This is a genomic window from Nocardia sp. NPDC049737 (assembly GCF_040674755.1).
In the GTDB taxonomy this organism is placed as follows: Bacteria; Actinomycetota; Actinomycetes; order Mycobacteriales; family Mycobacteriaceae; genus Nocardia.
Map to the genome: position 1 here is coordinate 230,202 of NZ_JBFANH010000006.1, position 54,338 is coordinate 284,539.

Below are 54,338 nucleotides of genomic sequence, written 5' to 3' on the forward strand. Positions count from 1 at the left end.
CCTGACAGCTCCCAGCTTGTCCTGAATGGACCGGAGCCGCGCGATCAACCGCTTTTCCTCGTGCAGCTCCCTTACATTTTCTACGAGACGCCCGAGTTCGAGATACTCGATCATTGTCTCGATCAAACGCCCGATATCGGAGGACGGTCCGACCGCCTCTCCCAGAATCCGCCATTCCGCAGCAGGGTCCGAAATCTCGATGCGTTCGGCTCGTTGCGCGAAACCCAGGTCCGGCACCCAGAGGATTCCGGAAAGGTTGAGCGGACTATCGACGTCGAGAATTCCACGTATCAGCCACTCGGGCAGGTTGGAGAGCCCGCCTCCGGCCACGTCCCGGGTGAACCGCTGCCAATAGGGGCGGTCCACGACACGAAGTGCCTGTTGGAAGTGCTCGATGACACGCAGAACCCGTTGTGGCCCATCACGAGGCCCCAGATCCAGCTGGCGCAGTATTTCGAGTAGCCGCGCGTGATCCGGGTCTTCGACCCCCACTTCCCGGTCCCGCAGGTGCACCAACTGGTCGGCCAATTCTCTGGCCTTCGCCTCGAACGCTTCCAACCGTTGCTTCAGGTACGCCGAGCCGGGCCGGAGTTCGCTGAGGTCCGCTCTGTATACGACTGCCAGACGTTCCAGCTCGGCGGACAACTTTTTCTCGCGGGCAACAGCGGCACGGCGCGCCTGGTGCAGAACTCGCTGCGGCACAATATCTCCGGCCAGCGTCCGGATCTCGTCCAGCTGATTTTCGTACAGGATTGTCGAGAGGAGGTTGCCCTCGACCATTTCCCGTTCCAGCTTGCTGATGTCGGCCGGTCGCGTGTGGGAAGGGGCGCCGATCACATTACCCGCGCCAGCGACGACATCACCGGAAGGCGACGGGTCACCAATCGCATCGGATGCGTCGGCGCCCGCGACCGCCAGCCTTGGCGCATGCTGCGAACGGAGCGTGACATGCGGTCGCGGTTCGCCGAGACTCGGCCGCAGTTCGGCGTCCGCCTCGTACACAAGCGCGAAGATGTGCAGGTCGGATGGCAGTTTGCCCGCTTCGAACAGCTGCCTGGCACCGTCGTCGACCAGTGGGTCGCGCCATTTGATCGTGCCCGGCTGGTCCTTGGCGTGGAACAGCAGGCGGGCATGGCCCTGCCCCGACACCGCGCGGGCGTGATCGCTCTCGGTGACAACGAATGCGGCGGCGCCAGGTTGCATTCCACGTAGCCGGTCCGCCAGTTCCTCCCAAGTCGCGACCGGTTCCCACCGCTTGCTACCCAGCACCGAATGCAGCTGTTCGAGGGACGTGCCGCCGAGCCGGGGATCGGGGGTCAAAGGAGCGGCGGCGAGGTTCCTGGCGATCGCGGCGCTGCCGTTCTCTTCGATGAGATACCCCACGACCAGTGGCGCGCAGTTGATCGGCGTCGGCGCGCGCGGTGGGTCGGGTGGACGGGAGTCGCCGTTGCCCTCCGGGAGCGCATCGGCTCCAGCGATCGGCAGCAGCGGCCGGTCCGAGTCCTGTCGGGTCGCCACGGCCCGCGCGGTGTCGGGGCGCCGCCACAACCCCACCGGCAGGGAGTGCAGCGGCACCTGAGTACTGTGCGTAGCTCGATCGGATCCACTTGGCCTCATAGGGAACTCAGGAAATTCGGGCTCGAAGGCGATTCGTGGCGGCCGTTCGAGGGCGTGACCGCTCGATATGCCCGGCACCCGGGCACGACCTCTCGGGATGGCTTGCAGCATCTGCCAGCGTCGGCTCAGCTCCCCCGGCCCCATCTGAACCAATCGGCTCAGCCACTTCTGGCCCGAGTCGCCGCGGGACGCGGCGACGGCTGTCGCTTCGGCCGACACGCGGTTGAAGCCGACAGCGGTCTCGCGCAGTGCCGACAGGAGCAGGCAGAGGCGCGCGATATCGATGAGGTACTCGCCATCACCTGATTCCACACCGGTCCCAGCGGATGGCCGCTCCCCGGAGGAAGCAAGCGATGCATCCTCGAGGACCTGTTCGATGCGCGGGGTGTTCAGTTCGTCCGGTTCCACTCCGAGCAGCCGAGCCAGTTCCGCTCTTGCCGTGGCCATTTCGGCGTTCAACCGCGCGAGTTCCGGGGAGTCCGGCCCTAAACCCCAATGGTCGATCTCGACACCGTGTTCGCGCGCCAGTTCCCGAGCGAGGTCGCCGCGCCGCAGCCCCAAGCGGATCCATTCCGGGCGCAACGGCGAACTGAACCACCATGATTCGCCGAATGTCTGCCTGGGTCTGCTGACCGCCGGTGCGACGACAGGTGCCGCCTCCGTGTGGTGGGCGTCCGATGTGGAGCGACGATCGGTGCCCTCGGGGATCGGTGGCATCGCCTCGAGCTGAGCGTCGGTCGTCATGAAACGATCCAATGCCTCGACGAGCCGATCAACGGGCGATGACGGGAACTCTTCGGCCAGCCGCCGCAGCACGGACAGCCGGTGCCCGGTCGAGGAAGCCGTACCGTCCGGTTCCAGCCCGGCAACGCACAACCAATCCAGCACGGACGCCGCCTCACGGCGGATCGCTGCCTGATCACGTAGCTCGCGCCCGAACATCTCCCCGAGATCCGCCAGCAGCCCCGAACGCATGGCAGCATCGAGTCGGCCCCACCCGCGATCGGCCAGCTCTGCCAACCTGGCTTCGAACCGGTCGATCACTTGCTCCACCAACCGCCGGCCCCACAACTTCAGTTCCTGCGGTGCCACCCCGAACAATTCCGCCGCATCCGCCGTCGCCTCCGCGTGCTGCCGGCGCAGATCCGGGCCATCCCCTTCCGGTGTTCCACCGGATGGCGCGTCAACGGGCTCTTGCGATGCCGCAGTGGAGCCTGGCGCCACGGTCGAGCGCACGTCCGGAACTCCCTGTGCCCCAATCGCATCGGCAGCATCGGTGTCATTCGATGCCGCTGCCGCGAGCCCCAGCATCGCAGCACCCGGTACCACGGAGGACATCCTCGCTTCCGAGGCAGTCGTCAGCGACGGCGTCTCAGGTGACGATTCGACCGGGCGGTTGCCGGCCGCCGCACCCGGATGGCCTCCATTATCCCCGGGAGGTGGCACCGCCGCGCGCGCGGCGGACTCCTCCGGCGCACCCGCCCCGGTATGCGCCGAACCAGCTGCGGCCGAACCGGTGTCGAGGGCTTGCGCGGGATCCGACAACGATTCGGTCGTATCTGCTCGGCGAGTCTGCTCGGTCTCGGCGAGATCCTGCTCACGCAACTGCCGGAAGCGCTCCAAGGCCGCCTCTCGCACCGGATCGACCGGCACAGACTCGACTACGGCATCTCGTTCAGCCACCGCCACGCTCGCCGAACCGCGATCCGAGGACTCGGACACACCGGCGTGCGTCCGCTCCGGAGCCGAATATGGACCCGTGCCATCACTTTCCGAGCCACCGGGTGTCGTCGAGCGAGCCGATACCGAGGACTCCTCGGGCCCACCGGCAGGCACCGATTCCGAAGACCACAGACCTGCCGCTGCCAAAGCATCTCTGGCCTCGGGTGTCAGTGTGGTCTCGTTGTCGGCGAGATCCTGCTCACGCAACTGCCGGAAGCGTTCCAGCGCCGCCGCCCGCACCGGATCGGGCGGCGTTTGCGGGACGCTCGCACCGTCTCGTTCGCGCACCGCCTCCGACGGAACCCTGTTCGACGAACCCGACGGCTGGGCAGACTGTGATGGCGGAGATGAATATGACTGCGCAGCATTACTTTTCAGACCGTCGGGCGTTGTGGAGCCAGGCGACGGAGTCGATGACGTACCACTATCGGATCCGCCGACAGCCACCGGTTCGGGCGATACCGCAGGCCGCAACCCGGCGGCCGCGAGTGCGTCGGCGGCTGCGGGCGTCAACCCGGACTGCTCGCCGCCCGTCGTCTCCGCCAATTCCCGTTCGCGCAGGGCGCGGGCACGATCCAGGGCGATCTCCGGATCGGCGGTACCCTCCTCGGCACCGAGTCGCAACACCAATTGCGGAGATTTCAGTAGCCGGTCGAATGCCTGATGCGCATCCGTCCATCGGTCCACAGTCGCCGCATCAGCACCGACCCACTGCCGCAACCTATCCCGCAGATCCCCGGACACCGCCTGTCCCTCACGCAACTCCCCAGCACCAGCGAGGAACCGGCCGCTGCTCTGATCAGCGGCCAGTGTCCGGCGCACTTCATCGCCGATCAATCCACCCGCGTGTTCCCGCGCCTGTTCAGCCACGTGCGGCGACTGCTCCGCGCGCTCGACCCAGCACTCGATCGCCGAACGCAATCGCGACGGCGACATCGAATGGAACTCGGTGTCCGACAATCCCAACCATTTGGCCAGCTCGGTGTCCGCCCGGGCCGACTCACGTTGCAGTGCCTTGAAATCCGACGCCCGCGCCCCTGCCACCGCGTCTGCACCCGCCCGCGCACCGTACTCACGAATCGACTGCTCCAACGAAGGTTCTCCGTCAGCACCAGCCGTCGCAGCATCGGGGGCCGCCCCGTCGGTGTCGATGGGTACTCGCTGCGCCCCCGCCTCGCCGGAAGGTTCGGCAACCACCCCTGCGCTCTCGCCAGCGATTGGTGCGGCTTCCGCAGACTGGTGCGCGCTCCGGTCCACACCCGATCCCTGCTCGGATCGTGCCACCGCGTACTGAGGATGAGCGGGATCCCACGTACCGTCCGCCGCACGCCCATCCGCCGAACTCACGTGCGTCTCCGCCGCCACGTACCGGTCCAACTGGTCCAGCAACTGGACGACCGGTGCAGCGCCCTCTGTCTCGGCAGCCCGGCGGACCGCTGGCAATTCGGAACCATCCGCGGCATCTGCCCGCTGTCCCGTCATCCCAGAGTCCGCCAGCCACTGTTGCACCGAAGCCGTATTGCCGTAGTCCTCAGTAAGTTTCCGAGCCCAGTCCACGGTTCCGGGCACGACATCGTCCAGCGCTCTCGCCCGGACCGCCGGATCCAGCAGGGCCCAGCCTTCGTCCCCCAGCGCTCCGAGTAACGCATCGCATTTGCCGATCGCCTCTTCCAGTACCCGCCGCCCCCACAGCCGCACCTCTTGCGGCGACACCCCAAGTGATGCCGCCAGCTCGGCGCGCGCCTCATCGCGCACCGCCACACGGCGGGCCAATTCGGCCGCATCGACACCAGGGGCGGTCGGATCGCCGGAGGGGTGCGCCATACCATTCGAGCTACCGCTCTCCTCAGGCCACTCCGCACCATGCTGGGATCCGGATACGGCCGCATCGCCGGAAGCCGTCCGGGCTTCCGCCAACTCCTGTTCCCGCAGCTCGTTCAACCGCCGATACAGCGCGGCATCCGGCTCACCCCCGGCACCGGAATTCGTAGCCGAGGCAGCCGAATCCTCGCCCCCAGCACCGTGGACCGGTGTTTCGGCAACTACGCTGTTCTCCGAAATTCCCACTGCGGAAACCGGTTTCTTTGCCGGAGCATCCGATCGGACAACTTCGTCCGCATGCAGCCCCGCGCCCGCGTTTTCGGCCGCGGGCGGGGTAGGTGCTGCCATGTCCGGATGCGCCCTGGCCTGCGCGTGCGCCGATGCCATCCCCACGGCGGCGCCACTGGCCAGCGCTGCCAGCGTCAGCTGGAACTGACCGGTCATCGCGGCGGCCGCGGCGGCACCGCCGATCACACCCGAGATGCCCGCGGTCGCCGCGACCACGGCTCGCCCAAGCAGTGCCGGGGCGGCATGCGGAACGACGGCCTGAGCCAGATGGCCGCCGAGTGCCCCACCGAGACCAGCACCAGCACCAGCGACCCCAGCAGTCGCGACCGAGTCCCAATCCACACTGTCGCGATGCCCGTTCAGAATCCCGAGGATCTGCCCCAGCTGCACACCGGCATCGACACCGGCGGTCAACGCGGCGAACCCGCCTGCCTGCATGAGCAGCAGACCGGCACGCTCGGCCACCGCAGCCGCGCCGGCTCCAGCACGCTCTGCGACGAAAGCCGCGAACCGGGCCAAATGTTCCGCTCTCGCCTCCGACAGCACCTGCAACGCCCGCAACGGATGCCAGCCCCCAGCCAGCAGGAGCTGGTAAACCGTCATCGCACCGAAGGCGTACATGGTGTAGCCCTGTTTGTCGGTATCGGCGGTGCTGCGATCGGTGTAGTGCGCCATTGACTTGCAAAACTCACCGGACCCGGCGACCGCCGTGGGAAGCGGCTGCACAGCGTCGTGGATCTGACCACCGAGGCTGTCGCGCACCGCCTCCGGCAGCAGTGCGATTTCCGCGTCGAGCCGCTGCCTGATCTGTTCGAGCTCCTCGCTCGCCCGCTGCCACGCAGCACTCACCCGCCGACCGGCATCGGTGTCCATCCGGGGGATCTCCGCACCGAAAACAACGGCCTGAATCGGGGCAGGCAACTCCGACAACAGCTGCAACGCGGTCGTCACGCCCCACCCCCTCCGCTTATCTGTCCAGGAACCATCTCGTTGGTCGAGGTCAGGCGAGTGACCCCAGACGGCGCCGGTAGCGCTGTTCGAAACCGGTCACATACACCGAAGGTGCGATCGAGGACGTCGAATGTTCCACCACCCCGTCGTCGGCGATATAGAAGATCGCCCGGCCGATCGCGATCTCACCACGCGGCACCGGCACGTACACCATCCAGCCGACCTCGACGCGCTCCGCGGTCAACTCAGCGAGCGGATAGCCGGTGGTATCAAGTCCCTGATCCAGGATGTAGGTACGGATACGGTCGATAGCATCCTGGGCCGACATCTCGCGCTGCCCTTCTCTGGCCGTGACGCCCGCGATCGAAAACTGATACAGCGCAGCGTCGATGTCGAAACCGTCCGCATCGCCGAAAACATCTGTCACCGTCGTCCGAGTAACGAGCCCCGCCTGCGCGACCGGCACCAGCACATCGGCCGCGGCACGCACCCGTGGCTCGGGCGCATCGGGCACCAGGCGCGTCACGATGTCGACCACGGTGCCTGCGGTCCATACTCCCGGAACCGCCGAACCGCACTGCTCGGGCGATGGAGATTCCCCCCGAAACCACTGCCCTTGCTCCCACCAGTAGCAGAACGACAGCAGTCCAGCCGCGGCCCGCGGATTCAGCACCGAGTCCGCCACCCAATCCGGCGCTCCAGCATAGAAACTCGGCATCGGCGCGTCCCCGTTGTACACCGCATCCAGCTCCGGCGGATCCCAGACCCCGCCCGACAGCACCGCACGCCCCCCGGGCAGCACATAGAGAGTCGAACCAGCCCGCCGGGAACTCTCGAACCAGCCCAGCGACGGCAGTATGCGCGGCCCCAACTGCGATCCGACCGCGACGAACGCCGCCGACAAAACCGCCCATCTCGCCCACAGCGCCGGGAGATTGGGCAGTTGATTCTCCATCGGCACCGGCCGTACCCCGGCGGCCCGATCGGCGCGCACCGCGGCAACCGCCGACCGCGGGCTGCGCGTCTGCCGGTCGCCGTGACCGACATAGGCCGCCAGCCACACCGGAAGCCGATCCCGCGGATACTCCGCAAGATCGGCTCGATACACCTCCGGCGCGAACATCTGACCGTCCGGAAACGGCTCGTCACCGTAGTCGTAACCGAATTCGGGTTCGCCACCATCGGACGACCAGACCAGCAGCCGCCACCACGGCCCATACTCGAGCCGCGCCGACAGCTCCCGCAGCCGCCGCACCGAGGCGAGCAGCGCCTCCGGCGGATCCACCTGCACGGACCGGTCATCCACGGTGAAAACGATCTCGACCGTCTCCTCGGCAACCGTCAGTGCGAAGACCGCCGTCATCGACCGCCACCCGGGCGGGCCCGACTCCGCGACCTCCGCCACGACCTCTTTCGCCGAACACGTCATCTCGTCGTCGACGGTCTGCACAGTGGACAGCGACTCCCGGTCGGTGTGCGCGCCGTCGGCGTCAGACTGCTTCATACGACCAACCTCAATTCGAATTCCCCACTGCTGCAGCCGATCACCGCTCCTGCACGCCACCGCGCGCCACCGACACCTGTGCCGCGGTGTCGGTGAGCAGACCACACAGCGTCTTCGCTGGTTCGGTGGCTTTGTCCCCGTTGAGCATCACGTCGGTGAAGGCGTCGGCCAGCGCCGCACCGGCGTCGAACTGCCCGTTGTCGAAGCTCGCACCGCTCAACTGGTCACGCCAACGCTTGTATCCGGCCACCACCCGAGCGAGTCCGGCATTGTGGTAGCCGCTGTCGCCGCGCAAATACTCGCCGATCAAGATCCGCTGCGCCCGATTCCGTGCCTGCCCCGCACCAGCGAGGTCGAAGGCGCGACCGAATTCCCGAACCGTGGCCGCATACACGGTTCGCGTATCCGCCTGCGCGACGGCGGCACCCGGCCGACGCTGGTTCCGCAGGATCTCGTCGAGCCGTTCCGGATCGGCCGCCAGTCCACCATCGAGGGTTACCGACCACGAGTACGCCGACGCATCCGCATCGGTAGTCCGCGCCCGGCCCACGCACACGACGCGCCCCTCGGCGACAGTCCCGATCGCAATGCCGCGGATATCGATCAGTCGATGCCTCGTCAGCACGTCATCGATCGCCGCGAGAAACTCTCCCACCACGGCCGCATCGAGGTCAGAGGCCTCGAAGCCCGACCCCTCGACACCGTGCCGCTCGGACAACTGCTGTGCCAGTTGCATGATCGCGTTCCCGGTCCGCGGTCGAGTCGTCGGACCTGCCGCAACCGAGGACCCCTCACCTCGACTCCGCGGTCGGGCGCTCGCGGGCTTCTTCTCCGGTGTGGGCTTTCCCTCGCGGGCGGGCCCGGCGAGTGGAGACGGCCGGCCTGCCGGGTTTTCGGCCCCGGACCAAGGCGTGGCCGAAGGCTTCCGATCCCCGCGTGCACTCACCACGGGTGCGCGCGCGCCGGTCCGGCCCGTCGGGACAACACCGCGTCCCAACGGCTCACGCCCAGGCTGTACGGCCGTCGGCACGTCCGGGTGAACAGGTCGATCGGGATTACCGACACCCGGCGCGGAAGCACGAGCAGGTTCCGACCACCGCTGCCTCTGCAGCCCCTCGGCACGGCCAACAGCACTGTCGGCAACGTGGCTGTCAGCACCGTCGGAGACATCAGGTAGATCCGCCCGCGGGCGCGCCGCCGTGCCAACGGACGGATCGGCGCCTGACGCTGGCATACGCACTTCACCACGCGTGTCCATCCGGAGCTCCGGCTCGTTTTGCGCCCTGACAGTTCGCGTTGCGGACGAAGAATGCGAATCCGGAGAGCGCAGCGGAGGCGATCCGGCGGCCGACGCATGATCGGACTCGGGGACCCCAGCCTCCTCGGCAGGACGCACCACATTGTCGGCGGCCGCAGCGGTGTCTCCCACTGAACTGCCACCGGCCTGATCCGCGGACTCGACAGTGTCAGCCGCCTCCGTCACCTGTCTGCCGAAACCGCGCAACACCTTGGCCATATCGCGAAGGGCGACAACAGCCTGCTGTGCATCCGGCCCATAGGACTTCCCGAACTCCGCACCGGCATCGTCATCGCCCCACCACCGGCCCTCCGCGGACAGCACTGCGTCCAACCGCTGCACTACCTGCAGGACCTCATCGCCGATCTCCTCGAACGCGGCCCCCCGGGTACGCAGCAGTCGCGGATCGATCCATAGCGATCGACTCACAGCCACACTCCAGGTTGCGTTCGGGCAGACAGATCTCGATAAGCATGACCGGATAGGTAGCTTCGAATCATCGGTAACGGGGTGCGCCAAGCCCACGCCCGGACGCTTCGGGGCGGATTGCCGGGCCGGAGCCCATCTTGCTGATACTTAATTTCCGAGTCACCGGGGCACAGACTGCGCTATCCCCAAATCCGCCATCTCCTTCTCGATGGCCTTCGCCGCGAAAACCAGACCCATGGACCGCAACTCATGAACTCGCCTGTGCAGCGCATCAGTACCCCCTGGGGCAGCCGCGATATGGGCGATACCGATAGGCGCCGCGATAGAAGTCAGCGGTCGATCCGCCATGCCATCCAACCTTTCCGCCGCTCCGCTCATAAAGTTCGACGATGCGCACGAACGAAATATCTCCACATGAGTCTCCGCAGTTAGGTAGTGGTCCGACATCAGTACCCGCCGGGGTGAATTACGATTGCTGGCCGAGGTGCGGCGTAATGAGCCGATTCAGCAGTGCTGGCACTTCGGATCGCTATTACCGTTGAACTGCCACCGCCAGCATGGTCAGCATTTGCACAGAGCATTGGCGAAGAGACTCGCACGACGAACCAGGCTACGAAGACGCGTCGATTGTTGCCACACGATGGGCGGCACGAGCGTACCGGTCCATGTCTCGACCAGGATCCGCAATGGGCCATGAATAAATCGAGTCAACGGATACCAAAAGCATAGCCGATCAACCGGATGACGTGGTCACGATGGCCATATAGTCGCTGAACTCCATATCGAGCAGCCCCAGATAAGATCTTTCGCCGGGTGCAGAATATCGACCGGATCGATGACATAAAATTACTCGGACAGTTCGACAGCGGAAGAATCTTTCAGTTAGTCCAGCCCAATCTCTGATTAGCCGACGATCCAGCCGTGGGGTCGGCCTACATGGTCACGATGGACCGCTGATGCGAACATAGCGAAGGCTATGGCCAGCACGCATTTTTCGAACGCCGTCAACTCTCGTGTATATCCACCCACCCGCAATATTTGCTAGACGCATGCCGAATCCCGCAACGTCGACTCACCCTGCGGTGTCACAATCATCAACTGATAGGTAGATTTCACACATCCGCAGATCGGTGGATTCACGAGATTTCGTTGGCAGTGTGTCGGACCGACCGGCTACTCTGCTCGATGTGTCAGCGCAACGCCCCTTCGGTAGCGGTTCTCTTCCAACAGCGGCCAGTGATTTCGTCGGACGAGAACGAGAGCTGGAAAAAATCGCAACCCTATTTCTGTCTTCGACGCGACTGATTACCTTGATCGGCACGGGCGGCATCGGTAAGACCCGGCTCGCGACTGAAGCCGTCCACCGCTATCACAAGGCGCGGCGGGTGCCGATTCACTGGGTCCGGCTGGCCCGACTCCCCGCGGGCTCGGATGCGACGGCGGTCGAGGACGAGCTCGCTCACTCGATCATCGACATGGACTTCTCGAACCGGTCGACCTGGGATGCCTTGATCGATAAGTTGACCAAGACCGAGGGCACCAGCCGCAATCCGCAGACCATTCTGGTGATGGACAACTGCGAGCACGTACTCGACGGTGCCGGACAGGCGATTGCGGCGTTGCTGGATGCGGTGCCCGGCCTGACCGTACTGGCCACCAGCCGCGAGGCCATCGGCTGGGTCGACGAGCAATTGGTGCCGGTCCCGGCACTGTCACGCGAACAGGCGCTCGCTTTGTTCCGCGCCCGAGCGGAGTTGACCGGTCACCCTATCGCGGGTGATGACGACGCCGCGGTCGCCGGTTCGATCTGCTGGCATGTACACAACCATCCCCTCTACATCAGGCTGGCCGCCGCCCGGCTGACGCGGCAACCGTTGCCGATGATCCTGCGTGATCTCAGCGGGGAGGACGACGACCGACGGCTGCGCTGGTCGCATGGCCCACGGGTCGGCGCAGACGAAAGACATTGGCGCATCCACGATGTCATCGCCTGGTCCTACGACCTCTGCCAGGACGACGAGCGCCTGCTTTTCGAGCGCATGTCGGTCTTCGCCGCCGGTTACGACAGCAATACGGACGACGATCACGGCACGTCGAGGCGCGATGTGGGGGCCGAGCTCGAAGCGATCGAGGCGGTATGCGCCGACGACGACGGCGCTGGCATCGCTCGCGACGAGATCGAGGGTTTGCTCGAACGTCTCGTGGACCAATCGCTCGTCACGGTGCACCTGACACCTAATTCGGTCCGGTATTCACTGTTGGAAAGCTTGCGAGTCTTCGCGCAGCAGCGGCTGAACGAGCGATCGGCGGGGGCGGAGTGGCAACGGTTGGCCGGTAGGCACCGACGGTACTACCGGGACAAGGCCGTGCGCGCTGGGGCCGATTGGTTCGGCCCGGCCGAGCAAGAGTTGCTGGACTGGGCTCGTGCGGCGTGGGACAACCTGCTCACCGCGATGGACAGCAGCCTCATCACACCCGGAGAGTCCGCGATCGGATTGGAGATCGCGACCGGGTTGATCGCCCTGCGTCTTCCGTTCTTCCTGGGTTCCCTGCGCGAGTCCCGCCGGTGGGCGATGCGCACCCTGGAAGCGACCCGCGGTCTCGATCCCCAGCCCATTGAACTGCAGACCGCCTCGATGGCGCTGACCGCATGGTTGACCTCGTGTCAGGGCGTGCACGACGAGGCCGCCCAGATGCTCGATGAATGCGTCGCCGCCTGCGTCACGGATGCGGCAGCGAGATCGAATTGGCGAGACGATCCGATGGCCGATCTCGGTCTGCCGGCTCCTGTCGACTTCGCCTTGGGTACCGAACTGCTCTTCGCGGATGATCCGCGCTCGATTGTGGTCCTGGCACGTGCGCGCGAGCGGTTACGCGCGGATGGCGATGAGGGCGGTGCCGCCATGAGCGAATTGTTCCAGGCCCTGGCGGCCGGACTGCTCGGCACCGCGGCACAGGCATTGGAGATCGCACAGCGCTACCTCGACCGTGCCACGCGGTCGGGTGCCGGATGGGCACAGTCCTGGGCCGAATTGGCCTGGGCGATAGCACTGACCAAGCACGGTGATCCACATGAGGCGTTGGCCGTCGGGCGTACCGCGCTGAGGAGTCAACTGTCTATGCGGGACCAGTGGGGAGCGATCTGGGCGGTCCATATCCGGACGTGGACACTGGCACGATTGGTCGCCGACGCACGCGTCGACCATGGCGCACAACCCGATTCAGTGCTCTGCTTGGCGACGGAGATCGCGAATCTCGTCGGCGGTGCCGGCACGGTACGGCAGCAACTCGGCGTGAACATCGCCAACCTCGGACCGTTCGCCACCGAAACCGATAAGGCGATTGCGGTAGCCCGAGATGTGCTCGGACACAAGGCCTTCGCAGCCGCCACACACGAAGGAGCGATACTTCGAACCGAATTCGACGAAGTGGCTCGACTGGCGCTCGGCACTCTGTCGTTGAACAAGCTGGCACTCGACCACCCGATCCGTCGACACCGACCATCCAAATGGAGCGAGTTATCGGCCGCCGAACGCGAAGTGGCGGTATTCGCCGCAGCAGGCTGGACCAACACGGCGATCGCGGCAAGTCGTGGCATCTCGTTCAAGACGGTTGACGCACAGATCGCCTCGATCTTCAGCAAACTGATGATCAACTCGCGAGCCGATATCATCACCCTCATTCCCAGCGATACCCGGGAGAAGGTCGCGCAGGCAGCCGCCCGCCGCCCCCAGCAGCGAAGACATCGGTAGCCGAATCAGTGTGTCCACGACTCGGCCGCGCGCTCAACTCCCGCATCGAACCGGCCACAGTGTTCAATTCGGTGGCGATTTCGGCCAGCACTTTCGATACCTCGATCGCATCGGCTCGCAAGATATCCGTCGACAGCGGCGCCTCATCCGCGGCGAATCGCATGACATCCCGAATCCCGCTGCCGCACAACCGCAACACCGCATCGTCGGCGCCTCGAATGCTCGCCGCCAATGCCGACGCGACCAGATGCGGCACATGCGAGATCCTGGCCACGGCCCGATCATGCTCGGACGGCGTCATCATGACCGGGTGTGCACCGGTCAGACCGACCAACTCGACAACGGCGTCGATCGCGGCCGGATCCGTATCCGCACCCGGCGTGAGGGCCCACGGTCGATCTCGAAACACATCAGCTGACGCGGCGAGCGGACCCGAACGCGTACGACCGGCCAATGGATGACCACCGACATAGTTCTTCACATCGCAGCCGATCAGCTCGGCATCAACCGTAGGAGCCACTTTGACGCTGCCGACATCGGTATAGAAATGTGCCATCGATTTGACCTGACATTCGGCGAGCACTGTCGCGATATCACTCGACGGCACGGCCAACACCGCGATATCGACCGGCGCCGCGGGCAGACCGACGACTCCCGCTCGCCGCGCCGCCGCCATGGCGACCGTATACGGATCCCGATCGCACAAATACGTCAGAATTCCCTGCTTACGCAGGGCGAGTGCGATAGATGTTCCGATCATTCCGGTGCCGATTATCGCAACCTCGCGCACCAACCGGCCCGGCGGCGCTTTCACCACAACCGACAGATTGCCGAATTGAGGACATCACAAATTTTCATTACCCAACCTCGTTGGACTCGGCTCAGCACAGTACAAAGTGCCTGCTAGGGACGAGCTGATCTCGATGGGCAACAAGCTACTCGGCACGCACCGACCGGTTCAATAGGGAATACACATAGATAGACAATTCTCGGCAATTACCTATCAACAGTCGCTACCTACACAATCCCATTTCGTCGCGACAAAACAGGTGGCGCAAGTTCGTACAGCGATCACCGATGCCGTAGACCTACTTATGGTCCCATTCTGGAGTTCGACAGACCGGAATGGAGAGGTGTGAAGAGCATGGTGTGCTGTGTGCTGCTCGCCGGGCTCCTGGTGTTCGGGCCGCGTGGTGTGCGTATCCACCGCGCCTTTCGAGCCCGTCGCCAGGGCCGGCGGCCGAATCGTCATCCACTCGAAATCGCCGTCTCCGGGCATCTCGTCGAACCCTCGCATACGACAGCCCTTCTCGTGCCCACCCGGCCAGCGGCGGCGCGCACACCACAGGAGTCGACATGAGCACAGCTGCACCGGTTCAGGAGTCCACGTCGAATATTCGCCTGCGCGGACCCGCGACCTCCCGATGGTTGCGGCGCACTCTAGTGCTCACCTCGCTGGTCTGGACCGCCGCGGCGGTCCTTCCCCAAGCTCTCGGGCTGTCGGATGCGTGGCGGGCCTTCGGCACCGGACTCATCATTCCGGGCGCCGGTCTGTTGTACGCGATGCCGCCGCTCGACCACACCTTCGCTACCGAGGTTGTCGTCGGCCACGCCGTGGTCCTCTGGGCCGAGGTCGCTGTCGCTAGTGCGGCGGTGCGCCGAGGCCGCGGTCTGCTGGTCGCTGGAGCGGTCGCACCGCTGGTCGCAATAGCGGTCGTGGCCGTGCCGACGTTTGTCGTGGTGGCCGGTCATATTGCCGCCTTCATCGGCGTACTGGCCGCCGCGAGTTGGGCATTTGCCTTCCGTTCGGTGGCGCGGTCGGATTATGTGACCCTGCCGGCGATCGTGCTCTTCGCCGCCGCGGTCTCCGCGGCGCTGACGCAGGTGCACGGCGACATGCCGGGACCGATGACATGGGTGTGGTGGGGTGCTCCTGTTGTCGCGGTGGGGCTTTCGGCATTCGGGTTGATTCGTGAGCGCGTCCGGCATGGTGCCGCTCGTCGGCTCGGGATCGAACGGGAAAACTATTTGGCCGGGCGGCGAGGTTCGGCGCGGACGAATCCGGTGCCGCTCGACCACCGGCTGGGTACGCCCGAGGTGACCGAGGCCGATGTCGATCAGCTGCGATTGCTGCGATATCTGATGAGCATCGCCGCGCAGCCACTGGAGAACTGGGACGGTTTCGACGCCGAGGGTGCGGGCCCGTTGCAGCAGTACCGGTATCAGCTCAATGCCATCGGCTGGGCACTGGCGATGTACGGATACTCGCATACCCCCGCTTTGCGCGGACCACTGCACCGCGCACAACTCGCCGTCCTCACACGCATGCAGGACCAAGCGGTCTGGGGATACTGGCACCACCAGAATCTATTGGGCAATTGGGACTTTCGCGCGCGACGCGCGGATCCGATCGACGTGCCACAGAACATCATGTTCACCGGCTACCTCAACCTGCAACTCGCCATGTTCGGGCAGGCGACCGGTGACCGCCGCTTCGACACACCCGGCTCGCTGACCTTCTCCTGGTCCCCCACCGAGGAATTCGCCTACGACCACCCTGCGATCAACGACATCGTGATCCGGAACTTCGGCGGTGACCTCGGCCTGTGGCCGTGCGAACCGCTGCCGGTCGGCCGCCGCCGCAGGCACGGCCTGGTCTTTCCGTATTGCAATGCGGTGAGCGCGGCGGGCGTCGCGATACTCGACGCACTGGTCGGGACCAGCCACGCCGCCGACATCAGCCGCCGCTTCCAACGCGGCCTCGATAGCGAGTTCACCGCCGCCGATGGCGATATCGTCTCCTTCATCGCCTCTGGACTCGGCTTCACCGCACGAGCATTCCGAGGACCGGCAACCACCGCGTCGGTCGCGGCTTTCGTCGCGCCGCTACTGCCCGACCTCGCCTGGCGCGCATGGGAAATACTGCTGCGCGAATGGCTGACCACCGACCGGTTCCGGCACCTCGGCACCGGCGGATCCGAATCTCCGATCGTCGCGGACTGGGGCTCGCAGGCGGCAACCAACGCCGAATCATTCGCAGCGGCAATGCTGCTCGCACAGGAATGCGGAGAATCCGAGTGGTGCACCGAACTCTGGACAGCGGCGACCGAGCAGCTGGGGTTCAGCGGAGATGCTCGACAACCGGGGGTCTGGAGTTTCGATGCGGCCTCCTTACATGCCAACGGCATGCTGGGTCTCGGCGGGCTCGGTCGCACCTACGCCCTCACCGACATGATGTCGCGCCCCCGGCCACCGCAATGGAACGCAGGGCCTCGGATCTTCGACTTGCCACATCCGAATGTCCTTGTGGCGAAAGCAGTTTCCGATGGTTACGGCCTGGACGCTGTCGTCTGCCCCGGCCTCGGACCGGGCCGATTCGCGCTAGTACTGGATCAACTCACCCCCCGAGGCCAGTATCTGATCCACGGTGCGGTGGAACGAGAAGTGACCGCCGACGCGACCGGCAGCGCCCGGATAGCGGTCGAACTCGAGACCTCGAGCACCATCGCGGTGCGGCCGGTGCCGCACGGCCCTATCTAGGAAAGGATGACCGGGAGGGCCGACAAGGCCCGGTGGAAGGGACCGGGTCGCCAGGTCAGGTTCTCGGCGGGAATCGCCAGCCGCATACCTGGCAGGGCGTCCAGGAGTTGGTCTATGGCGTCTTGCGCGATCAGGTATGCCGCGGTGCGGGCCGGGCAGGCGTGCGGTCCGGCGCTCCACGCCAAATGCGAACGGTTGCCGGTGTGTTCACCGACGCTGATAGCCGGATCGTTATTGCAGCCGGCCATGCTGATCACGACGGGTTGATGTGCCGGAAGCCAGACATCGTCGATCAGAACCGGTTGACGCGGGTAGGTGACGCAGAAGTTCGCCATCGGGGGATCGGTGAACAAGACCTCGTCGAGCGCATCGCGGGTCGATAGGCTCCCGCTGAGTATGTCGCCGCCGAATCGGTCATCGGTGAGCATCAGCAGCAAGGTGTTGACGATCAAGTTCTGCTGCGGCTCGATCCCCGCGCCGTAGAGAACGACGAGTTGGTGGATCAATTCCATATCGTCGAGCTTGCTCGGGTGATGGATCAGTCGGGTGGCGATGTCGTCACCGGGTTCGGCTCGTTTGAGCGCGATCAACCGCGCCAGCGCCTCGGCGAGCAGGACGTTGCCCTTGTCGGCGTCGATACCGTCGAACAGCGCCGCGATTCCGGCCGCGACCTCCTCCCCGATCTGAGGGGGACAGCCGATCATGGCATTGACGACCGCGAAAGCGAGCGGGAAGGCGTACTCGTCTACCAGATCGACCGTGCCAGCCTCGGGCATACCATCGATCAGTGGGGCGGCGAGACTCTCTACCGTGGCGTGCAGCGCGTGTAGATCGACCTCGCCGATGCTCGCGGTATTCGCCTGTCGGTAGCGTGCATGCTCGATCCCGCTGCTACGCAACGCATTCGGACGCCATTCCAGGACCGGAAGCACCGGGCAATCGGCCGGGACAGTTTGCTGCCAAGCCCGCGGATCGGCCGGAAAGTGCTCGGGGTCGTGCAGGATTCGTATCGCGGCGCGATAACCGATCACCAGGGTGGCGGGTACACCTGGGGCAAGATAAACCGGTACCAGCGCGCCATAGCGTCGACGCATCTCTCGGTAGAAATGGTGCGGATTCGCGGCGAATTCCGGACTGAACAATGCCACCCGTCGATCATCGGGATCGACCGGCGATTGGTGGTGTGGAATCGGACTTGTCACCATCCGAGCTGCCATCCCTCTCCCTGGGGCTCTGACAGGCCAGTCATGTCCCGCCGAACGTGCGCCCGCGCTATTCGTACCGTTAACGCTGGGCTGCGCACGGCCTTTTGAACCACCGACCAGCCGAGCCCTGGCACAGTAGAACAACAATGGCGAGTGCGGCAGACAAACCCACAGCAGCGACTCCCCCTCACCGAGTTGACGCCACTCATAGTCACCGACTAGGTAGGTGACGAGCATCAGTAGTTTCGGATTTTACGAGTGCCACTATGGTCCGCGAACGAATGTCCGTCATTGGGCGAAGTCCCCAGCTCGGGTGACCTCGGACCCCCACCGGAGTTCAGCGCGACGCGGCAAGCACCGCATCCGTCGCCACGGCATTGCCGACGGTGATCCTGATACCCGTGCCGCAATGCTTGACCTGGATTCCGTCGCGCTCGAAAGCCGAGCAAAGCCGGTCGATTTCGGCATTGCCGCAGGAATCCAGGTACACGAAATTCGCCGCACTCGTCGGCACCGCGAAGCCGAGCCCGCGCAACCCCTCGGTGAGCCGACCGCATTCGTGGGTGATCGCCGCGGTGCGCACCGCCAATTCCGCCTCAGCGTCATAGCACGCTCGCACACCGGCCTCGGCCAGAGCCGTCACCCGGAACGGCAACTGCCACCGTCGAATTCGCGCGATCACCGGCACCGCGCCGATCGCATACCCGACCCGCAACGCCGCCATTCCGTACGCCTTCGAGAAGGTCCGCGTCACAACCAGATTCGGATACCGAGCCGTCAGGTCAGTCGTAGCCATCCGATCCGCCACCGCGACGAAGTCGATGTACGCCTCGTCGAGCACGACCGTGACGGACGGATCGATTCGATCGAGGAAACCCTCGAGTTCGGCCTGTCCGATGCGGGTACCGGTCGGATTGTGCGGACTGCACAGCACAACTACCCGCGTGCGCATATCGATGGCATCGCCCATGGCGTCGAGATCCTGATGACCGTCCGCAGTCAGTGGAATCTCGACGGCCCGACCGCCAATGGCCTCGGTCAGCAGCGGATATCCGTCGAAGGTCGGCGTGGCCATCACGACACCGTCGCCGGGCGCGACGAACTCGCGCAGGATATACGTGATGACCCCGGTGGCACCCGCGCCGACCACCACCTGCTCGGGCGGCATACCGAGCCTTTCGGCGATCATCCCGGGCAGCCTGCGCGGCAGGTACTCCGGATAACGGTTCGCCGCCACCCGTGCGCCACGCAGCGCGGCACGCACGGATGGTAACGGGCCATAAGGATTTTCGGTGAGCGCGAGCCGATGCTCCAGTTCCGAGGCCGGCGACATATCGAATCCCCTCGCTCAGGGTCGATGAAGGCCCGCACGACTATTCGTGCGGGCGCTCGATTCGAACGGATGCTGTGCGGTCGCTAAAGCACGGAATTCATGATCGTGCCCGCACTAGCGGCGACCGCGCCACCGGCCATCGCACTGGCAATCATCTTCGGCGACTGCAGCCCGCCCCCGGACCATTTTTCCCAGGCGAACCGACCACCGCCGTAGGTAATGGCGGTGACTCCGGACAACTGAATCAGCCAGGTGAAATACTGGCCCATTTGCATCAGTTTGTCCGCCATCGGCGGCGCCTCCGGTGTCGGATTACTGATCTCGGCTAGTACGGTGTCGTGTAACGCGGCGAGAATCATGCTCACTTTCATGCTCCTTGTCGCATGCGGGGTGCCGGGAGAAGAAGAGACTTCGCAATGAACCGCTGCAGCGCGTTGACCTCATAGATTCAACCTCATCAAGATCATGTGACGCAGCCGACACACCGAAATCGATCCCCTAATGCAGCCCGAATCCCAGCCTGCCGGACGTTCGCCACCCCTATCCTGAGCGAGGAAAATTCGCCGGATAGGGCCGCCGACCGAGGGCGGCTCGGCGGTTGCGGGACCCGACACCCCGCCCCGCCCACAGGAGGGAATCGTCATGCCGGATAGCTGGGCTGAAACCGCCACTGGGTTGCCGACCAAAATCGACACGAGTGTGGCTCATGAAGCTCGTGTTTACGATTATTGGCTCGGCGGAAAGGATAATTACCCGGCTGACCGTGCGCTCGGCGATGCCATAGCCACCCATATTCCGGCGATCCGCCGTATGGCCCGAGCCAACCGGGCTTTCCTCGGCCGCGCCGTGCGCTACATCGTCGACGCTGGCATCACCCAGTTCCTCGATATCGGCACCGGCATACCCACCGCGGGTAATACCCACGAAATCGCCCAGGCCATCGCATCGGACGCGCGCGTGGCCTATGTGGACAACGACCCCATCGTCCTCGCGCACGCGCGGGCGCTCATGTCCAGCACCCATGAGGGCAAAACAGCCTTCATACATGCGGATCTGCATGATCCGGCGTCGATAATGCGCGATCCCTCCTTGACCGCGACTCTGGATCTCAACCGTCCGGTCGCCATCATGCTGGTCGCGATCATGATGTATTTCCGCGATAACGACGATCCGCACGCCATTATCGAGAACCTGCTGGAATCGGTACCCTCCGGCAGCTACCTCGTGATCACCCATCCCACCGCTGATTTCGACGCCCGCGCCATGGCCAGGGTGGTGGCCTCGGCCGAATCCGCCGGTATCACATTCAATCCTCGCAGCCGTGCCGAAACCGAAGCCTTATTCGCCGGAACCGAAATCGTCGAACCGGGCGTCGTTCCTGTCGTCACCTGGCATCCGGAGCTGATCGGTGGCATATCGGATCGAGTGCGAGCGATCCAGGCCGATCCGGAATCCGCGTGGTACTGGGCGGGCGTGGGCCGCAAGGCCTGACACCGACCGACGTTTGGCTCGGCGCCCCTCGGCAACTCCACCCCTGAGGTGATCGATCATGGTCAACGATCTGGAGAAGCGGTGGACGGCGGACGAGCGGACCTTTCGCCGGGTGGCGATCTACGTGGCGGCGGTGCTCGTGGTGGCCGCGCTCGTCTTCGTGATCACCGCGATATGGGCGGCGCAACGCAGGGCGTGCGCGGCCGCGGAGACGATGCTGTGTGACACCGCCGCTAAAACCGCGATCCTGACCGGCCCGACCGTGGTGCTGATGCTCGGCGGCATCTGCGCATTCGTGCAAACCTATCGCGTGTGGCGGCGTGGCCGGAGTTGGCCGATCTGGCAGGGCGCTGGCTGGTTCCTGTTCACAATGATGATCGTCTACCTGGGCATCGGCGGCGGCAGCGTCGCCAGCTGAGCGGATCGATAGGGGGTGTGACGTGGAGCATACGCAGTTGGGTTGTGCACAATTTAATTGCCCACTACCGTAGTGGACATGACCGATCACCTCACCCTCGACGAGCAGTTGTGCTTCCGGCTCTATGCCGCGTCGCGGGCGATGACAGCGGTCTATCGCCCGAAGCTCGAACGCCTCGGGCTCACCTACCCGCAGTACCTGGTGATGTTGACACTGTGGGAACGCGACGGCCGCAGCGTCGGCGACCTCTGCGAAGTACTGCTACTCGACTCCGGAACGCTGTCGCCGCTACTCAAGCGGTTGGAGGCGGCAGGCCTGGTCGAACGTCACCGGGCAGCGGCCGACGAACGGCGCGTCGATATCCAACTGACCGAGCGCGGCCGCGAATTGCGGTCCGAAGCCCGTTGCCTGCCAACAGAAATGGGCGAGGCCAGCGGCCTGTCCCCCGATGAATTCACCGCTCTACGCGAAACCCTTCGGCGACTTGCCGATTCGCTGATGTCCCACCCTCGATCGAAAGAGAGTCAGCCATGACCGCCCTCTACACCGCAGAAGCCCTCGCGACCGGTGACGGACGCAACGGCCACGCCCGCACCTCGGACGGCAAGATCGACGTCGCGCTCAACACCCCGAAGGAAATGGGTGGCAGCGGCGTGGGCACCAACCCGGAGCAGCTCTTCGCGGCGGGCTACGCGGCCTGCTTCCACAGTGCGCTGCGCCTGGTCGGCAAGCGCGAAGGCGCGAATGTCGACGATTCCGCGGTCGGCGCGAAGGTCGGCATCGGGCCGAACGACGACGGTGGCTTCGAGCTGACCGTCACCCTGGAGATCTCGCTGCCGCACCTGTCTCCCGCCGAGGCGCAGACCATCGCCGACAAGGCGCACCAGGTGTGCCCGTACTCCAATGCGACCCGCGGCAATATCGACGTCCAGGTCACCCTCGCCGACGACTGACGAAAGGAATCCACATGCGTGCCGTAGTCATTGAAAGTTTCGGCGAGCCGAAGGATGTGCTCACCACCGCACAGCAGCCGACGCCCGAACCCGGGCCCGGACAGGTGCGGATCGAGCTGATCCTCGCGCCCATTCACAACCACGATCTGGCGACCATTCGCGGGGTCTACGGCTACAAGCCCGCGCTGCCCGCGGTTCCTGGTACCGAGGCCGTTGGCCGGATCGATGCATTGGGATCGGATGTGAACGGACTGGAAGTCGGTCAGCGCGTGAGCGTTTCCGGCATCCACAATGTGTGGGCCGAGTATTTCCTGGCCAAGGCGACGCAGGTGGTTCCGCTGCCGGACAGCATTTCCGATGAGACGGCAGCACAGTTGCTCGCGATGCCGCTCAGTTCGCTGATGCTGCTCGAGGATCTGCGGGTTTCGCCCGGTGACTGGATTGCGATCAATGCCGCCAATGGTGCGGTCGGCCGCCTGGTGAATGTGCTTGCGCGGCAACGCGGTCTCAATGTGCTCAATCTGGTTCGCGGCCCAGCTTCCGTTAAGTCGTTGCAGGAGTTGGGTTTCGAACCGGTCTTCGATACCGAATCGGAGGGCTGGCTCGACCACGCTGTCGCGGCGACGGCGGGTGCGCCGATCGTGCGCGCCGTGGACCAGGTCGGTGGGCGGGCAGCTGATGCGCTGCTTTCGCTGCTGGGCCAGGACGGTGAGCTGATTTCGTTCGGCGCACTGTCCGGCCAGCCGCTGTCCATCAATCCGGGTCCGCTGATCTTCAAACAGGCTGTGGTCAAGGGCTTTTGGGGCTCCAAGCGGGCCGAGCAGACCAGCGGCGAGGATATGCGGCGCCTGATCGGTGAACTCGTGGGGATGGCGGCGACCGGTGCGCTGCGCCTCGATGTGGAGGCCGTCTATCCGCTGGAGTCCGCCGCCGATGCCGCAGCAGCGAGCGAAACACCGGGGCGGTCGGCCAAGATCGCGCTGTCGCCGCAACCGGTGTAGTCCGATCCGAGTCCGCTACCCGACTCGCACCACGAGTTTGCCGAAGTTACGGCCCTCGAGCATGCCGATGAACGCCTCCGGTGCATGCTCGAGGCCTTCGACAATGTCCTCGCGGTAGCGGACCCGGTTCTCGGTGATCCAGCCGGACATCTCGCGCAGGAAGTCTTTGTACATCTCCCGGACGAATTCGCTCTGGATGAATCCGCGCACAGTTAGACTCTTGGTCAGAATGCGACCGTAGAAGTCGGGCAGGCGATCGGGTCCCGCTGCTGCGCCGGTCACGTTATAATTCGCGATGAGTCCGCAAACCGGCACGCGCGCATAGGTATTCAGCAGTGGATATACCGCGTCCGCCACCGCACCACCGACATTTTCGAAATAGATATCGATGCCATCGGGTACCGCGGCCCCCAGTTGATCGGCGAAATCCGGTGCGCGATGGTCGATTGCGGCATCGAAGCCCAATTCTTCACGCACATAGGCGCATTTCTCTGGGCCACCCGCAATGCCGACCGCCCGGACCCCCTTGATGCGGGCGATCTGGCCGACGGCGGAACCGACCGGGCCGCTGGCCGCGGCGACGACCAGGGTCTCCCCCGCCTTCGGCTGCCCGATCTTCAATAGCCCGGAGTACGCCGTGAACCCGGGCATACCGAGCACGCCGAGCGCGGTCGATATCGGCGCTTTGTCCGGATCCAGCTTGCGCAGGCCCGACGCGGGCGCGATCTGATGCGTCTGCCAGCCCGAATAGGCCTGCACCACATCACCTTTCGCGAGGGAGGGGTCCCGGGATTCGAGCACCTCGGCGACGGTGCCACCCACCATCACATCGCCGATCTCGACCGGCGCCGCATACGACTTGGCGGCACTCATCCGTCCGCGCATATACGGATCGAGGGACAAATACAGGGTGCGCAGCAGCACCTCGCCCGCACCGGGCTCGGGAAGTGCCGCGGTCTCGATGCGGAAATTCGCCGGGTTGGGCGCGCCCTCCGGCCGGGAAGCCAGCACAATCCTCGTCGACTCGACCATATGCCTTACCCTATCGCTAGCCACTCAGCGAAGCACGGAATAGCTAGGTTGGCTAACAGATATCGCGCTGCCATGGATAGAGGGCTGTCAACTCCCCTGACGACAGTTCGCGGCTTCACCGAAGTTCGTATTCGACTACGACCTGCTCAGGAGTTAATTTGGCGCCGCAATTTCGCACCGTACGCCCCGCGCGGACAGCACTCACGACCACCGCCGCACTGGCGTTGCTGCTGAGCGTCGGCCTCGGCACCGCAACCGCCCGCCCTGTCGGTCCGTTCGACGTCGGCGGAGCCATCGAGGTCGAATACGACCAGGTGGGCGGCCCCGGCGCGCTCGGCGATCCGACCGGTCCCGAACTCGATGCCGCCAACGGCGGCCGGTATCAGGCGTTCGAGCGCAATGCCTCGATCTACTGGCATTCCGATAGCGGCGCCAATGAGGTCGGCGGTCCGATCCGCGACAAATGGCGTGACCTCGGCTGGGAGACCGGTGTGCTGCGCTATCCGGTCACCCGTCAGCTGTCCACACCGTCGGGCTTCGGCAACTACAACGTTTTCCAGGGCGGATCCATCTATTGGTCCCTCGGCACCGCCGCGCACCAGATCGGCGGCGCGATCCGCGATAAATGGGGGTCCTACGGCTGGGAGAGCGGTGCGCTCGGGTTCCCGCTCACCGACGAGGCGGCCGCGCGCGCGGACAACGGCCGCTACAACCTGTTCCCCGGTGGCGCGATTTATTGGTCCCCACGTTCCGGTGCACATGTCGTCTGGGGTGCGATCCGCGATCTGTGGGTGTCCAATGGCGCGGAATCCGGGCGGTACGGATTCCCGACGGGCGAGGAATACGACTACCAGGGCGGAAAAGCGCAGGACTTCCAGGGCGGTCGGATCACCTGGCAGCCCTAGAAAGATGCGGTGTGGCGCTTACGTTGCGCCACACCGCATCTCGCAGGTGCGATCAGGTGAGGCCGCCGTCGTAGCACAGACTCGCGGTACGCGACGACGGTCCCGGGCGCGGCGAATCGGGATCGAAGGTCCAGTCCGAAATCGGACCCGCGGCCTTCCAATGCAGCCCACCCTTGCTGTCCGCGACCACCCGGTATACATGGTCAGCGCCGTCGATGAGCTGGTTGCCGACGCAGTAGTCGGTGTATTCGGTGCCTGGCTGGTGTGCGCCCGCGCTGAACAGCCGGACCGGATGTGCGTACGCACCTGGGTTCGGCACGGAACTCGGCCGGTTCGTCGGCCCGCCCTTCGACCAGTGCGGTGCGCCGCGGCTGTCGGTTTCGCAACGGAAGTCGCGACCGCCTGCGACGACGGTCGCGCCTCGAACGTGCGTAGTGCCCGCCCAGAGACAGGGGACAGTGGATCCGACGGTTCGGGTACTCGCCGCTGCGGTCGCGGCACCGAGTTCCCGGGTACTCGCTGATGCGGTCCCGGCACCGAATTCGAGGGCGCCCACTGTGACCGCGACGGTCGTCAGCAGGGTGGATGCCTCGACCTTTCGCACAGTCGTGATCATCAGCAAGTCCTTGCCGCGGCGCGGCATACTGTCCAGCCGTCACCGTCCGGGCGCGGTACCCGGGTCCATGTCGTCGTGCCGCCGGTGGGGTTGCCGGAGGCATCGGTGCCGGACTCGTTCTGGCTGCGGTATTCGCGCAGATTGTTCTGTTGTTCGTTGCGCCGCAACGAATTCTGCGGGGCGTGGTGGTAGCCGAACGGATCGATGTGATGCCAGCCGGTGGTGTCGCGACCGCTGGTACTGCTGCGATTGTTCAAGTGGTCCGAGCGCGCGTCCGGAATCGCGAGCGCCTCGCCCGCGCCGACCACCGTGCCCAGGGTGATCACGCCGACAAGCAATGCGAGGGCTCTGCCTCGTGCTCCACCGCGCTTGCTCATGGTTGTTGTTCGATGCATCATGGCCCCTTTGCCTCAGTGCTACAACTACTGAGACAAATAGTAGATAAACAACCTGAGAAGTTTCAGCACCTTATCTAGCAGGCCATTTCAGGGCATCTGCGACAGCAAGCACGTAACTATTCAGTAGAACGTGCACACCAAGCTCACGACCGCCTCAGGAACCGGACCCTCTTACCGGCACCCTGGCGCTCCCACGTATGCGTGCCCAGCCACAAGGCCACCACAAGGTGACGGCACAGCAGATCGCGACCTGGCCCCGAAATAATTCCGTGCGGGAATAGCTGCGGCCGCGATACGTTGCTCCGGGGTGGTTAGTGGAGCGAAGGAGAGGGGCCGGTCGGTGGCAGTCGAGGCAGTGGAGTCGTCCGTCGGTCTGCGATCCGATCGAGGTGCGATCCTTGCTTCGCTGATGCTCGCGACAGGGCTGGTCGCGCTGGATTCCACCATTATCGCGACCGCGGTGCTGACCATCACCGACAGCCTCGGCGGATTCTCGCAGTTCCCATGGTTGTTCTCGATTTACCTACTGACGCAGGCAGTTACGGTTCCGGTGTACGGCAAGGTTGCCGATACGGTCGGGCGCAAACCGGTAATCCTGTTCGGCATCGCGGTTTTCGCGCTCGGCTCGCTGCTGTGCGGTGTGGCGACGAGCATGCTGGGCCTGATCATTTTCCGCGCGGTGCAGGGCATCGGCGCGGGCGCCATCTTGCCGATGACCATGACCATCGCGGGCGACCTCTATACGCTGACCGAACGCGCCAAGGTTCAGGGTTATCTGGCCAGTGTGTGGGCGATCTCGGCGGTCGTGGGACCGCTACTGGGTGGACTGTTCGCCGAATACGTCAGCTGGCGCTGGATCTTCCTGATCAATATCCCGCTGTCCGCACTCGCCGGGTGGATGCTGGTCCGTAACTTCCAGGAGAGCACCCCTCGCCGCAAGCAGCGCGTCGACTATCTCGGTGCGGCACTGCTCACCGTCGGCGCGGGGGCGTTGATTCTCGGTTTGCTCGAGGGTGGACAGGCCTGGGCCTGGTCGTCGCCGACCGGCATCGGCATCTTCCTCGGCAGCGCATTGGTGCTGGTGCTGTTCGCTCTGGTCGAGCGACGAGCCGCGAATCCGATTCTGCCGCTGTGGGTTTTCACGCGACGGGTCATTATCGCCAGCAGTCTGGTCTCGGTGCTGGTCGGCGCGATCCTGCTCGGCATGACCTCCTATGTGCCGACTTTCACCCAGGGTGTGCTCGGCACCGGGGCACTGATCGCCGGTCTCACCGTCGGCGCACTCACCCTCGGCTGGCCGCTGGCCGCATCACAGGCCGGAAAGGTGTACCTGCGCATTGGTTTTCGCGCGACCGCGCTGATCGGCAGCACCCTGGCCACGATAGGTGCCGCAACCACGCTGCTGATCGATGAGAATTCCTCGCTGATCCAGGTCGCCGCTTCGTGTTTCGTGATCGGCACCGGCATGGGCCTGGTCGCAACACCCACCTTGATCGCGGCGCAGACGACGGCGGAATGGTCCGAGCGCGGCGTGGTCACCTCGGCGAATATGTTCGCCCGATCATTGGGCAGTTCGGTCGGTGTCGCGATATTCGGCGCGATCGTGAACTCACGCGTCGGCGACACCGACCACCCGGCTCCGGTACTGCTGTCCTCGGCGGTGCATCTGGTCTTTCTCGCGGTCGCCGCGATGGCCTTGGTCATGGTGACCGCATCCGCGATGATGCCGCGCCTGGGCACGAACGCCGCCTAGTGCTTTCGGCGGCTGTGCGTCCACCCAGAAGTCGCGGACCAAGCCGCGGCGCAGCTGCCAGAGCCTGTTGGCGGCGAATTCGCGCAGCCCATCGCTGCTGATCCGCTTCCGCGGCACGCCAATTGCCATTGACCGCGGTGGCGATGCCCGCCGACACGCCTCGAAGCCCTGGCCGACATCCAGCGCCCCGCCTTCGGCGAACGTGTCCGCCTCCACCACAGCCCTGCGACCACGACACCTAGGCGGTCGTGGTCTGTGCCGATGCCATCAGGAACTCGATCCGCGCGATGCGCAGGCGCGGCTGCCTCGCCCGACGATCACCGAGTGACCGGTCGGATCCGTCGTTACCAAGCAGAACGCCGATCGGCGATTTCGGTCAGCGCGCGATCGCGCTGCTCGACCGGCAACTCTTCGGCGGCGGCGCGGACCGCGTCTATCGCGGATTCGGAGAGCACGTCCAGCGCGCCGCGATATTCCGACCACAGATCGTATTCAGCTGTGGCCCACAGCATTTCGATGATCTTATCTCGAGAAGCCAGGTTGACGAAGCGTTCCAGCTGTGCGGCATCGTCGACGAGGTGGGCCGAGCGGACGAGTGCGACGCCATCGAGTGCGGATTCGGTGGCGCGGGCCGCGGTATCGGAGATCGAGGCAACCAGATCGCCGAGGGTGATCCAATCTTCGCGTGCCGCGAGCTCTTTGCCGACCGCGACAATAGTCGCCTCGGGCAGAGCACCGATTATGGCCGCGGAATGGCGTGGATCGAGTCGGGCGGCGATATCGGCGAGAAAGTCGACCGGCAGACGCTTGGCAACCTCTACCGCGTGTGACGGGTCGAGCACGCCCGACATCCGGGCCGCGAGCAGCGCACCGCGGCTGCGCGCGACCATTTTCGCGGTGATCGGCGTCGGAATCACCTTGGACGCCTGGGCAACCCGATGCAGTCCAGCCTCCTGTCCGGCCACGAACAGATCCGTGACCTGACGGCGGAACTCACGCAGATCCGCATCGGGTACGTCGGCCAGATAGGCCAGCTGTTCGACCGGAACACCCAGTGTCCGGGCGAGTTTCAGCAATTGCGCCGTCACAGTCCGGCCGCCTTCTTGACCGGGCCACGCAGGAAACGCGGCAGAAAGTCGAGCATTCCGAGGGCCGCGGCCTTGAGCTCGTCGGCCTGCCGCCATCGGGCATCGACGACCGCCTGGGCGAGTTCGGCTTGGTGCTCCGGGCTCAGCGCGGCAATGCCAGGGGGTAGATCCTCGGATATCAGTTCCGCCAGCGTGTGCTCTGTCATGGTTGCCTCCGTCGGGCACATCGGGTTCATGATCACAGTGGGGCGATTTACGGCTCGATGCAAGGAAACGGTGCTGTTCGGGGCATTGCCGGGGTCGTATGCCCTAACGTCGGAGCATACGACCGAGTCGTCGATCGATCGGTCACGGGTGGATCGGTGGTCGCCATGGGTATCGAGCACACAGTGGATATCGCGGTGATCGGCGGCGGACTGGCCGGATTGACGGCGGCTCGGCAGTTGCGTCGCGACGGATTCGATGCGGTGGTCGTCGAGGCGCGGAATCGGGTGGGTGGTCGAACGCTGAACCATCCGATCGGGGACGGCAAGATCGTCGAGGTGGGTGGGCAGTGGGTCGGTCCCGGTCAGGATCGGGTGCTGGCGCTGATCGAGGAATTGGGACTGGAGACGTTTCCCACCTACACCGCCGGTCGGCACCTGTTCGAACATCGCGGGAAACTGCGGCGCTATCGCGGTCGGATTCCGTTGATCGCCTCCGCCGCACTGCTGGATGCCTATATCGGTCTGCAGCGGTTGGATCGAATGTCGCGCGCGGTGCCAGCGGCGGCACCATGGTCGGCGGCCCGGGCACGGCAGTGGGATGCCGAGACCGTCGAGTCGTGGATGCGGCGCAATCTACATTCGGAGATCGCGCGCCGGGCTATCACGATGGTCTGCAAAGCGGTGTGGGCCGCGGACCCTGCCGACGTGTCACTGCTGCATCTGCTCGCCTATCTCAATGCCGGTGGCGGTGTGGATTCGATGATCGAAACCGACGGTGGCGCACAGCAAACCCGGATCGTGGGCGGTTCGCAGCGGATCGCGCTGGCGCTGGCGGAGCAGTTGGGCGAGCATGTGCTGTTGAATACGCCGGTGCGCAAGATCGAGCAGTCCGAGGGGGCCGTTGTCGTACACGGCGATGAGATTCGAATCCTTGCCCGCCGAGTGATCGTGGCAATGAGTCCAGCGCTGGCTGGCCGGCTGCTGTACTCCCCCGCGCTGCCAGCCGATCGCGACCAGTTGACCCAGCGCATGCCGAACGGCTCGGTCATCAAGACCATGGCCGTGTACGACGTACCCTTCTGGCGTGCCGATGGCTTGTCCGGGCAGGTCACCGCCGCCACCGGACCGGTGAAGGTCACCTTCGACAACTCCCCGCCGGATGGGAATCCCGGTGTGCTGCTCGCCTTCCTGGAAGGCGGCGATGCCCGACGACTGGGCCGCTACCCGCGCGAAGAACGCCGCGACATCGTGATCTCCAGTCTCACAAGGTTTTTCGGCCCGACGGCGGCCACACCCATCGACTACATCGAGAAGGACTGGTCCGCCGACGAGTGGACCCGCGGATGCTACGGAGCCTTCATGCCACCCAACACCTGGACCGAATACGGGCCGGCCCTGCGCGCACCGATCGGCCGAATCCATTGGGCTGGAGCCGAAACCGCGACCATATGGATGGGCTATATGGATGGAGCGATCCGCTCGGGGGAGCGAGCCGCCGCCGAGATCACCGCGTTGGTCACTGGGGACCGAAAGCCCACAGCGGTGGGCTGACCTCATCTCGCAGTCGAGCGGATGAATTCGGCGCGCCACCGTTGCGTCTCGTGATTCGCTTCGATCTCCACTGCCCGAAGTCCCTCAGCCGCAAACGAATTGACCTCCGACCAGGTCAGCGGCCACGGCGGTCCACTGACCTGCTCTCCCTCCGCTCGGATTCCGGCGATCACGATCAACTGACCGCCCGGTGCCACGGACCGCCGGATATTGGCGATCGCGGTGTCGCGCACCGACACCGGCATCGACTGCACCGTAATCGACTCGACGACCAGATCGAACGCATTCCGCCACGCGGCGGGAGGATCCAGCAAATCGGCCACCACATACTCCACGGACGACTCCGGAAATCGTTGTCGCACTTCGGCAATCGCGGTCGGTGAAATATCGAAGGCGGTGCTCAGGAAGCCGAGCCGCGCGATGTACTCCGCGTCCTGCCCGTACCCGCATCCGATCACCAGTGCCCGACGCCCGACACCGTCCGCAGCGCGCCGCTCGGCCCACTCGACCAGCATTGGATTGGGCTGATCGCGATCCCACGGCACGACCGCGTCCCCGGCGGCCGCCTCGGCATACAGCCGCTCGAACCACCCCGTCGGATCGTCCTTCGCAATCGACTCCGCGGCCAACCTGCTGGCATCGGCATCTCGATTCACAGCCATCCAGCCAGTCTCGCACGAGGGCCAGAGCGCTCACGACCGCTTGATGACCCGGACGCGCTGCCACACTTCGACGACGAGCAACTGCCGTTCCTGGTCAACTCTCGCCAGATAGCGATCGACTCGGCGTCGGGCAACCGGCCGACATCAGCTGCAGCCGCGCCGGAAGGCCTCGGCGACCTCCGCTCGCTCGCTGAGGATCTGGCGGCGGCGGTTCACCATGGTCTCCGCTATCGAGGCCTTCGCGACGAGGGCACGGTAGAGGGCGACGGCGTCTTCGATAGCATCGCGAGCGCCTACGCCCGCAGCGGGGCTGATGGTGTGATCGGCATCGCCACAAGGATTACGTCATCTCGGGGTGGGCGCGGATGCGTAAGCGGCACACGGCTCCGGCGAGTATCGCGTCCGCGATGCCGCCGCCGATGATCGTGACCATGTGCCTCCTCAGGCGGTGCGGACTGCTAGGCCACCGGTTCGGCTACCGCGCCGCCCTTGCCGAGCTTGGTCATCGCCAGATAGCCGCCGCAAACCAGCACACCCCAGACCACTCCGACGATAATCGCGGTACGCCCGCTCTCGGTCCAGAACAACAGGACGACAACCAAACCCAGGAAAGCCAGCGCCAACCAGGTAGTGATCGGAGCACCGGGCAGCCGGTAATCGCTGGCGGGCAGTTCGCCGCGGCCGACCTTGGCGCGATAGATCAAGTGGCACACCAGGATTACGCCCCAGACGAAGATGATGCCGATGGTGCTGACCGAGGTGATGTAGTTGAACGCCTTATCCGGCGAGATCACATTGACGATCACACCGATGACCATCGCGGCCGCCGAAGCGGTGATGCCGACATACGGCACCGCGCGCGAACTCAGCTTGTTCAGCCCCGCAGGCGCCTCCCCGTGCAGCGACAGCGTCCGCAGCATGCGACCGGTGGAGTAGATGCCGGAATTGCACGACGACAGCGCCGCGGTGAGCAGCACGAAATTGATGATCCCCGCGGCACCCGGAATACCGATCTGCTGGAAAACCTCGACGAACGGGCTCTTACCCGCGTGGAAGTTGCGCCAGCTGGCCACCGACATGATCACCACGAGCGCGCCGACGTAGAACAGGCCGATCCGGAACGGCAGGGTATTGATCGCCTTGCGCAACGTCTGGCGCGGATCCCGTGCCTCGCCCGCGGTCACGCCGACCAGTTCGACGCCGACGTAGGCGAAGAGCACGATCTGCAGCACCAACAGCGACTGTCCGAATCCGTTCGGGAACACACCGCCATCGGCCCACAAGTTGGTGACCGTCGGGTTGGCGGCATGACCGAAGCCGATCGTCAACACCCCGATGCCGATGAGGATCATCGCGACGATCGCGGTGACCTTGATGGCGGAGAACCAGAATTCGCCCTCACCGAACAGCCGCACCGAGATCAGGTTGGCGCAGAACATGACCGCCAACACCACCAGCGCGGTCAGCCACGGCGCGATATCGAACCAGTACTGCACATACTTCCCTGCGACGGTGATCTCGGCCATACAGGTCGCCACCCACACCGCCCAGTACGACCACCCGGTGACGAATCCCGCGAAGCGCCCGAGGAATTCGTGCGCGTACTCGGCGAAACTGCCCGAGATCGGCCGGTAGGTCAGCAACTCCCCCAGCGCTCGCATGATCACGAAGATCGCCAGACCCGCCACGAGATAGGCCAGGATCAGCCCCGGCCCCGCCTGCTCGATCGCGCCGCCCGCACCATAGAAAAGGCCCGTGCCGATCGCACCACCGATCGCGATCATCTGAATGGTCCGCGGGCTCAGCCCCCGGGAGTAGCCCTCTTCACCGGATACAGCCGGGTCGGTGGGCGCCGATTCAGCTTGTAGCTGACGGTCAGAGGCTGTCATGGTGCGGTCCTTCGCCTGGAGCTCGAGATCGATCAGCCCGTCACGCTACCGGCCGCACCACCGGACTGCCGCACGACCCGAACCACACCGCGATCAGTGCAGGCGGAAGCCGTGATTCGCCAGGGACTCGCGGAGCCGCTGGCGGCCGTTGAGGCTGGCGGCGGAGGCCAGGCGGGCCAGGACGCGTTCGGTCCAGGAGTGCGCGAGTTGCTGTTCGGCATAGAACTCGGCGATGCGGTCTTCGTAGGCCGCGACGTGGGTGCGTTGAGTGGGGAGGTCGTAGGTTTCATGGTGGAGTACGGCCGGTTGTGGGAGGCGCGGTTTGACGCGGGCGTCCTCACTCGGATCCGGGTGTCCGACAACGAGCCCGAAGACAGCGAACACCTGCTCGGGCAGTTTCAGTTCCGCCGCAACCTGTTCCGGATTGTTGCGGATCGCACCGATATAGACGGTCCCGAGGCCGAGGGATTCCGCGGCGACGACGGCATTCTGCGCGGCGAGGGCAGCGTCGATAAAACCGACATAGCTCGATTCGAGGTAGTCGGCTCCGACCAGCGGCGCTTCGCGATCGTCGGCGAGTTGGCGCAGCCGGGCGAAATCGGCGGTGAATACAAGCAGCACCGGGGCCTGTTCGATATGCGCCTGCCCGCCGGCGAGCGCGGCGAGGCGGGCCTTGCGCGCCGGATCGCGGATCGCGATGACGCTCCATACCTGCAGATTGGAGGAGGTCGGCGCGGACTGGGCCGCGGAGATGAGCAGGCGCAGGGTGTCGTCGGAGACCGGGTCGGCCAGGTAGCGGCGCACCGAGCGGTGTTCGTGCAGCACCTGCAGCACCGGATTCCACTCGGCGGGCTCGGTCGGATTCGGATCCCGATAGCGCTGCTGGACGGCGATGGCGGGGCTCGGCACGGTCTGCGTCATGCCGATCATCCTGTGACATGTACGGTGCGCCCGTCTGCGGTAACCCTCAGCATGAACCGAACCGGGTACGGTTGGTAAGGCAAGCCTAATTAGAAATAGTGGAGGTTACCTTGGCACGACCCCGCACCACTCTGACGGTGCAGCGCACCGAGCGGCTGACCCCGCATCTGATCCGGGTGCATTTCGGCGGACCCGGATTCGCCACGTTCCGGCCGAGCGAGTTCACCGACTCGTACGTGAAGTTCATTTACCCGCGCGACGGGATCGATGTGCTGCGCACCTACACCGTGCGCTCGGTCGATCCGGATGCCGGTGAACTGGCCGTGGACTTCGTCTACCACGGCGACGAGGGCATTGCCGGCCCCTGGGCCGCCTCGGTCCGGCCAGGCGACACCATCGACTGCTTCGGACCGGGCGGAGCCTATGCGCCGCGCGCCGACGCCGACTGGCACCTGCTGGCCGGTGACGAGGCGGCACTGCCCGCGATCGCGACCGCGCTGGAAGGGATGCCCGCCGATGCGGTCGGGTACGCGTTCGTCGAGGTCGCCGGACAAGATGACGAACTGAAGCTGGACAAGCCGGCCGGCATCGAGCTGACCTGGCTGCATCGCGGTGCACGCGAGCCGGGCGATGTGCTGGCCGAAGCCGTGCGTGCGGCAACGTGGCGCGATGGCCAGGTGCAGGTCTTCATCCACGGCGAGGCGCGCGCCGTCATGCAGGATCTACGCCGCTATGTCCGCCGCGAGCGTGGCATCTCCGCGGACTGGGCGGCCTCGATCTCCGGCTATTGGCGGCGCGGCCGCACCGAGGAGGGCTTCCGCGAGTGGAAGGCCGAATTCAAGGCCCAGGACACCGAGGATGCGCCGACCAGGTGAACGGCCGAAATCCCATGGCGAGCGGATGTTCGCCGGTCGCCATGGGATTTCGTGGTGTCGCTACTGCTGATTCGCGCGCAGCGCCTCCTGCACGAACTGCGTCGTGTAGGTCTTCGACAAATCGATGCGGTCCTTGACGGGCGCCACATTCTTCGAATACTTGCCGAGCACGTTCAGCACATTCTCGGCGCCTTCGGATTTCATCAGGCCGGTGCCGTTGAACATGCCGATCGAGTCGCGGATGGACTGGACATAGAGATCCCGGCCCGCACTCGCGTATTGCGAGGGCATCTTGTCGGCGATCTCCTCAGCGGTGTGCGTCTTGATCCACTGCAGCGTCTGCACGAAGGCGGTCGTGATCTTCTGCACGATATCCGGATGCGCGTCGACGGTATCGCAGCGCATGTACAGCGACGATGCCGGATACAGCCCGCCCAATGCCGCCCGGGTGCCCTCCTCGGTCCGCATATCCACCAGAATCTTCGCCTCACCGGAGTTCACCATGGTGGCGACCGTCGGGTCGGTGGTCATGCCCGCATCGATGCCGTTGTGGTTCATACCCGCGATAAAGGTCTGTCCCGCACCGACTTTCACGCGCGTGTAGTCGGCGGTGGTCATCCCGACCTGCCCGGTCAGCGCCTGGGTGAGGAAGTCGGTCGAGGAGCCGAGCGAGGTCACACCGAGGTTTTTGCCGCGCAGATCAGCCAGCGATTTGATACCGGCCGCATCCGCCTTGGAGACGAGTTCCACTTCGCCCGGCACATCGGCGAATTGGACCACCGAGGTCAGGCACTGGTCCTTGGCCTGCAGATCGATGGTGTGGTCGTAGAAGCCGACCACGGCCTGCACATCACCGGTCAGCAACGCGGTTTCGGCACTCGCGCCGGACTGTTCGCCGAGCAGTTTGACATCGATATCGTTCTTCTCGAAGAAGCCGAGTTTCTCGGTGAGCATGGCGGGCAGGTAGATCACCTTCTCCAAACCGCCGACCATAATGGTGATCTGGGGCCGCCCGTTTGCCATCGGAATGGTTCGGGAGTCCCGACAACCGGTCGCCAGCAGCAGTGCCGCGATGACTCCGAGAATGATCGTCAGATGTTTGACGTACCGCATGATCAGATCCCGTGGCTCGAAGTGGCCTGCGACGGACGCCATTTCAGCAATCGGCCCTCCGCCGCACTGATCGCCCATTCGGCAAGCAGAGCGATGACGGTGATGATGATCATGCCCGCGTAGATACCGGCCGAATCGAAGGTGCCCTGGGCATTGCTGATCAGCAGACCCAAGCCCTTACTGGCACCGGCATATTCACCGACGACCGCGCCGATCAGCGCGAAACCGAAGGCGGTGTGCAGGCTGGACAGGATCCAGGTGGTCGCGCTCGGCAGCACGATCGAGCTCAGCACCTGACGCTTGCTCGCACCGAGGATGCGAGCGTTATTGATGACATTGCCGTCGACCTCACGCGCACCGGTGAAGGCATTGAAGAATACGGCGAAGAACACCAGCACCACGACCGTCGCGACCTTCGAGCTGAGCCCGAGACCGAACCAGATGATGAACAGCGATGCCAGCACGATTCGCGGAACGGCGTTGAGCGCCTTGATGAACGGCGCGAGCACCTCGGCCCAGTACCGGCTGCGGCCGAGCAGCGTGCCGAGAACGACACCGGCCACCGCGCCGATCACGAAGCCGAGCACCGCTTCCTGCACGGTGGTGTACATCTGCAGCCAGATTGATCCGAACTGCGTTCCCTCGGTGAACCATTCGACCAGCCGGTCCCAGATCAGCGAGGGCTTGGAGTAGAAGAAGGGGTCGATCCACAGCGTGGCGGTGAGCTCCCACGCGCCCAGCCACACCGCGATCAGCGCTATCCGCAGACCCCAGGTGCGCAGCCGGTTGCGGCGCAGGTTGGTCCGCACGCGTGCGAGAATCTGCTCCTCGGTTTCGATTTCGACCTCGGGCGCGGACTTCGCCGCATCTTCGAGCACGTTATGCGACACGGGAGGCTCCCTTGCCTCGGGCTGCCTCGACCTGATCGCGCAGCGTTTCCCATATTTCCTTGTAGATATCCCGGAATTCGTTGGTGAGCCGGACCTCCTCGACATCGCGCGGACGCTCGAGCGAGACCGGGAAGTTGCCGCAAACCGTGGCCGGGCTGGCGGTCATGACGACGACCCGGTCGGCGAGCACGATGGCCTCTTCCAGATCGTGGGTCACGAAGATAACGGCCGCGCCGGTGCCCGCCCACACGCGCAGCAACTCGTCCTGCATCAGCTGCCTGGTCTGCACGTCCAGCGCGCTGAACGGCTCGTCCATCAGCAGAATCTCGGGATCATTGACCAGAGTTTGCGCCAGTGCGACGCGCTTGCGCATACCGCCGGAGAGCTGATGCGGATAGTAGCTCTCGAATCCGGCGAGACCGACCTTGTGCACCCAGCCGCGGGCCTGTTCGCGTGCTTCGGCCTTGGACTTGCCGCGCAGGCGCGGGCCGAGCGCGACGTTATCGATGACGCTCTTCCACGGCAGCACCGCGTCCTGCTGGAACATGTAGCCGATGCCGTCGGGGATGCCGTGGACATCCTTGCCGCGCACCAGCGTCCGCCCGGCCGAGGCCGGCTCCAGCCCGGAGACCAACGACAACGTCGTCGACTTTCCGCAGCCCGTCGGGCCGACCACGGCGACGAATTCGCCGGGTCGCACCGCGAGGTCGAGATTGCGGACGGCAGTGTGGATTCCGCCGCCGGTGCCGGGGAAGCGCTTCGTCGCGCTCCGCAGCTCGATGAGTGGTTCGGTCATTTTTCTTGCTCCTAGCGGATCAGGTAGAGCGAACCTACGTGGGCCCGGTCACACTTCGAGGCTTGTGCGCACAACCGGCGCAAACGACCGATTCGAAGGTTGTGCGCATTCTGCTCACGCCCGTCTGCGTGGTTTATGCTGCGGAAATGGCCAACGACGGCAGAGCACAACGGCGCGCGACCGGACACTTCCGGTTGCGTACCCAGGTGCTGCTGCTGCAGATCGTGATCGTCTCGGTGACCCTCGGCGCCGCCTTCGCGGTATTCGGCTACGTCAGCGGCCAACGACTCAACGACCAGTACGGGCAGCGCGCACTGGCTATAGCGCGCAGCATCGCGGCCGAACCAGTGGTGCGCGAGGAGGTCACACGGTACGCGCCCGGCACGGTGACACCCGAGCTGCGGGCGGAGCTCACCGCGGGACCGCTGGAGCGGATAGCCATCGATACGACGCAGCGCACGGGCGCACTGTTCGTGGTGATCACCGACGATGCCGGAATCCGGTTGGCGCATCCGGACCAGACACGACTCACCGAACATGTGAGCACGGATCCGTCGGAGGCGCTGGCGGGCCGAGAGGTGATCGTCAAGGAGCGCGGCACGCTCGGACCATCGGTACGTGCGAAAGTCCCTGTGATGGAGGCTGACTCGGATCGCATTGTCGGCGCGGTGAGCGTCGGTATCCCGACCACCGCGATTCGCGAGCAGTTACTCTCCGATCTGCGTGCCGCGGCGCTGTTCATCGCCGCGGCGCTGCTGATCGGCATCGCGGGTTCGGCATTGCTGGCGCGGCGCTGGCGCGGATTGACGCTCGGACTCGAGCCTGCCGAACTGGCCGAACTGGTCCAAGGTCAGGCGGCGGTGCTACACGGCATCGGCCGTGGTGTGCTTGCCGTCGATTCCGCTTGGCGCACAACATTTGTCAATGACGAGGCGCGGCGGCTGCTCGGGATCAGCGCCGAGATCGGCAGGCCGGTCGACGAGATCGGTTTGACGCCACGGGTGCTGGAGGTCTTCCGCGCGCTCGACGAACAACCGACACCGGCCACCATCGGCTCGCATATCGTGGTGGTCGCGGCCCGGCCGGTTACCCGTGACGGACGCGATCTCGGTGCCGTGCTCACCGTGCGCGATCGCACCGATGTCGAGGCGTTGACCCGCCAACTCGACGCCGTGCAATCGATGAGCACCGTACTGCGCGCCCAGCGTCACGAGTTCTCCAACAAGATGCACCTGCTCAGCGGACTGCTGCACGGCGGCCGCACGGGGGAAGCCTCGCATGTCATCGATGAGCTGATCGGTGCCGGTCCACTCGGCGCGGCAACACCCGGCATCGATGCGATTCACGACGCGTATCTGCAGGCCTTCCTGGCGGCCAAGGCGGCGCATTCGCGCGAGAGCGGTGTCGAACTGGTACTCGGCCCGAATACCTGGGTGGACGGCAATCTCGCCGAACCCGTCGATGTCACCACGGTGCTCGGCAATCTGCTCGACAATGCGATCGAGGCGGCGCGGATCGCCGACAATCCCACCAAGCAGGTGGAAGTCGAACTGGTGCAGGAGGATTCGTCGCTGCACATCGCGGTCGCGGACAGCGGTGACGGTGTCGCGCCCGAAATGATCGACACCCTGTTCACCGAGGGCACCTCCACCCGCGAGGATCGCGGTGTGCCGGGCGGGCGCGGCGTCGGCCTCGCGCTGATCCGCCAGATCGCCCGCGCGCACGGCGGCGATGTCCGGCTCGCCAGTGCGCGTGGCGGTGCGCCGCCGCTCACCGGTGCCGAATTCATTGCCCGAATCCCCGGAGTACTCGTAGACAGCGAAATGCCATGGCCGCAACAGATCTGACCGTGCTGGTGGTGGACGACGACTTCCGCGTGGCCAATCTGCACGCCGGAATCGTCGAATCCATAGCGGGTTTCACCGTAGCGGGCACCCCGAATACGCTGGCTGGCGCGCGGGAACTCAACGCCGCCAATGCGATCGATCTGGCGCTGGTCGATGTGTATCTGCCCGATGGTTCTGGCATCGATCTCGTGCGCGAATTGCACTGCGACGCCATGGTATTGACCGCAGCCACCGAAAGCGCCACCGTTCGAGCCGCATTCGCCGCCGGCGCACTCGCATATTTGGTGAAACCCTTCCCACACACCATGCTCGCGGCCCGCCTGGCCGGATACGCCCGCTATCGCCGCACCCTCGCCGCACCCCAGATCGATAACGCTGCCATCGAGGCCGCACTACAGGCGCTGCGCCCGACCTCGACGCCCGCCGCGGCCACCGTCATCGCCTCCCCTACCAAAGATCTTGTCCTGCACACCATCCTCGAGGCCACCACACCCCTGTCCGCCGCCGAGGTGGCCACCGCCATCGGCATCTCCCGCGCCACCGCCCAGCGCTACCTCGCCGCCCTGGTCGCCACGGGCACTGTCCAGATGCGTCTGCGCTACGGCACCACCGGCCGCCCCGAACAAGAGTACACCGCCGTACCGCGCCGCTGAATACCCCTGTCGGTCTCGACCGAAATCGGAGACATTAGCATTAGGCGTGCCTAACCTTAACCAGGTTGGGCGAGTTGTGTGAGTGAGGATCGACAAATGCATGGCCGCGACTTGGAGCGGCGCCGATGACGGCGCTGGTAGGCGGGGTACATACCCGGCACGGTTTCGCGATCCGGACGGTCGCCACCTGCGCCGCGCTGGTGACGGCGATCTGGCTGTCGACCCAATTGCACTGCACGCCGGCGCTGCACCATGCGGCGCTGCTCATCCACCTGGCATCGCTGGTCCTCGGCTTCGGTGCGGTGTTGGCGGTGGACTATTTCGCCGTAGCCTGGGTGCTGCGCCGCACACCCCTGCGCGAAATGCTGACCGTCGCCGATCGCCTCCAACTGCCCATCTGGCTTGGCGTCATCGGTCTGGTCGCCAGCGGTGTACTCCTGGAACCGAATATCGCCAACCACGCCACCCAGACCAAAATGGCACTCGTCGTCGCCCTGACCCTGAACGGCCTACAAGCATCCCACTTCACCGACCGGGTCGCGGCCCGCGGCGGAATCCTCGACCGACCACTGATCGCCCGCGGCGCGATAACCCTGCTCATCTCCCAGGCCTGCTGGTGGGGTGCGCTCTGGATCGGCTTCTGGAACACCACCAACCGCGCGTGATCCTCGGTTCGTACCGCTGAGCGCCACGCTCGCACCGACGCCGATGATCATCAATCCGCCGGTGGTGCCGACGGATTCGAGGCGGCGCGTGACCGGACGAACCACGCCCGCGCGGCACCCGCGATCATGGCCCACATGCCGCCGGAAATATTTGGATGCCGAGCGCGATCGCCCCGAGCGTCAGCAACTGCAATGGCTATGCGCCGGTGGCCGGGTCGGCGAACTGCGGTAGGACGGCGGCGAAGAACACGATGGTCTTCGGATTCGTCGCGCCGACGACCACACCCGCCTACCGCTTCGACACGGCCGAGCGCCCGCGCCGCAGACGACGCCGCGAGGCGGAACTCATCGGTCCCGTGGGATATCGGTAGACCGCAGCCGGTATTGAGACGGGTGCGCTATTGCTGCCGATCCGCGTGCTGGAGGCAGAGCGAATCCGATGCCGATTACACGGAGCGACCGGATTCGAAAGTCGTTCGGTCCGCGAGCAATACGGCAAAGGTGAGCGCCCACGCACCCATGGCAAGCACGAGCAGTAATTCGCCGAGCGTGCGCAGTGCGGGCAGGTCGGTGGCCGCACCGGTGGCCAGCGTCGCGACCGCGGTCATGCCGAGCGGGAAAACCCTGGCCCAGCGCCGGATGTCGTATTCGGGTCGCGGACGGATCACCTCCGCGACCATCAGGATCGCGTAGCCGAACAGGTTGATGCCGAGGACGGTCAGCGCGACCACATCGAGCAGCCGATGCGCTGTGCCGGTCCACCGATATGCGCCGGCGAGTTCGGCGGCGGCCAGCGTCGAAATCGCGAGCGCACCGGTGGCGACCCATTGGTCGCCCGCACCGATCCACACGTGCCGAATATCGAAATGGACCAATGCCGCTACATAGAGCAGCACACCGACACAGAACAACGCCAACGCCAACCAAGCGAGCCAATTACCGACACCGGCCAGCGCCAGTGTCCCCGCCAGCACCGCGAGGCCCTCGGTAGAAACACAAACCAGGAATGCCGCGCCCGGCATCCGCCGATTCCGATGCCGCAGCACCGCGAGCAATAATCCCGGCCAGATCGCGGCGGCCAGCACCAATAATGCGAAGGCCGCAATCTGCCAGCCCGATAGCGATAACCGCGTCCCGATTACCGTCGTCGCCGCGACCCCGGTCAATGCGGGCAGAGTATCGGTCTCGGCCTCCCACTGCGAACGATGCCACAGCAGCCGCTTGCCGAAATCGATCGGGACCAACACCCATACCGCGGCCGCGAGCGCGAATATCAGCCATGAGACGACCTCTAATCCGGTGAGGTGCAGCCCCACCGAAATGATTGCGGTCGCCATGACGAATGATCCCGCCACCGGGGGTAGCTCCTGCCACCATCGCTGTGCCACTCGGATATCACATCTCGAAACGCGATCTTGGTCAAGCAACTCGGTAGCAAAGCGATTTCGGCGAGGCGGCCGCGGAATGCTGCGCAATTGAGTTTTGATGGAGCCGGTTAGTCGCGCACACCGTCCGAAGATAGGTGGCAGGACTCATGACTGAACCGGATACTTCAATTCGCAATACGTTGCGCAGCGATCAATTTGAGGCGGTCACGGAGGGCGTCGCTGTCCGGACCGAAGATTTGGTCGTCGATGTCTACGACTACGCGGATGGCGCGACGGGCGAGGGCACGGCCGTCGGGGGTGACTTCGATGCGGAGGATGCGGGCGTCGTGGGGATCGGGGTGGCGGGTGAGCAGGGTGCGGTCTTCCAGGACGCGGATTACGCGGGAGCCCATCATGCGGTCGGCGCCCGCCATGTCGACCACCTGTTGTTGGGTTGGGCGTTCGCCCTGTCTACCGAGCCAGCCGGCGGAGGCGAGCAGGTTGAATTGGGTGAGGGTGAGGCCTAGGGGGCGCAGGTTGCGTTCGACGGTGGCTCGCCATTCCAGCGCGGCGTGATGCAGCCAGAACCCTGGACTCATCAGTGGGCCTTGTGGTTCAGCCATGTTCGCCCTCGAGTCGTCGCGCCTCGAGTTCCAGCGCCGCGAAGGTCGACTGCATATCGGTGCGAATGCCGCGCTCCCAGATCAGCCGGAAGATCGGCCGAAACGGGCCGTGCACCTCCATCCGCTTCGCGACGCGCACGGTTGCGTCGCCGAGCGGTTCGTAGGTGTAGTGACCGCGGATCTTGCCGAACGGAATCCCAGCCTCACTGGTCCACGAACGCCCCGAATCGACGGCTGTGATGGTGAACGGACCAGCCGGTGCGCCTTTCGGTTTCACCCATCCGGTGGTTCCCGGCGCGAACGGTCCGTCGATCCGAGCCTTCTCCTCATGCGGATCCCAGGACGGCCAATTGGCCACATCGGTGGCGGCCCGCCAGATCTCCTCGATCTCGCCGGAGATAACGGCTTCTTCATGGATCACATACATCGGACAACTCCCTGATCAGGACAATTCGTTGTTGCGACAACAGTATCTGTTGTCGCAACAACAAGTCAAGCGGTCCGGTAGCGTCGCAACGATGAGCCTGCAGGTCGCCATAGTCGGGTACGGACTGGCCGGGTCGGTATTCCATGCACCCCTGATCGCCGCGCAGCCGAGGATGCGGGTGGCGGCAGTGGTCACGGGGTCGCCTGAGCGAGCGGAGCAGGCGCGGCGCGAGCACCCGGGGGTGCGGGTGCTGGCGAGCGCCGACGAGTTGTTCACCGATATGGCGGGTATCGATCTCGTGGTTATCGCAACGCCGAATCGAACGCATGCGCCACTGGCTCGACAGGCTTTGGACGCCGGGCTGCCGGTGGTCGTCGACAAACCGTTCGCGGTGAATGTGGTCGAGGGCGAGGATCTGATCGCGCGGGCCGAGCGCGCCGGTCTGGCGCTGTCGGTATTCCAGAACCGGCGCTGGGACGGCGATTTCCTGACCGTGCGCCAGCTGATCGCGGATGGGCGGCTCGGCGAAGTGCGCCGTTTCGAGTCCAGGTTCGAGCGCTGGCGTCCGGTGCCGAAGGGCGGCTGGCGCGAAGTCGGTTCCGCCGACGACGGCGCCGGACTGCTATTCGACCTCGGCAGTCACCTGATCGACCAGGCGGTGACGCTGTTCGGTCCCGTGCGCTCGGTCTACGGCGAACTGGACCGGCGGCGGCCGAATATCCAGACCGATGACGACGCCTTCGTCGCACTCACCCACAGCTCGGGTGTCCGATCGCACCTCTGGATGAGTGCGGTAACTCCGCAGCTAGGGCCCCGCTTCAGGGTGCTCGGTTCCGAAGCCGGTTACCTCACTTACGGATTGGATCCGCAGGAGGCGGCACTGCGGTCGGGCCACCGCCCTGGGGACGGCCCTTGGGGCACAGTCGAACCCGAGCGGTGGGGAAAGGTGGGCGCGGAACCCACCGTCGAACCGGTCCCCACGATCGCGGGCGACTACCCCGCGTTCTACGACGCCATGGCCGCCGCACTCCTCGACGGCGCACCCGTTCCGGTCGACCCACACGACGCCGTCACGACCTTGCGATTGCTCGACGCCGCCCGCAGATCGGCGGATCTCGGAGAGCTCGTCACCACCTGACCGGCTCGCAACGACTCAGCGAAGCTCGCCGCAGCCGGATAAGGTGCGGCGGTGCAAACAGCGGAATTCGTCGAGCGCGGCGCCTCCATCGCGGACCGGCTCACCACAACCCAGGCCGCGCCACCATGGTGGTTGGTCCTCGCAACCGCCGTCGCGGCCCTGATTCTGGTCGGATACAGCCCGCTGTGGCGGATAACCCGCAATGTGGTCACCATCGCGCACGAGGGCGGCCATGCGCTCACCGCGCTGCTGACCGGCCGCAGGCTCAACAGCATCACACTGCACTCCGACACCTCCGGCCTAACAGTATCGAGCGGAAAACCCTACGGCCTCGGCATGATTCTGACCGCGATGGCGGGCTATCCGTCGCCACCGCTGCTCGGTCTCGGTTTCGCCGCCCTCCTCGGCGCCAACCGGATCACCCTCATGCTCTGGACCGCGATCGCCCTGCTCGCCGCCGTCCTGATCAAGGTGCGCAACATATACGGGCTGCTGACGGTATTCGGCTTGGGCGCCATCGTCTTCGCGGTGTCCTGGTTCGGGACCGATACGGTGCAGGCCGGTTTCGCATATCTCGGCGCGTGGTTCCTACTGCTCGCGGGCACCCGGCCGGTGATCGAATTGCAGCGTGGGCGGGTTCGTCGCTGGAATATGCCGCGGGGCGCGGATTCCGATGCCGATCAGCTCGCCCGGCTCACTCACATCCCCGCGCTGCTGTGGGTATTCGTCTTCGGTGCGATCGCGGTGGCCGCGCTGGTCGGCGGGGCGCTGCTGCTGTCGGAGGCCGCGGGTGTCTGCATTCCCAATGTCTCCGGCGCAGAGTGCACCACACCGGCCCTGCCCACCAGATAAGTCCGGTACGCCGCCAGACACAGCGCAAGCCACAGCGCGCCGATACTCCAGCCGCCGAGCACATCGGTCGGCCAGTGCACGCCCAGATACCAGCGGGAAAGGCCAACGGCCACAACGAATACGGCCGCGACGGTCACGACGATGCGGCGGGCGGCCGGGCGGTGCGATCGCGAAATCACCACCGCGGCAAGGAGTCCGATCACCACGATCGATCCGAGACTGTGACCGGACGGAAACGCCTGATTGGTCTCGGTGACCAGACGATCCGCCTCGGGCGGGCGAGTGCGTCCGACGAGATGTTTGCCGACCACGACGAGCACGCCCGCACCCACGGTGGCGACGCCGGCCAGTACGGCCTCCGGCCACCGCCGACGCCAGGCCAGCACGAGACATAGGACCACCGCCAACCCGGTCATCGCCAGCGTGCCACCCAAGTCGCTGACCCTGATCGCGACCGGCGTCAGCAGCCCGTCACGCCGCTGGACCACCCAATCGGTCCCCGGCTGATCGATCGCGGTGATCCCGTCGTGCCCGAGCACGCTGCCGGTAATGGCGAAGACCATCGTGGTCAGCACCACGATGCTCCAAACCGGTAGCGGACGACTTGTCATACCTCCACCATGCCAGATTCGCAGCTGTGAGATTGCTGAGTGTCCGGCCGAGTATCTACCGGACATACCGATCCGATGTCGTAGGGTGTTGGCCGTGAATCGATGGCCGGACCACGCCAGCACCGGACCGGACGAGCACTCGCCAGTGGCGGAGTTGGCTCGCGCCCTGATCGACGCGATATGCGATACCGTCGCGGGCTGGCTGCATCCGTTCGCGGGTGCGGCGACCGTACCGCTGCTGCTGCTCACCCCACTGCTCATTCTCGGCGTGGCCTGGCTGGCGACCCGAGTCGTGCGTCGACGCACGAATACCTGAGTCAGCTCGACTGCCAGGCGGTTACCGCCTCGCGAACGAGTTCGGCAGGATCCTGCGTCGCATCCACCGTGATGCCGAATTCATCGGAAGCCAACGGCTGCAAGGCGGCGAGCTGCGAATCGAGCAACGTCGCCGGCATGAAATGACCACGGCGAGTCTGCATCCGGCGGGCCAGTTCCGCGCGCGATGCGGACAGATGGACGAAGAACGCCTCGGGTGCGGCAGCACGCAGCCGATCGCGGTAGCCGCGCTGGAGCGCGGAGCAGCTGACCACCCCGCCGCGCTCGCGCCGCTCTCCAAGCCACGCCGCCACGATATCGAGCCACGGCGCGCGATCCGCATCCGTCAGTGGCACACCGGCCGCCATCTTCTCGATATTCGAAGCCGGATGGAAATCGTCGCCCTCGGCGTATTCGACCTGCAGCGTGTCGGCAAGCAGCGCACCGACCGTGGACTTTCCAGATCCGGAGACGCCCATTACGACCACGATCGGCCGATCTGGCCCGGCCGTCACCCGGCCACCATCCCTCGTCGAATCGCTGCGCGATGCTCGTGTCATACGAGACCTCCACTCACCACGCCGACCCTATCGGTAGCCCGCGCTACGACGCCGCGAGGACGAAAGTCTCGGCAACCTTGTCATGCCAGCCCTGCCGAGCGACATGATCGAAATAGGGCGACACCGCACAGACCACCCCCCAGATACCGCACAGAACGCTCGGCAGCACGAGAGTCGCCCAGCGCATCAAGGCCGCCGCCGCGCCGATACCTTCTCCCGGCGCGTCGGCGGTTTCGATCCGCACGACCCGAATGCCGAGCGCCTTCTTCCCGAAGGTCGCGCCCTGTGTCGCGGTCAAGCCGACTTCGTAGGCGATGCAGGCGAGCAAGCCGAGTACGACAACCAGCAGCGTGGTCCCCCCGCCGAATCCGGGATCAGTATCGACGGGGAATTCACTCGACGAGTCGGTGCTCACGACCACGACGGCGGCGACAATACCGATCGGTATGCCGACGATGACGGTATCGATGAGCCGCGCGCACAGCCGGGTCCGCATACCCGCGAGCCGATACCGACCGGAGGGGATGGTGAGGTAGTCGGTACTGGGCGTGCTCAAGATTCCCCTCCGTGTGTGATTGCCGACGGCCGCGGGAACAGGAGTCGACCCGCCGAGCTCCCCTCCACATGGCCCGGCCGGCGTGATTCCTGTTCCCGCTCGACGACCGGACGTTATGCGGCGGCGCGAGCACACAGCTAACCGATCGGCATGCCGAGTGGCGCATCTGCGCAGTTCACGGGGCACTCACCGGAATTCCGGACCGGAATACCTTTATGTCGGCGCGGTTGCGGTAGCTTGATGCTCGCAACGCCGCGCATGCCGCAGGAGGGGGAATGACTGCCATCAGGGGGATGGTTGCCGCTGTGCTCGTTGTGTTGGCGATGCCCAGCGTCGCGCGGGCTGAAGAACCGGTCGATATCTTGCAGGCGGGTGCCGACGCCGGTGTCGCGAGCGGTTATCCGGGCGTCATCGGTCTGGTCCGGAACGGATCCGAAACGCGCTACGTGCACGCGGGCTACGGCGAGATTTCCAACCGCACCCCCGCCGACCCGAAGGCGCGGTTGCGCATCGGCAGCTTCACGAAGGCGTTCGTGGCAGTGGTACTGCTGCAACTGGAAGCCGAACATCGACTGTCCCTCGACGACCCCATCGACCGCTGGATTCCCGGCACGGTGCCCGACAGTGCCGGTATCACCGTCCGCCAGTTACTCAATCACACCTCCGGCCTGCCGGAATACACCGACGATCCGAGGATCTCGCTGCCCTATATCGCTGGGGTCGAGAGATGGCCTGCGTGGTCACCCCAGGTGGAAGTCGATATCGCGCTGCAGCGGGGTCGGACCGGAGCGCCCGGCGTGGGGTTCTCCTACGCCAATACCAACTATGTCCTCGCGAGCATGGTGATCACGGCGGTAACCGGTCGACATTCGGCCGACGAAGTGCACGGACGCATCATCGAACCGCTACAACTACGCGACACCACCTACCCGGTCACCGACCCGAACCCGCACGGCAACTGGCTGCACGGCTACACCTGGCAACGGGATATCTCGGTCGCCGATCCACAGATCTACGGCGCGGCGGGCGCGATGATCTCCACCCTGGACGACTTCGCCACCTTCACCCGCGCCCTGTTCTCCGGCCGACTGCTGCCACCCGCGCAACAGACCGAGCTCACCACCACCGTGCCGACACCCGATGCGGGCAGCGGCTACGGACTCGGTGTCCTGCATGCGCAGGCGCCATGCGGTCCGGTCTGGACCTACCTCGGCCGGACGCTCGGCTACGACAATCGGCTCGTCGCCAGCCCGGACGGCGGCCGCATCGTGCTGCTCACCGGCAACGAATTCCACTACCTCGCCGACAACGCCTCCGCCGCAAGGTTTCTCGACGATGCCGCGACGCGAACCTTTTGCGCGCTGTATTCACCCACCCCGCCGCCTCCGCAAGCTCCGTCGGCTGCCACCCCCTCTGATCAGCAGGGCGGACGATAGGCCATCCGCGGCAGATGGGCCTGCCATACCTCGCGGGTCAATACCGCGCGACCGACATCGCAGATGCGCGCTATGGCGTGTTGCGGATCCAGATCCCACATGCTCAGCACGCCATTGCCGGTGCCGACCAGATATCGCCCCGCCGGATCGAAGGCCAGCTGCCAGCTCGTGGTGCTCGGCACAGTGATCGAATGGCCGAGCGGTTTCGGATGCGCACGGTCGGTGAAATCCCAGATACGAACCGTCGAATCCGCGCTCGAGGTCGCCATCGTCGCGCTGTCGGGACTGAAGTCGACGGACAGGATATTCAAACCGTGTGTCGCGATCGGCTCGCCCAGTTTGCGCACCGCGGCGGGATCGGAGATATCCCAAGTTTGCAGGGTGTCGGCCGCGAGACTGACCAGAGTCTTATTGTCCGGCGTGATACCGATCCAGCCGAACGGTTTGGTCGGCTCGCTCGGAATCTCGCTCACCACACGGGGTTCGGCCGGATTCGACATGTCCCAGAGTCGGATGACGTATCGATCCTGACCGGTGTCCGTCCGATCCGAGGACATGGTGGCCATCAGCTCGTCGCCGGAGCTGAACATGGCGAATGCGCCCCCGCTCCCGGTGGCCAGCGGCATCCGGCGACCGAGCGGCACCGGATGGGCACGGTCGGCCAAATCCCATACCTGGAACGACCAGGCCGCATCGTCGGCAATGGTCCACAGATAACGACCGCCCGGACTGAACATGGCGGCGAAGACGCCGGGCAGTTCCGCGACCGTGTGCGCGTGCGCGGGATCGCTCACATCGTGCAGCAGCACGCGTGGTGGCGATCCGACCGTCGAGGCGGCCATGTGCCCGTCTCGGCTCAGCGCTGCTCCCGCCGCGTACTGCACGGTGGGGCCGGGCCCGATGTCGGCGAGTTTGCGCAAGTCGGCGCGATCGTGCACATCCCACAGTGCGGCTCGGCCGTTGATCGCACCGGTCACCATGGTGCCCTCGGTGCTGAATGCGGGCGAAACCGGCAACCAACCGAGTCGCCCGGGGAGCACAGCGGGCGCCAGCGACCAGAGCCGAACCATCCCGAGGGCGCCCCCGGCCGCGACGGTATGCCCGTCCGGAGCGAAGGCCAGCGAGTTCTGCGCGTCCTGACAGACCAGGATGGTACCGACCTCGGGACACGGTGACGACGATGCCAGCAGCGGTTCGCCGAGCGGCCTCGGATCGGCGCGGTCAGCGATATTCCACACCGTGACACCGTTGCGGTTGCCTGCGGCGAGGACGTCACTGTCCGGGCCGAACGCGAGCGAGCGCACCGCCGAATCGGCAGTCGCGAGTAGCGAACTGCGGAAGACGGGCCGGACCGGATCGGCGATATCCCACAGTCCGACGGTGGCATCGCCGGTATTCTGCGCCCACGGCGAATCACCCCCACTGCCGACGGCCAGCGTCACACCGTCCGGGGCGATCGCCACCGCCTGCACCGGCCGCGCCGGAATCGGAATCGGCGCGCCCAACGGCGCAGGAGCATCCCCGATGGTCCAGAGTTGGATCGCATCGTCGTATCCGATGGCGAGCCATGATCCCTTGGGGTGGAACGACATTGATCGGATCGGTTGCGGAATCGGCAGCGGGGCACCGATTTTCGTCGGTGCGGCAGGGTTCTGCAGATTCCACAGCGTCACAGTGCGATTGTTGTCGGCCGCCGCGAGCACCCGACCGCTCGGACCGAAGGACACCCGGAACACACCCCCGGCGATCGGGGCCGCTGCCGGGGCCGGATGTCGTGGATCCTCGACATTCCACAGCCGTAATGCCCCGCCGCAGGCCGCCGCGAGAAGTTTCCCGTCGGGGCTGAACGTCACCGAAGTCGCCGCGGCTGCACAGTTCAGCGGCGTGCCCAGGGGCTGCGCACGCGCACGATCGGCGAGATCCCACAACCGGACCGTGTGGTCCTCACCCGCCGAGGCGAGCAGCGCACCGCCCGGTTGATATGCGACCTGGTCGACCGCGCCGACATGGCCGGACAGCGCAGTGGCCATCGGTAGATTCTGAGTGCTCAGCAATCGCGAATTCACGTCCGGGTCATCGGGTTCGAGGCGATGGGCGACCAAGGCGAGTTGGGCCGACAGGGTGGGATCGGTGGTGCGCAGGCTCTCGGATTCGGCGAGCACCGCCGACAGCAGGGCATTGTCGCGCTGTTCGTCCTTCAACCGGACCTGGCCGTAGGCGGCGATGCCGAGGACCAGCACACCGACGCCGAGCAGGGCGAGCACCGCACGGGTCGCGGCGGCCCAGCGTCGTGATTTGGTTCGAGAACTCTGTGCCGCGGTGAGGAATCCGGTCACCGCTTCGGTGGCCGGATGCCGGTCGGCAGCTTCTTTCGCGGTCGCAAGCCGGGTGCCGCGGTAGAGCAGGGCGGGATCATTGCCCGAGGAGGACCAGTCCGCCGCATCGGCTTCCAACCGTTGGCGCACCAGATAGCCGACGCGGTCCTCCTCGATCCAGGCCCGCAGTCGGGGCCAGGCGCGCAGCACGATTTCGTGGGTGAAGTAGGCGCTGTCGGCATCGGAGGTCACCAGCCTGGCGCGAAGCAGAGTTTCCAGCACCGCATCGGCGGCCTCGGAATCCACTGCACGGGTGATCAATTCGGCGCGGGCGGCGCGCCGCCTGGTGTCGTGACCGTCCGGACCGACGCTGACCAGGCTCAGCAGCAGCGGTTCGGCCTCGATCCGCTGGGTGACGGTGAGTCCGTCCCAGGCCTGTTCGGCCGTCGCCGCGACCGAACCCGTGACCCCGCCCGCCTTGCGATAGCCGGCAACCGTCAGGCGTAGTCGTTCCCGATGTTCCCAGGTCGCCACCATGACATGGGAGAGCAGTGGCAATGCGCCGGGATCGTAGCTGCGCCGGTTCTGGTGATCGCCGAGGCCGCAGAGTTCGGTGACCACCAATTCGACCAAGCCTGCTTCGAGTTCGAGTCCCGCCGCCGAGGCCGGTCCGGTGATGGCCTCGGATAGCTCGCTCAGCCGCATCGGGCCGAGTACATAACCCCGGTTGTTCAGTACGTCTTCGAGAATCGGATAGTCGAGGCAGGGTGCGTAGAAGTCGGCGCGGACAGCCAATACTACGGTACCCCAACGGTTTTCGTGAGGTGTAGCCAGATCCGCCAGCGCAGTGAGGAAATCCTCGCGCTCTTGCTCGTCCTGGCAGGCGGTGAACAATTCCTCGAACTGGTCCACGATCAACAATCCGTATTTGCCGATCGCCCAGTCGGCGGGAACCGCTTCGGCCAGCGCAGTCCGTGGTTGCGCGCCGGGAGTGACAGTCGTTATCTGCCAATCTTTTTCGATCTTCCGGACCGCCGGGATCAAACCCGCGTGCAGCAGCGAGGATTTACCCGCACCCGAAGCGCCGACCAGGGCGACCATGCCGCCCCCGGCGGCGTCGAGCGTGCTCAGCACCAGTTCGGTGAAGTTGGTGGTGGCGCGGGTGCGTCCGAAAAACCATGCGGCATCGTCGGATTGATACGACGTCAATCCCCGATAGGGGCAAACGGCGGTGGCCGGATCGTTGTCGGGTTTCCATGTGACGGCCGCCTGCCACAGCCGCCGCCATTCCTGTAGATCCACCAGTTCGCGCTGCACGGGCGCGGCCGACTTCTTGGCCAGATCGGTCAAGGTCAGCAGAATCGGCAGCAGCGTTTCGAATTGCGCCGGGACATTACGGCCGGAGCGCCAGTCGCTGATCCGCTGCAGCGATGCGGTACCGCCCTTGGCCGGTCCGCGGGTAGCCTTCATCCGCGCCTCCGCCGCAGCGGCAACCTGGCGCAGTTTCGGATTGCCCGCAGCCTCGAACAGACTCATCAGACGTTGGGCGAATACCGATCTCGGCGAAACACCCCTGCGTAGATCGGATTCCGATTCGACCGCGCCAACCACCGGCCAATGATAAGCGGCGGTGAATCAGACCCGACCCCCAAGATCAATTTCGGGCACCATGGTCGGCATGGATCTACGCATCTTCACCGAACCGCAGCAGGGTGCGAGCTACGACATGCTGCTCACCGTCGCCAAAGCCACCGAGGATCTGGGTTTCGACGCGTTCTTCCGCTCCGACCACTATCTGGCCATGGGCGGCATCGATGGCGTGCCCGGTCCGACCGATGCCTGGATCACGCTGGCCGGGCTGGCCAGGGAGACCAAGCGCATCCGGCTCGGCACCCTGGTGACGGCCGCCACCTTCCGACTGCCCGGACCGCTGGCCATCCAGGTCGCCCAGGTGGACCAGATGTCCGGCGGCCGGGTCGAGTTCGGACTGGGCAGCGGCTGGTTCGCCGAGGAACATGCCGCCTACGGAATCCCGTTCCCGCAGGACAAGTTCACCCGGTTCGAGGAGCAGCTGGCGATCATCACCGGCCTGTGGGCAACCAAGCTCGGCGATAAGTTCACCTTCGACGGTGCGCATTACGCGATCACGGACTCCCCCGCCCTGCCGAAGCCGGTGCAAAATCCGGTGCCGGTGCTGATCGGCGGGCACGGTGCGAAGCGCACCCCGCGCCTAGCCGCCACATACGCGACCGAATTCAATATGCCTTTCGCCTCGCTCGAGGACAGTGCCCGTCAATTCGACCGCGTGCGCGCCGCCGCGCAGGCTCGCGGCCGCCGCCCCGACGATCTGATCTACTCCAATGCCCTGGTGGCCTGTGTAGGCGCCTCCGATGCCGAGGTGGCGCGCCGGGCCGCCGCCATCGGCCGTGAGGTCGAGGAACTGAAGACCAACGGGCTCGCGGGCTCCCCTGCCGAAGTCGTCGACAAGATCGCCCGCTATGCCGAAATCGGCGCTACCCGTCTCTATCTCCAGATCCTCGATCTCGACGATCTCGCGCACCTGGAACTCATTGCGGCCCAGGTGATGTCACAGCTGTAGATCGTCCACGGTGGCGGATTCGTTGCGGGACAGGTTGATGCCCAGATTCGCCGCTGCCCGATCGATATCGTCCTCGTCGGCGCTGCCCATTTCGATGGCGGCGCCGTCGGAGGACAGTACCTCGACGTTGAGGCACAGCGACTGGAGCTCCTTGAGGAGCACCTTGAACGACTCCGGAATGCCCGGCTCCGGAATGTTCTCGCCCTTGACGATCGCCTCGTACACCTTGACCCGGCCCGCGATATCGTCGGATTTGATGGTGAGCAGCTCCTGCAGCGTGTAGGCGGCGCCGTAGGCCTGCATGGCCCAGCACTCCATCTCACCGAAGCGCTGACCACCGAACTGCGCCTTACCACC

At 65.4% G+C, this 54,338-nt stretch carries 44 protein-coding genes and 3 pseudogenes (1 of these 47 only partly in view); 20 read left to right on the plus strand and 27 right to left on the minus strand.

Going from position 1 to position 54,338, the window contains the following annotated elements:
- The 3 genes in view from AB0J47_RS11360 to AB0J47_RS11370 are tightly spaced (at most 49 nt apart) and all read right to left on the minus strand, a layout consistent with a single transcriptional unit that may run on beyond the window.
- Window positions 1-6,399: the beginning of a PfkB family carbohydrate kinase gene (locus tag AB0J47_RS11360; RefSeq protein ID WP_364343713.1), read on the minus strand. Its footprint begins 13,593 nt before the window's first position; the window shows 6,399 of its 19,992 coding nt (coding positions 1-6,399); its start codon is at window positions 6,397-6,399; the stop codon falls past the left edge of the window.
- 49 nt (window positions 6,400-6,448) lie between these two features.
- Entirely contained in the window at window positions 6,449-7,903 is a 1,455-nt protein-coding gene (locus AB0J47_RS11365; protein WP_364343716.1) for a hypothetical protein, read from the minus strand.
- 40 nt (window positions 7,904-7,943) lie between these two features.
- Window positions 7,944-8,639 carry a hypothetical protein gene (locus AB0J47_RS11370; RefSeq protein ID WP_364343719.1) on the minus strand — a complete coding sequence of 232 codons (696 nt, stop codon included), beginning with the start codon at window positions 8,637-8,639 and terminating at the stop codon, window positions 7,944-7,946.
- Between the two features lie 2,177 nt (window positions 8,640-10,816).
- On the opposite strand from AB0J47_RS11370, the gene AB0J47_RS11375 reads away from it, so the two are divergent.
- A complete protein-coding gene (locus AB0J47_RS11375) occupies window positions 10,817-13,381 on the plus strand; it encodes an AAA family ATPase (RefSeq protein ID WP_364343722.1) in 2,565 nt (854 codons plus the stop codon).
- Here the strand turns inward: AB0J47_RS11375 and AB0J47_RS11380 are convergent.
- Complete coding sequence (locus AB0J47_RS11380; protein ID WP_364343725.1) at window positions 13,308-14,198, minus strand: prephenate dehydrogenase/arogenate dehydrogenase family protein; 891 nt, start codon at window positions 14,196-14,198, stop codon at window positions 13,308-13,310. The two genes, AB0J47_RS11375 and AB0J47_RS11380, sit on opposite strands and share 74 nt — an antisense overlap.
- A 539-nt stretch (window positions 14,199-14,737) precedes the next feature.
- Here AB0J47_RS11380 and AB0J47_RS11385 point away from each other — a divergent pair.
- Entirely contained in the window at window positions 14,738-16,921 is a 2,184-nt protein-coding gene (locus tag AB0J47_RS11385) for a hypothetical protein (protein ID WP_364343728.1), read from the plus strand.
- Here AB0J47_RS11385 and AB0J47_RS11390 read toward each other — a convergent pair.
- From AB0J47_RS11390 to AB0J47_RS11400, 3 genes are all read right to left on the minus strand, one after another.
- A complete protein-coding gene (locus AB0J47_RS11390) occupies window positions 16,918-18,126 on the minus strand; it encodes a cytochrome P450 (RefSeq protein ID WP_364343731.1) in 1,209 nt (402 codons plus the stop codon). The genes AB0J47_RS11385 and AB0J47_RS11390 overlap by 4 nt on opposite strands.
- Window positions 18,127-18,463: 337 nt before the next feature.
- Complete coding sequence (locus AB0J47_RS11395; protein WP_364343734.1) at window positions 18,464-19,459, minus strand: aminotransferase class I/II-fold pyridoxal phosphate-dependent enzyme; 996 nt, start codon at window positions 19,457-19,459, stop codon at window positions 18,464-18,466.
- An 83-nt stretch (window positions 19,460-19,542) separates the two neighbouring features.
- Window positions 19,543-19,818: a hypothetical protein gene (locus AB0J47_RS11400; RefSeq protein ID WP_364343858.1), complete on the minus strand. Its 276-nt coding sequence runs from the start codon at window positions 19,816-19,818 to the stop codon at window positions 19,543-19,545.
- A gap of 283 nt (window positions 19,819-20,101) precedes the next feature.
- Here AB0J47_RS11400 and AB0J47_RS11405 point away from each other — a divergent pair, with 283 nt between their 5' ends.
- From AB0J47_RS11405 to AB0J47_RS11425, 5 genes are all read left to right on the plus strand, one after another.
- Window positions 20,102-20,950, plus strand: coding sequence for an SAM-dependent methyltransferase (locus AB0J47_RS11405; protein ID WP_364343737.1), 849 nt, complete (start codon window positions 20,102-20,104; stop codon window positions 20,948-20,950).
- A gap of 58 nt (window positions 20,951-21,008) precedes the next feature.
- Entirely contained in the window at window positions 21,009-21,368 is a 360-nt protein-coding gene (locus AB0J47_RS11410) for a hypothetical protein (RefSeq protein WP_364343740.1), read from the plus strand.
- Between the two features lie 78 nt (window positions 21,369-21,446).
- Window positions 21,447-21,902 (plus strand): MarR family transcriptional regulator, encoded by a 456-nt coding sequence (locus AB0J47_RS11415; protein ID WP_364343743.1) that lies wholly within the window; start codon window positions 21,447-21,449, stop codon window positions 21,900-21,902.
- Window positions 21,899-22,321 carry an organic hydroperoxide resistance protein gene (locus tag AB0J47_RS11420; protein WP_040695933.1) on the plus strand — a complete coding sequence of 141 codons (423 nt, stop codon included), beginning with the start codon at window positions 21,899-21,901 and terminating at the stop codon, window positions 22,319-22,321. Before AB0J47_RS11415 ends, AB0J47_RS11420 begins: the two co-directional genes overlap by 4 nt.
- A gap of 14 nt (window positions 22,322-22,335) precedes the next feature.
- Complete coding sequence (locus tag AB0J47_RS11425; RefSeq protein ID WP_364343747.1) at window positions 22,336-23,322, plus strand: zinc-binding dehydrogenase; 987 nt, start codon at window positions 22,336-22,338, stop codon at window positions 23,320-23,322.
- Window positions 23,323-23,337: 15 nt separating this feature from the next.
- On the opposite strand, the gene AB0J47_RS11430 is transcribed toward AB0J47_RS11425, so the two are convergent.
- A complete protein-coding gene (locus tag AB0J47_RS11430; protein ID WP_364343750.1) occupies window positions 23,338-24,354 on the minus strand; it encodes an NADP-dependent oxidoreductase in 1,017 nt (338 codons plus the stop codon).
- A 158-nt stretch (window positions 24,355-24,512) separates the two neighbouring features.
- On the opposite strand from AB0J47_RS11430, the gene AB0J47_RS11435 reads away from it, so the two are divergent.
- Window positions 24,513-25,259, plus strand: a complete 747-nt coding sequence (locus tag AB0J47_RS11435; RefSeq protein ID WP_364343753.1) for a hypothetical protein — start codon at window positions 24,513-24,515, stop codon at window positions 25,257-25,259.
- Window positions 25,260-25,311: 52 nt separating this feature from the next.
- Here AB0J47_RS11435 and AB0J47_RS11440 read toward each other — a convergent pair whose 3' ends face one another.
- Entirely contained in the window at window positions 25,312-25,875 is a 564-nt protein-coding gene (locus tag AB0J47_RS11440; RefSeq protein ID WP_364343756.1) for a hypothetical protein, read from the minus strand.
- On the minus strand, window positions 25,875-26,270 hold the full coding sequence (locus AB0J47_RS11445; protein WP_364343759.1) for a hypothetical protein: 396 nt from the start codon (window positions 26,268-26,270) through the stop codon (window positions 25,875-25,877). Before AB0J47_RS11445 ends, AB0J47_RS11440 begins: the two co-directional genes overlap by 1 nt.
- A 343-nt stretch (window positions 26,271-26,613) precedes the next feature.
- Between AB0J47_RS11445 and AB0J47_RS11450 the strand changes: the two genes are divergently transcribed.
- On the plus strand, window positions 26,614-28,026 hold the full coding sequence (locus AB0J47_RS11450; RefSeq protein ID WP_364343762.1) for an MDR family MFS transporter: 1,413 nt from the start codon (window positions 26,614-26,616) through the stop codon (window positions 28,024-28,026).
- A gap of 344 nt (window positions 28,027-28,370) precedes the next feature.
- Here the strand turns inward: AB0J47_RS11450 and AB0J47_RS11455 are convergent, their stop codons facing one another.
- Both AB0J47_RS11455 and AB0J47_RS11460 read right to left on the minus strand, forming a co-directional pair.
- Entirely contained in the window at window positions 28,371-29,114 is a 744-nt protein-coding gene (locus AB0J47_RS11455; protein ID WP_364343765.1) for a hypothetical protein, read from the minus strand.
- Window positions 29,111-29,320, minus strand: a complete 210-nt coding sequence (locus tag AB0J47_RS11460; RefSeq protein ID WP_364343768.1) for a hypothetical protein — start codon at window positions 29,318-29,320, stop codon at window positions 29,111-29,113. The genes AB0J47_RS11455 and AB0J47_RS11460 overlap by 4 nt, the downstream gene beginning before the upstream one ends.
- A gap of 165 nt (window positions 29,321-29,485) precedes the next feature.
- On the opposite strand from AB0J47_RS11460, the gene AB0J47_RS11465 reads away from it, so the two are divergent.
- Window positions 29,486-30,871: a flavin monoamine oxidase family protein gene (locus tag AB0J47_RS11465; protein ID WP_364343771.1), complete on the plus strand. Its 1,386-nt coding sequence runs from the start codon at window positions 29,486-29,488 to the stop codon at window positions 30,869-30,871.
- Window positions 30,872-30,873: 2 nt separating this feature from the next.
- Here the strand turns inward: AB0J47_RS11465 and AB0J47_RS11470 are convergent, their stop codons facing one another.
- From AB0J47_RS11470 to AB0J47_RS11485, 4 genes and pseudogenes are all read right to left on the minus strand, one after another.
- Window positions 30,874-31,533: a class I SAM-dependent methyltransferase gene (locus AB0J47_RS11470; RefSeq protein ID WP_364343774.1), complete on the minus strand. Its 660-nt coding sequence runs from the start codon at window positions 31,531-31,533 to the stop codon at window positions 30,874-30,876.
- A gap of 144 nt (window positions 31,534-31,677) precedes the next feature.
- A pseudogene (locus tag AB0J47_RS11475) lies at window positions 31,678-31,854 on the minus strand (hypothetical protein); the annotation flags it as partial.
- A 137-nt stretch (window positions 31,855-31,991) separates the two neighbouring features.
- Window positions 31,992-33,422: an amino acid permease gene (locus tag AB0J47_RS11480; protein ID WP_364343777.1), complete on the minus strand. Its 1,431-nt coding sequence runs from the start codon at window positions 33,420-33,422 to the stop codon at window positions 31,992-31,994.
- 93 nt (window positions 33,423-33,515) lie between these two features.
- On the minus strand, window positions 33,516-34,343 hold the full coding sequence (locus AB0J47_RS11485) for an NADPH-dependent oxidoreductase (RefSeq protein ID WP_364343780.1): 828 nt from the start codon (window positions 34,341-34,343) through the stop codon (window positions 33,516-33,518).
- 110 nt (window positions 34,344-34,453) lie between these two features.
- On the opposite strand from AB0J47_RS11485, the gene AB0J47_RS11490 reads away from it, so the two are divergent.
- Window positions 34,454-35,218 (plus strand): siderophore-interacting protein, encoded by a 765-nt coding sequence (locus tag AB0J47_RS11490; protein ID WP_364343783.1) that lies wholly within the window; start codon window positions 34,454-34,456, stop codon window positions 35,216-35,218.
- 60 nt (window positions 35,219-35,278) lie between these two features.
- Here AB0J47_RS11490 and AB0J47_RS11495 read toward each other — a convergent pair whose 3' ends face one another.
- Genes AB0J47_RS11495 through AB0J47_RS11505 form a run of 3 tightly spaced genes read right to left on the minus strand, consistent with a single transcriptional unit; the run spans window position 35,279 to window position 38,017 of the window.
- On the minus strand, window positions 35,279-36,331 hold the full coding sequence (locus AB0J47_RS11495) for an ABC transporter substrate-binding protein (protein WP_364343786.1): 1,053 nt from the start codon (window positions 36,329-36,331) through the stop codon (window positions 35,279-35,281).
- 2 nt (window positions 36,332-36,333) lie between these two features.
- On the minus strand, window positions 36,334-37,221 hold the full coding sequence (locus tag AB0J47_RS11500; RefSeq protein WP_364343789.1) for an ABC transporter permease: 888 nt from the start codon (window positions 37,219-37,221) through the stop codon (window positions 36,334-36,336).
- Window positions 37,211-38,017, minus strand: coding sequence for an ABC transporter ATP-binding protein (locus AB0J47_RS11505; RefSeq protein WP_364343792.1), 807 nt, complete (start codon window positions 38,015-38,017; stop codon window positions 37,211-37,213). The genes AB0J47_RS11500 and AB0J47_RS11505 overlap by 11 nt, the downstream gene beginning before the upstream one ends.
- Window positions 38,018-38,163: 146 nt before the next feature.
- On the opposite strand from AB0J47_RS11505, the gene AB0J47_RS11510 reads away from it, so the two are divergent.
- The 4 genes from AB0J47_RS11510 to AB0J47_RS11525 all read left to right on the plus strand — a co-directional run bounded on the left by AB0J47_RS11510 (window position 38,164) and on the right by AB0J47_RS11525 (window position 41,553).
- Window positions 38,164-39,864 (plus strand): sensor histidine kinase, encoded by a 1,701-nt coding sequence (locus AB0J47_RS11510; RefSeq protein WP_364343795.1) that lies wholly within the window; start codon window positions 38,164-38,166, stop codon window positions 39,862-39,864.
- Entirely contained in the window at window positions 39,846-40,517 is a 672-nt protein-coding gene (locus AB0J47_RS11515) for a response regulator (protein ID WP_364343798.1), read from the plus strand. Before AB0J47_RS11510 ends, AB0J47_RS11515 begins: the two co-directional genes overlap by 19 nt.
- A 125-nt stretch (window positions 40,518-40,642) precedes the next feature.
- Complete coding sequence (locus AB0J47_RS11520; protein WP_364343801.1) at window positions 40,643-41,182, plus strand: hypothetical protein; 540 nt, start codon at window positions 40,643-40,645, stop codon at window positions 41,180-41,182.
- Window positions 41,183-41,337: 155 nt separating this feature from the next.
- Window positions 41,338-41,553, plus strand: coding sequence for a hypothetical protein (locus AB0J47_RS11525; protein WP_364343804.1), 216 nt, complete (start codon window positions 41,338-41,340; stop codon window positions 41,551-41,553).
- 75 nt (window positions 41,554-41,628) lie between these two features.
- On the opposite strand, the gene AB0J47_RS11530 is transcribed toward AB0J47_RS11525, so the two are convergent.
- The 3 genes from AB0J47_RS11530 to AB0J47_RS11540 all read right to left on the minus strand — a co-directional run bounded on the left by AB0J47_RS11530 (window position 41,629) and on the right by AB0J47_RS11540 (window position 43,599).
- On the minus strand, window positions 41,629-42,570 hold the full coding sequence (locus AB0J47_RS11530) for a tellurite resistance/C4-dicarboxylate transporter family protein (protein WP_364343807.1): 942 nt from the start codon (window positions 42,568-42,570) through the stop codon (window positions 41,629-41,631).
- 164 nt (window positions 42,571-42,734) lie between these two features.
- Complete coding sequence (locus tag AB0J47_RS11535; protein ID WP_364343810.1) at window positions 42,735-43,148, minus strand: MarR family transcriptional regulator; 414 nt, start codon at window positions 43,146-43,148, stop codon at window positions 42,735-42,737.
- 16 nt (window positions 43,149-43,164) lie between these two features.
- The gene (locus AB0J47_RS11540) at window positions 43,165-43,599 is read right to left on the minus strand and encodes an SRPBCC family protein (RefSeq protein WP_364343813.1); all 435 of its coding nucleotides are present in this window, start codon (window positions 43,597-43,599) and stop codon (window positions 43,165-43,167) included.
- 91 nt (window positions 43,600-43,690) lie between these two features.
- Between AB0J47_RS11540 and AB0J47_RS11545 the strand changes: the two genes are divergently transcribed.
- Both AB0J47_RS11545 and AB0J47_RS11550 read left to right on the plus strand, forming a co-directional pair.
- Window positions 43,691-44,737, plus strand: coding sequence for a Gfo/Idh/MocA family oxidoreductase (locus tag AB0J47_RS11545; protein ID WP_364343816.1), 1,047 nt, complete (start codon window positions 43,691-43,693; stop codon window positions 44,735-44,737).
- 51 nt (window positions 44,738-44,788) lie between these two features.
- Window positions 44,789-45,589, plus strand: a complete 801-nt coding sequence (locus tag AB0J47_RS11550; RefSeq protein ID WP_364343819.1) for a M50 family metallopeptidase — start codon at window positions 44,789-44,791, stop codon at window positions 45,587-45,589.
- Window positions 45,590-45,606: 17 nt separating this feature from the next.
- Here the strand turns inward: AB0J47_RS11550 and AB0J47_RS11555 are convergent.
- Window positions 45,607-46,266: pseudogene (locus tag AB0J47_RS11555) on the minus strand (phosphatase PAP2 family protein); the annotation flags it as partial.
- A 28-nt stretch (window positions 46,267-46,294) separates the two neighbouring features.
- Between AB0J47_RS11555 and AB0J47_RS11560 the strand changes: the two are divergent.
- On the plus strand, window positions 46,295-46,516 hold the full coding sequence (locus tag AB0J47_RS11560; RefSeq protein WP_364343822.1) for a hypothetical protein: 222 nt from the start codon (window positions 46,295-46,297) through the stop codon (window positions 46,514-46,516).
- Between the two features lies 1 nt (window position 46,517).
- Here AB0J47_RS11560 and AB0J47_RS11565 read toward each other — a convergent pair whose 3' ends face one another.
- Together AB0J47_RS11565 and AB0J47_RS11570 are read right to left on the minus strand one after the other, a co-directional pair.
- Window positions 46,518-46,994, minus strand: coding sequence for a gluconokinase (locus AB0J47_RS11565; protein ID WP_364343861.1), 477 nt, complete (start codon window positions 46,992-46,994; stop codon window positions 46,518-46,520).
- 124 nt (window positions 46,995-47,118) lie between these two features.
- Complete coding sequence (locus AB0J47_RS11570; protein WP_364343825.1) at window positions 47,119-47,631, minus strand: RDD family protein; 513 nt, start codon at window positions 47,629-47,631, stop codon at window positions 47,119-47,121.
- Window positions 47,632-47,906: 275 nt separating this feature from the next.
- On the opposite strand from AB0J47_RS11570, the gene AB0J47_RS11575 reads away from it, so the two are divergent.
- On the plus strand, window positions 47,907-49,067 hold the full coding sequence (locus tag AB0J47_RS11575; protein ID WP_364343828.1) for a serine hydrolase domain-containing protein: 1,161 nt from the start codon (window positions 47,907-47,909) through the stop codon (window positions 49,065-49,067).
- Here AB0J47_RS11575 and AB0J47_RS11580 read toward each other — a convergent pair.
- Window positions 49,049-52,993 carry a hypothetical protein gene (locus AB0J47_RS11580; RefSeq protein WP_364343831.1) on the minus strand — a complete coding sequence of 1,315 codons (3,945 nt, stop codon included), beginning with the start codon at window positions 52,991-52,993 and terminating at the stop codon, window positions 49,049-49,051. The genes AB0J47_RS11575 and AB0J47_RS11580 overlap by 19 nt on opposite strands.
- Window positions 52,994-53,060: 67 nt before the next feature.
- Here AB0J47_RS11580 and AB0J47_RS11585 point away from each other — a divergent pair, with 67 nt between their 5' ends.
- On the plus strand, window positions 53,061-53,981 hold the full coding sequence (locus AB0J47_RS11585) for an LLM class F420-dependent oxidoreductase (protein WP_364343834.1): 921 nt from the start codon (window positions 53,061-53,063) through the stop codon (window positions 53,979-53,981).
- On the opposite strand, the pseudogene AB0J47_RS11590 reads toward AB0J47_RS11585, so the two are convergent.
- Window positions 53,970-54,338, minus strand: a pseudogene (locus AB0J47_RS11590) (DNA-directed RNA polymerase subunit beta); the annotation flags it as partial. The gene AB0J47_RS11585 and the pseudogene AB0J47_RS11590 sit on opposite strands and share 12 nt — an antisense overlap.

Excerpts from the sequence above, each read along its gene's own strand:
- AB0J47_RS11415 (WP_364343743.1), top strand. The coding sequence starts at position 21,447 with ATGACCGATCACCTCACCCTCGACGAGCAGTTGTGCTTCCGGCTCTAT.
- AB0J47_RS11440 (WP_364343756.1), bottom strand. The coding sequence starts at position 25,875 with ATGATCACGACTGTGCGAAAGGTCGAGGCATCCACCCTGCTGACGACC.
- AB0J47_RS11460 (WP_364343768.1), bottom strand. The coding sequence starts at position 29,320 with ATGACAGAGCACACGCTGGCGGAACTGATATCCGAGGATCTACCCCCT.
- AB0J47_RS11520 (WP_364343801.1), top strand. The coding sequence starts at position 40,643 with ATGACGGCGCTGGTAGGCGGGGTACATACCCGGCACGGTTTCGCGATC.
- AB0J47_RS11425 (WP_364343747.1), top strand. The coding sequence starts at position 22,336 with ATGCGTGCCGTAGTCATTGAAAGTTTCGGCGAGCCGAAGGATGTGCTC.
- AB0J47_RS11575 (WP_364343828.1), top strand. The coding sequence starts at position 47,907 with ATGACTGCCATCAGGGGGATGGTTGCCGCTGTGCTCGTTGTGTTGGCG.
- AB0J47_RS11390 (WP_364343731.1), bottom strand. The coding sequence starts at position 18,126 with ATGGTGACAAGTCCGATTCCACACCACCAATCGCCGGTCGATCCCGAT.
- AB0J47_RS11545 (WP_364343816.1), top strand. The coding sequence starts at position 43,691 with ATGAGCCTGCAGGTCGCCATAGTCGGGTACGGACTGGCCGGGTCGGTA.
- AB0J47_RS11400 (WP_364343858.1), bottom strand. The coding sequence starts at position 19,818 with ATGATTCTCGCCGCGTTACACGACACCGTACTAGCCGAGATCAGTAAT.
- AB0J47_RS11430 (WP_364343750.1), bottom strand. The coding sequence starts at position 24,354 with ATGGTCGAGTCGACGAGGATTGTGCTGGCTTCCCGGCCGGAGGGCGCG.
- AB0J47_RS11525 (WP_364343804.1), top strand. The coding sequence starts at position 41,338 with ATGCCGAGCGCGATCGCCCCGAGCGTCAGCAACTGCAATGGCTATGCG.
- AB0J47_RS11385 (WP_364343728.1), top strand. The coding sequence starts at position 14,738 with ATGAGCACAGCTGCACCGGTTCAGGAGTCCACGTCGAATATTCGCCTG.
- AB0J47_RS11445 (WP_364343759.1), bottom strand. The coding sequence starts at position 26,270 with ATGCATCGAACAACAACCATGAGCAAGCGCGGTGGAGCACGAGGCAGA.
- AB0J47_RS11420 (WP_040695933.1), top strand. The coding sequence starts at position 21,899 with ATGACCGCCCTCTACACCGCAGAAGCCCTCGCGACCGGTGACGGACGC.
- AB0J47_RS11365 (WP_364343716.1), bottom strand. The coding sequence starts at position 7,903 with ATGAAGCAGTCTGACGCCGACGGCGCGCACACCGACCGGGAGTCGCTG.
- AB0J47_RS11495 (WP_364343786.1), bottom strand. The coding sequence starts at position 36,331 with ATGCGGTACGTCAAACATCTGACGATCATTCTCGGAGTCATCGCGGCA.
- AB0J47_RS11405 (WP_364343737.1), top strand. The coding sequence starts at position 20,102 with ATGCCGGATAGCTGGGCTGAAACCGCCACTGGGTTGCCGACCAAAATC.
- AB0J47_RS11535 (WP_364343810.1), bottom strand. The coding sequence starts at position 43,148 with ATGAGTCCAGGGTTCTGGCTGCATCACGCCGCGCTGGAATGGCGAGCC.
- AB0J47_RS11585 (WP_364343834.1), top strand. The coding sequence starts at position 53,061 with ATGGATCTACGCATCTTCACCGAACCGCAGCAGGGTGCGAGCTACGAC.
- AB0J47_RS11370 (WP_364343719.1), bottom strand. The coding sequence starts at position 8,639 with ATGCAACTGGCACAGCAGTTGTCCGAGCGGCACGGTGTCGAGGGGTCG.
- AB0J47_RS11395 (WP_364343734.1), bottom strand. The coding sequence starts at position 19,459 with ATGTCGCCGGCCTCGGAACTGGAGCATCGGCTCGCGCTCACCGAAAAT.
- AB0J47_RS11565 (WP_364343861.1), bottom strand. The coding sequence starts at position 46,994 with ATGGGCGTCTCCGGATCTGGAAAGTCCACGGTCGGTGCGCTGCTTGCC.
- AB0J47_RS11485 (WP_364343780.1), bottom strand. The coding sequence starts at position 34,343 with ATGACGCAGACCGTGCCGAGCCCCGCCATCGCCGTCCAGCAGCGCTAT.
- AB0J47_RS11480 (WP_364343777.1), bottom strand. The coding sequence starts at position 33,422 with ATGACAGCCTCTGACCGTCAGCTACAAGCTGAATCGGCGCCCACCGAC.
- AB0J47_RS11515 (WP_364343798.1), top strand. The coding sequence starts at position 39,846 with ATGGCCGCAACAGATCTGACCGTGCTGGTGGTGGACGACGACTTCCGC.
- AB0J47_RS11540 (WP_364343813.1), bottom strand. The coding sequence starts at position 43,599 with ATGTATGTGATCCATGAAGAAGCCGTTATCTCCGGCGAGATCGAGGAG.
- AB0J47_RS11470 (WP_364343774.1), bottom strand. The coding sequence starts at position 31,533 with ATGGCTGTGAATCGAGATGCCGATGCCAGCAGGTTGGCCGCGGAGTCG.
- AB0J47_RS11465 (WP_364343771.1), top strand. The coding sequence starts at position 29,486 with ATGGGTATCGAGCACACAGTGGATATCGCGGTGATCGGCGGCGGACTG.
- AB0J47_RS11510 (WP_364343795.1), top strand. The coding sequence starts at position 38,164 with ATGGCCAACGACGGCAGAGCACAACGGCGCGCGACCGGACACTTCCGG.
- AB0J47_RS11505 (WP_364343792.1), bottom strand. The coding sequence starts at position 38,017 with ATGACCGAACCACTCATCGAGCTGCGGAGCGCGACGAAGCGCTTCCCC.
- AB0J47_RS11410 (WP_364343740.1), top strand. The coding sequence starts at position 21,009 with ATGGTCAACGATCTGGAGAAGCGGTGGACGGCGGACGAGCGGACCTTT.